Source organism: Bacillus basilensis, from assembly GCF_050630465.1.
GTDB classification, from domain to species: Bacteria; Bacillota; Bacilli; order Bacillales; family Bacillaceae_G; genus Bacillus_A; species Bacillus_A basilensis.
Map to the genome: position 1 here is coordinate 1 of NZ_JBNTQO010000024.1, position 57,671 is coordinate 57,671.

At 37.0% G+C, this 57,671-nt stretch carries 59 protein-coding genes, 1 pseudogene and 2 other annotated features (1 of these 62 running past the window's edge); of the genes and pseudogenes, 8 read left to right on the top strand and 52 right to left on the bottom strand.

Features of this window, described 5'->3' with window-relative positions; genetic code table 11:
* Positions 1 to 76: 76 nt before the first annotated feature.
* Together ACQVV1_RS26810 and ACQVV1_RS26815 are read right to left on the bottom strand one after the other, a co-directional pair.
* The gene (locus ACQVV1_RS26810) at positions 77 to 934 is read right to left on the bottom strand and encodes a VOC family protein (RefSeq protein WP_242256466.1); all 858 of its coding nucleotides are present in this window, start codon (positions 932 to 934) and stop codon (positions 77 to 79) included.
* Between the two features lie 21 nt (positions 935 to 955).
* Positions 956 to 1,360, bottom strand: a complete 405-nt coding sequence (locus ACQVV1_RS26815; RefSeq protein ID WP_063222888.1) for a DoxX family protein — start codon at positions 1,358 to 1,360, stop codon at positions 956 to 958.
* Between the two features lie 156 nt (positions 1,361 to 1,516).
* Between ACQVV1_RS26815 and ACQVV1_RS26820 the strand changes: the two genes are divergently transcribed.
* Positions 1,517 to 2,062 carry a helix-turn-helix domain-containing protein gene (locus ACQVV1_RS26820; protein ID WP_001020700.1) on the top strand — a complete coding sequence of 182 codons (546 nt, stop codon included), beginning with the start codon at positions 1,517 to 1,519 and terminating at the stop codon, positions 2,060 to 2,062.
* A gap of 32 nt (positions 2,063 to 2,094) precedes the next feature.
* Here the strand turns inward: ACQVV1_RS26820 and ACQVV1_RS26825 are convergent, their stop codons facing one another.
* From ACQVV1_RS26825 to ACQVV1_RS26885, 13 genes are all read right to left on the bottom strand, one after another.
* Positions 2,095 to 2,472: a hotdog family protein gene (locus ACQVV1_RS26825; RefSeq protein ID WP_063222886.1), complete on the bottom strand. Its 378-nt coding sequence runs from the start codon at positions 2,470 to 2,472 to the stop codon at positions 2,095 to 2,097.
* 126 nt (positions 2,473 to 2,598) lie between these two features.
* Complete coding sequence (locus ACQVV1_RS26830; protein ID WP_063222885.1) at positions 2,599 to 3,057, bottom strand: GNAT family N-acetyltransferase; 459 nt, start codon at positions 3,055 to 3,057, stop codon at positions 2,599 to 2,601.
* Positions 3,058 to 3,113: 56 nt separating this feature from the next.
* On the bottom strand, positions 3,114 to 3,620 hold the full coding sequence (locus ACQVV1_RS26835) for a GNAT family N-acetyltransferase (RefSeq protein ID WP_063222884.1): 507 nt from the start codon (positions 3,618 to 3,620) through the stop codon (positions 3,114 to 3,116).
* 308 nt (positions 3,621 to 3,928) lie between these two features.
* Positions 3,929 to 4,324: an ankyrin repeat domain-containing protein gene (locus ACQVV1_RS26840; protein ID WP_242256462.1), complete on the bottom strand. Its 396-nt coding sequence runs from the start codon at positions 4,322 to 4,324 to the stop codon at positions 3,929 to 3,931.
* Complete coding sequence (locus ACQVV1_RS26845) at positions 4,291 to 5,109, bottom strand: ABC transporter ATP-binding protein (RefSeq protein WP_242256460.1); 819 nt, start codon at positions 5,107 to 5,109, stop codon at positions 4,291 to 4,293. The genes ACQVV1_RS26840 and ACQVV1_RS26845 overlap by 34 nt, the downstream gene beginning before the upstream one ends.
* Positions 5,096 to 6,124: a FecCD family ABC transporter permease gene (locus ACQVV1_RS26850; RefSeq protein ID WP_242256458.1), complete on the bottom strand. Its 1,029-nt coding sequence runs from the start codon at positions 6,122 to 6,124 to the stop codon at positions 5,096 to 5,098. The genes ACQVV1_RS26845 and ACQVV1_RS26850 overlap by 14 nt, the downstream gene beginning before the upstream one ends.
* A gap of 5 nt (positions 6,125 to 6,129) precedes the next feature.
* On the bottom strand, positions 6,130 to 7,077 hold the full coding sequence (locus ACQVV1_RS26855) for an ABC transporter substrate-binding protein (protein WP_431169798.1): 948 nt from the start codon (positions 7,075 to 7,077) through the stop codon (positions 6,130 to 6,132).
* 156 nt (positions 7,078 to 7,233) lie between these two features.
* Complete coding sequence (locus ACQVV1_RS26860; RefSeq protein ID WP_063222879.1) at positions 7,234 to 7,461, bottom strand: YrhC family protein; 228 nt, start codon at positions 7,459 to 7,461, stop codon at positions 7,234 to 7,236.
* 126 nt (positions 7,462 to 7,587) lie between these two features.
* Entirely contained in the window at positions 7,588 to 10,191 is a 2,604-nt protein-coding gene (adhE, locus tag ACQVV1_RS26865) for a bifunctional acetaldehyde-CoA/alcohol dehydrogenase (protein WP_431169800.1), read from the bottom strand.
* Between the two features lie 260 nt (positions 10,192 to 10,451).
* On the bottom strand, positions 10,452 to 11,585 hold the full coding sequence (locus ACQVV1_RS26870; RefSeq protein ID WP_242256453.1) for a bifunctional cystathionine gamma-lyase/homocysteine desulfhydrase: 1,134 nt from the start codon (positions 11,583 to 11,585) through the stop codon (positions 10,452 to 10,454).
* Positions 11,586 to 11,588: 3 nt separating this feature from the next.
* Positions 11,589 to 12,512: an O-acetylserine dependent cystathionine beta-synthase gene (locus tag ACQVV1_RS26875; protein ID WP_242256451.1), complete on the bottom strand. Its 924-nt coding sequence runs from the start codon at positions 12,510 to 12,512 to the stop codon at positions 11,589 to 11,591.
* 82 nt (positions 12,513 to 12,594) lie between these two features.
* Entirely contained in the window at positions 12,595 to 13,290 is a 696-nt protein-coding gene (gene mtnN / locus ACQVV1_RS26880; RefSeq protein WP_063222875.1) for a 5'-methylthioadenosine/S-adenosylhomocysteine nucleosidase, read from the bottom strand.
* A gap of 15 nt (positions 13,291 to 13,305) precedes the next feature.
* Entirely contained in the window at positions 13,306 to 13,944 is a 639-nt protein-coding gene (locus tag ACQVV1_RS26885) for a class I SAM-dependent methyltransferase (RefSeq protein WP_063222874.1), read from the bottom strand.
* A gap of 136 nt (positions 13,945 to 14,080) precedes the next feature.
* Here ACQVV1_RS26885 and ACQVV1_RS26890 point away from each other — a divergent pair, with 136 nt between their 5' ends.
* Positions 14,081 to 14,296: a YrzA family protein gene (locus ACQVV1_RS26890; RefSeq protein WP_000010984.1), complete on the top strand. Its 216-nt coding sequence runs from the start codon at positions 14,081 to 14,083 to the stop codon at positions 14,294 to 14,296.
* Between the two features lie 35 nt (positions 14,297 to 14,331).
* On the opposite strand, the gene ACQVV1_RS26895 is transcribed toward ACQVV1_RS26890, so the two are convergent.
* From ACQVV1_RS26895 to alaS, 12 genes are all read right to left on the bottom strand, one after another.
* Entirely contained in the window at positions 14,332 to 14,979 is a 648-nt protein-coding gene (locus tag ACQVV1_RS26895; protein WP_242256449.1) for a YrrS family protein, read from the bottom strand.
* Positions 14,980 to 15,095: 116 nt separating this feature from the next.
* Entirely contained in the window at positions 15,096 to 16,850 is a 1,755-nt protein-coding gene (locus ACQVV1_RS26900; protein ID WP_309259355.1) for a peptidoglycan D,D-transpeptidase FtsI family protein, read from the bottom strand.
* Positions 16,851 to 16,942: 92 nt separating this feature from the next.
* Positions 16,943 to 17,419, bottom strand: coding sequence for a transcription elongation factor GreA (gene greA / locus ACQVV1_RS26905; protein ID WP_063222872.1), 477 nt, complete (start codon positions 17,417 to 17,419; stop codon positions 16,943 to 16,945).
* A gap of 279 nt (positions 17,420 to 17,698) precedes the next feature.
* On the bottom strand, positions 17,699 to 18,337 hold the full coding sequence (gene udk / locus ACQVV1_RS26910) for a uridine kinase (RefSeq protein ID WP_000537079.1): 639 nt from the start codon (positions 18,335 to 18,337) through the stop codon (positions 17,699 to 17,701).
* A gap of 17 nt (positions 18,338 to 18,354) precedes the next feature.
* On the bottom strand, positions 18,355 to 19,635 hold the full coding sequence (locus ACQVV1_RS26915) for a peptidase U32 family protein (protein ID WP_000217970.1): 1,281 nt from the start codon (positions 19,633 to 19,635) through the stop codon (positions 18,355 to 18,357).
* A gap of 18 nt (positions 19,636 to 19,653) precedes the next feature.
* The gene (locus ACQVV1_RS26920) at positions 19,654 to 20,583 is read right to left on the bottom strand and encodes a peptidase U32 family protein (protein ID WP_063222871.1); all 930 of its coding nucleotides are present in this window, start codon (positions 20,581 to 20,583) and stop codon (positions 19,654 to 19,656) included.
* Positions 20,584 to 20,590: 7 nt separating this feature from the next.
* The gene (locus tag ACQVV1_RS26925) at positions 20,591 to 21,232 is read right to left on the bottom strand and encodes an O-methyltransferase (protein ID WP_063222870.1); all 642 of its coding nucleotides are present in this window, start codon (positions 21,230 to 21,232) and stop codon (positions 20,591 to 20,593) included.
* 202 nt (positions 21,233 to 21,434) lie between these two features.
* Positions 21,435 to 22,505, bottom strand: a complete 1,071-nt coding sequence (gene mltG, locus ACQVV1_RS26930) for an endolytic transglycosylase MltG (protein ID WP_242256443.1) — start codon at positions 22,503 to 22,505, stop codon at positions 21,435 to 21,437.
* Positions 22,506 to 22,724: 219 nt separating this feature from the next.
* A complete protein-coding gene (locus ACQVV1_RS26935; protein WP_000392245.1) occupies positions 22,725 to 23,003 on the bottom strand; it encodes a DUF1292 domain-containing protein in 279 nt (92 codons plus the stop codon).
* Between the two features lie 12 nt (positions 23,004 to 23,015).
* Positions 23,016 to 23,429, bottom strand: a complete 414-nt coding sequence (gene ruvX, locus ACQVV1_RS26940) for a Holliday junction resolvase RuvX (RefSeq protein WP_063222868.1) — start codon at positions 23,427 to 23,429, stop codon at positions 23,016 to 23,018.
* Positions 23,430 to 23,432: 3 nt separating this feature from the next.
* Positions 23,433 to 23,699, bottom strand: coding sequence for an IreB family regulatory phosphoprotein (locus ACQVV1_RS26945; RefSeq protein ID WP_000348590.1), 267 nt, complete (start codon positions 23,697 to 23,699; stop codon positions 23,433 to 23,435).
* Positions 23,700 to 23,775: 76 nt separating this feature from the next.
* Entirely contained in the window at positions 23,776 to 26,418 is a 2,643-nt protein-coding gene (gene alaS / locus ACQVV1_RS26950) for an alanine--tRNA ligase (protein ID WP_060632359.1), read from the bottom strand.
* Between the two features lie 40 nt (positions 26,419 to 26,458).
* Positions 26,459 to 26,678, bottom strand: a binding site (T-box leader).
* A 222-nt stretch (positions 26,679 to 26,900) separates the two neighbouring features.
* Between alaS and ACQVV1_RS26955 the strand changes: the two genes are divergently transcribed.
* Positions 26,901 to 27,245 carry a PH domain-containing protein gene (locus ACQVV1_RS26955; protein ID WP_242256441.1) on the top strand — a complete coding sequence of 115 codons (345 nt, stop codon included), beginning with the start codon at positions 26,901 to 26,903 and terminating at the stop codon, positions 27,243 to 27,245.
* A gap of 38 nt (positions 27,246 to 27,283) precedes the next feature.
* Here the strand turns inward: ACQVV1_RS26955 and ACQVV1_RS26960 are convergent, their stop codons facing one another.
* On the bottom strand, positions 27,284 to 28,351 hold the full coding sequence (locus tag ACQVV1_RS26960) for an AI-2E family transporter (RefSeq protein WP_063222865.1): 1,068 nt from the start codon (positions 28,349 to 28,351) through the stop codon (positions 27,284 to 27,286).
* Between the two features lie 176 nt (positions 28,352 to 28,527).
* On the opposite strand from ACQVV1_RS26960, the gene ACQVV1_RS26965 reads away from it, so the two are divergent.
* A complete protein-coding gene (locus ACQVV1_RS26965; RefSeq protein ID WP_060632362.1) occupies positions 28,528 to 28,740 on the top strand; it encodes a hypothetical protein in 213 nt (70 codons plus the stop codon).
* Positions 28,741 to 28,775: 35 nt separating this feature from the next.
* On the opposite strand, the gene ACQVV1_RS26970 is transcribed toward ACQVV1_RS26965, so the two are convergent.
* The 7 genes from ACQVV1_RS26970 to cymR all read right to left on the bottom strand — a co-directional run bounded on the left by ACQVV1_RS26970 (position 28,776) and on the right by cymR (position 35,170).
* Positions 28,776 to 28,904, bottom strand: a complete 129-nt coding sequence (locus ACQVV1_RS26970) for a YrzQ family protein (RefSeq protein ID WP_001053553.1) — start codon at positions 28,902 to 28,904, stop codon at positions 28,776 to 28,778.
* Positions 28,905 to 28,922: 18 nt separating this feature from the next.
* Positions 28,923 to 29,111, bottom strand: a complete 189-nt coding sequence (locus ACQVV1_RS26975) for a hypothetical protein (RefSeq protein ID WP_000469281.1) — start codon at positions 29,109 to 29,111, stop codon at positions 28,923 to 28,925.
* Positions 29,112 to 29,238: 127 nt separating this feature from the next.
* Positions 29,239 to 31,575: an SF1B family DNA helicase RecD2 gene (gene recD2 / locus ACQVV1_RS26980; RefSeq protein ID WP_242256439.1), complete on the bottom strand. Its 2,337-nt coding sequence runs from the start codon at positions 31,573 to 31,575 to the stop codon at positions 29,239 to 29,241.
* A gap of 95 nt (positions 31,576 to 31,670) precedes the next feature.
* Entirely contained in the window at positions 31,671 to 32,330 is a 660-nt protein-coding gene (locus ACQVV1_RS26985; protein ID WP_242256438.1) for a tetratricopeptide repeat protein, read from the bottom strand.
* 110 nt (positions 32,331 to 32,440) lie between these two features.
* Positions 32,441 to 33,556: a tRNA 2-thiouridine(34) synthase MnmA gene (mnmA, locus tag ACQVV1_RS26990; RefSeq protein WP_016135363.1), complete on the bottom strand. Its 1,116-nt coding sequence runs from the start codon at positions 33,554 to 33,556 to the stop codon at positions 32,441 to 32,443.
* A 16-nt stretch (positions 33,557 to 33,572) separates the two neighbouring features.
* Positions 33,573 to 34,718: a cysteine desulfurase family protein gene (locus tag ACQVV1_RS26995; protein ID WP_063222862.1), complete on the bottom strand. Its 1,146-nt coding sequence runs from the start codon at positions 34,716 to 34,718 to the stop codon at positions 33,573 to 33,575.
* A 35-nt stretch (positions 34,719 to 34,753) separates the two neighbouring features.
* Positions 34,754 to 35,170, bottom strand: coding sequence for a cysteine metabolism transcriptional regulator CymR (cymR, locus tag ACQVV1_RS27000; protein WP_000704116.1), 417 nt, complete (start codon positions 35,168 to 35,170; stop codon positions 34,754 to 34,756).
* A gap of 292 nt (positions 35,171 to 35,462) precedes the next feature.
* On the opposite strand from cymR, the gene ACQVV1_RS27005 reads away from it, so the two are divergent.
* Positions 35,463 to 36,749, top strand: a complete 1,287-nt coding sequence (locus tag ACQVV1_RS27005) for a replication-associated recombination protein A (protein ID WP_431169804.1) — start codon at positions 35,463 to 35,465, stop codon at positions 36,747 to 36,749.
* Between the two features lie 37 nt (positions 36,750 to 36,786).
* Complete coding sequence (locus tag ACQVV1_RS27010; RefSeq protein WP_063222860.1) at positions 36,787 to 37,428, top strand: RsfA family transcriptional regulator; 642 nt, start codon at positions 36,787 to 36,789, stop codon at positions 37,426 to 37,428.
* 510 nt (positions 37,429 to 37,938) lie between these two features.
* Here ACQVV1_RS27010 and ACQVV1_RS27015 read toward each other — a convergent pair.
* The 13 genes and pseudogenes from ACQVV1_RS27015 to ACQVV1_RS27075 all read right to left on the bottom strand — a co-directional run bounded on the left by ACQVV1_RS27015 (position 37,939) and on the right by ACQVV1_RS27075 (position 53,134).
* The gene (locus tag ACQVV1_RS27015) at positions 37,939 to 38,706 is read right to left on the bottom strand and encodes a tRNA threonylcarbamoyladenosine dehydratase (protein WP_000903182.1); all 768 of its coding nucleotides are present in this window, start codon (positions 38,704 to 38,706) and stop codon (positions 37,939 to 37,941) included.
* A 355-nt stretch (positions 38,707 to 39,061) separates the two neighbouring features.
* Positions 39,062 to 40,837, bottom strand: a complete 1,776-nt coding sequence (aspS, locus tag ACQVV1_RS27020) for an aspartate--tRNA ligase (RefSeq protein ID WP_242256434.1) — start codon at positions 40,835 to 40,837, stop codon at positions 39,062 to 39,064.
* A gap of 12 nt (positions 40,838 to 40,849) precedes the next feature.
* Positions 40,850 to 42,121: a histidine--tRNA ligase gene (hisS, locus tag ACQVV1_RS27025; RefSeq protein ID WP_242256432.1), complete on the bottom strand. Its 1,272-nt coding sequence runs from the start codon at positions 42,119 to 42,121 to the stop codon at positions 40,850 to 40,852.
* A 69-nt stretch (positions 42,122 to 42,190) separates the two neighbouring features.
* Positions 42,191 to 42,421, bottom strand: a binding site (T-box leader).
* 54 nt (positions 42,422 to 42,475) lie between these two features.
* Positions 42,476 to 42,652: a hypothetical protein gene (locus ACQVV1_RS27030; protein WP_001242605.1), complete on the bottom strand. Its 177-nt coding sequence runs from the start codon at positions 42,650 to 42,652 to the stop codon at positions 42,476 to 42,478.
* A gap of 85 nt (positions 42,653 to 42,737) precedes the next feature.
* Positions 42,738 to 42,929: a hypothetical protein gene (locus ACQVV1_RS27035; RefSeq protein WP_063222857.1), complete on the bottom strand. Its 192-nt coding sequence runs from the start codon at positions 42,927 to 42,929 to the stop codon at positions 42,738 to 42,740.
* Between the two features lie 84 nt (positions 42,930 to 43,013).
* Positions 43,014 to 43,244, bottom strand: a pseudogene (locus tag ACQVV1_RS27040) (YrdB family protein); the annotation flags it as partial.
* 171 nt (positions 43,245 to 43,415) lie between these two features.
* Positions 43,416 to 43,856 (bottom strand): D-tyrosyl-tRNA(Tyr) deacylase, encoded by a 441-nt coding sequence (locus ACQVV1_RS27045; RefSeq protein ID WP_001266956.1) that lies wholly within the window; start codon positions 43,854 to 43,856, stop codon positions 43,416 to 43,418.
* A 17-nt stretch (positions 43,857 to 43,873) separates the two neighbouring features.
* Complete coding sequence (gene relA, locus ACQVV1_RS27050; RefSeq protein ID WP_063222854.1) at positions 43,874 to 46,057, bottom strand: GTP diphosphokinase; 2,184 nt, start codon at positions 46,055 to 46,057, stop codon at positions 43,874 to 43,876.
* Between the two features lie 209 nt (positions 46,058 to 46,266).
* The gene (locus tag ACQVV1_RS27055; RefSeq protein ID WP_000346213.1) at positions 46,267 to 46,779 is read right to left on the bottom strand and encodes an adenine phosphoribosyltransferase; all 513 of its coding nucleotides are present in this window, start codon (positions 46,777 to 46,779) and stop codon (positions 46,267 to 46,269) included.
* Positions 46,780 to 46,826: 47 nt separating this feature from the next.
* Positions 46,827 to 49,166, bottom strand: coding sequence for a single-stranded-DNA-specific exonuclease RecJ (gene recJ, locus ACQVV1_RS27060; RefSeq protein WP_431169806.1), 2,340 nt, complete (start codon positions 49,164 to 49,166; stop codon positions 46,827 to 46,829).
* A 101-nt stretch (positions 49,167 to 49,267) separates the two neighbouring features.
* Entirely contained in the window at positions 49,268 to 50,161 is an 894-nt protein-coding gene (locus ACQVV1_RS27065) for a cation diffusion facilitator family transporter (protein ID WP_063222852.1), read from the bottom strand.
* Positions 50,162 to 50,314: 153 nt separating this feature from the next.
* Entirely contained in the window at positions 50,315 to 52,579 is a 2,265-nt protein-coding gene (secDF, locus tag ACQVV1_RS27070; protein ID WP_242256430.1) for a protein translocase subunit SecDF, read from the bottom strand.
* Positions 52,580 to 52,849: 270 nt separating this feature from the next.
* A complete protein-coding gene (locus ACQVV1_RS27075; protein ID WP_000884549.1) occupies positions 52,850 to 53,134 on the bottom strand; it encodes a post-transcriptional regulator in 285 nt (94 codons plus the stop codon).
* Positions 53,135 to 53,305: 171 nt separating this feature from the next.
* On the opposite strand from ACQVV1_RS27075, the gene spoVB reads away from it, so the two are divergent.
* Positions 53,306 to 54,865: a stage V sporulation protein B gene (gene spoVB / locus ACQVV1_RS27080; protein ID WP_242256428.1), complete on the top strand. Its 1,560-nt coding sequence runs from the start codon at positions 53,306 to 53,308 to the stop codon at positions 54,863 to 54,865.
* Between the two features lie 29 nt (positions 54,866 to 54,894).
* Here spoVB and ACQVV1_RS27085 read toward each other — a convergent pair whose 3' ends face one another.
* Positions 54,895 to 55,542, bottom strand: a complete 648-nt coding sequence (locus ACQVV1_RS27085) for a DUF421 domain-containing protein (RefSeq protein WP_242256426.1) — start codon at positions 55,540 to 55,542, stop codon at positions 54,895 to 54,897.
* A 103-nt stretch (positions 55,543 to 55,645) separates the two neighbouring features.
* On the opposite strand from ACQVV1_RS27085, the gene ACQVV1_RS27090 reads away from it, so the two are divergent.
* Positions 55,646 to 56,029, top strand: coding sequence for a TIGR04086 family membrane protein (locus ACQVV1_RS27090; protein ID WP_242256424.1), 384 nt, complete (start codon positions 55,646 to 55,648; stop codon positions 56,027 to 56,029).
* A 36-nt stretch (positions 56,030 to 56,065) separates the two neighbouring features.
* Here the strand turns inward: ACQVV1_RS27090 and yajC are convergent, their stop codons facing one another.
* The 3 genes in view from yajC to queA are tightly spaced (at most 27 nt apart) and all read right to left on the bottom strand, a layout consistent with a single transcriptional unit that may run on beyond the window.
* On the bottom strand, positions 56,066 to 56,326 hold the full coding sequence (gene yajC, locus ACQVV1_RS27095) for a preprotein translocase subunit YajC (protein ID WP_063222847.1): 261 nt from the start codon (positions 56,324 to 56,326) through the stop codon (positions 56,066 to 56,068).
* A 27-nt stretch (positions 56,327 to 56,353) separates the two neighbouring features.
* Positions 56,354 to 57,493 (bottom strand): tRNA guanosine(34) transglycosylase Tgt, encoded by a 1,140-nt coding sequence (gene tgt / locus ACQVV1_RS27100; protein ID WP_000125368.1) that lies wholly within the window; start codon positions 57,491 to 57,493, stop codon positions 56,354 to 56,356.
* Between the two features lie 12 nt (positions 57,494 to 57,505).
* On the bottom strand, positions 57,506 to 57,671 hold the end of the coding sequence (gene queA, locus ACQVV1_RS27105; protein WP_062922781.1) for a tRNA preQ1(34) S-adenosylmethionine ribosyltransferase-isomerase QueA. It continues 887 nt past the right edge of the window; the window shows 166 of its 1,053 coding nt (coding positions 888-1,053); the start codon falls outside the window, past its right edge; the stop codon is at positions 57,506 to 57,508.

Genomic DNA, 57,671 nt, shown 5'->3' on the forward strand with positions numbered 1-57,671 from the left:
GTCCATATAAATATAGAACTCAGGTTGCTTAGTTGCGCTTTTTAAATACTGTCTACTTGACAGGGGTCACTCCATTTTAGGCTTCTCCTTTTATTTTGAAATGTATACAATGTCCAAATGGATCCTCGACTTGTAATATTCCATCTTTGTACGTAGCAATCTTGCCAATATTTTTTAAACTTTCACATACTTGCTCTTTTTGTTTTTCATCTGCTAATACAATTGTGAAATATTTCAAGCCAACGGAATTTGGCATTTGCGGTAGTATTCCTTCACCTTGCCACGTATTTAAACCGATATGGTGATGGTAGCCACCTGCCGATACGAACAACGCCCCATTACGAGCTGGGATTGTTACTTCAAAGCCAAGACCATCCACATAGAAACGTTTCGCTTCTTCCAAATCAGCTACATGGAAATGAATATGTCCCATCACAGTACCAGCTGGAAAACCGTTCCACGCACTTCCTTGCTGCAATAATTCTTCACCAGCTAACGGGTTACTAACAAATGGTAGTTCTCCATTCTCATCACGCCAAACCTCTTTTTGGCGATCATGATAAATTTCAATCCCGTTTCCATCTGGATCAGCTAAATAAAGGGCCTCACTAAAGTAATGGTCGGCTCCGCCGTGCAGTGGATATACCATTTCTACAAGATGACGAAGGACATTCGCTAAATCCTGTCTGCTTGGTAATAAAATTGCATAATGATATAACCCCGTTCTCCCTCTTTGCTTTGGTAAGGCTTCTTTCTTTTCTTCAATGATAAGGAGTGGTTCGTTATTTTCATTCCCAAATGTAACGACCATTTCATCTTCTTTTAGTACTTTCATACTTAGTACTTCTGTATAAAACTCTAGTGATTTCTTTATATTTGATACATATAAATGAACAACATCAAGTGTTGTATCGGGATGAAGTTGAAAACTCATCTTGTTAGCCCCCCATTTAAATTAGTTCTTCTTTGACATTTTCTCTTTTAAGAAATTATCTACAAAACCATCCGCTTTCGCAACAAATAAGTACGCACCCATTGCTAGTAATGCAAGTTCTAATTCGAAGCCAGGATTCTTTCCATCTCCTAATAAACCAGCTGACCATTTTACTTTTACAATTGCTCCAACCATAACAAGTGCAAATAATAATCCAATATATCTTACACCTAAACCTAGAATTAACAATATACCACCAACTAATTCTACTGTTGCTACACCGTATGCCAGTCCTCCTGGTAAACCAATGCTTGTGAACCACCCTGCAATATTGTCAATTCCTGATTGGAATTTTGTTAAACCGTGCATAAAGAACGTTACCCCTAACACGATACGAATAATTAAGTTACCAATATGTTGATTCATTTCTTTCTCTCCTTTATAGTTTTCTTATACAAAACTTTTATTTACATTACAAAACATACACTAAATTTTTTTATTCGTCAATTCATTTTCACTGGGAAAAAATATATTTTTTTTGCTATGATACAAATAGTTGTTTACAAAAAGGAGCTTGATTTTATGAATATTGGTTCTGCAATACGTGAAATTCGTCAACGTAGAGGCATAACAATCGCACAAATTTGTGAGGGAACAGGTCTTTCTAAAGGATTTATGAGTCAGGTTGAAAATAATAAAACATCACCTTCTATCTCAACTTTAGAAACGATTTCCAATTTCTTGAATGTTCCTCTTCCCTACTTATTGTTAGAACAAAAAGATCGGTTGAAAGTTGTCAAAAAGGTAGAGCGTAAATACAGTGTATACGGAAAAGATGAACAAAGAATTGAGCATGTTGCAGAGCAGGGTGGCCTTCGCCTAAATCTCGTAGAAATTCCTGCTGGATTTCCGAAAGAAAATACACCAAATGCACATGAAGGGGAAGAATGTCACCTTGTATTACGCGGCAAACTAGAAGTTCAACATGGAGAAGATATTGCAATTGTAGAAGAAGGTGATTCTTTCTCCTGGAATGCATGTGTTCCTCATATTGTTCGTAATATAGGGGAAGAAACTGCATTATTACTCATCTCTAGTCATGCGGAAAATCGGAAACGTGTTTATTAAACAAAAAAGAAGCCTGTAAATCAGGCTTCTTTTTATTCCCTTATAACTCCATAACTTGTCCCAACTAGTACAGTTTTTTCATGTTGATTGCGATAAACTGACTCGATTGAAACCTTTTTGTATCCTTCCATCTGTTCAACATTCGTTAAAGTTAATTCACAAGTGATCGTATCTCCTGCAAAAACTGGTCTAATAAACTCACTTACTAATTCTCTTGCTATGTAATGTAACTCTTCTCCTACTTTCGTTCCAATACTAGCAGTCAATAAACCATGAACCATTAAACGTCCATTTTCATCATATTCCATATGATGCCTACCTTTATCTCCTGTAATATTTGCAAATTCAAAAACCTCTTCCTCAGTAAATCTTCTTTCGTACTTAAATACATTCCCAACTTTTATACTCATTTTTATCCCCCTAATAATAAACAGAATTTTCTTTCATTTTATCATAAAATGAGTCTCAATTTATTTTCTATTATAAAAAGAATGAAAAATACTTATAACTGTACTTATTCTTTGTCTTTCGCTCTTTTACCGGTGCCCATCTCTTTTGGCAATTTGGTATCCATAGTACGCACATGTTCCATTTCTTGATAACTCTCTTACCTCAAAACCACAACTTCTATAAAAATCAAAATTACTCGCAGATGTGTGCGCAAACCAGTCGCCATGTGGTAGCTTTTGTAAACAAAGGGCGACAAGTTTCTTACCTAGTCCCTTCCCTCTATATTCACACTTCACAACTAAATTTACTATATTCGCGACCATGATTCCATCAGAAATGACTCTAACCATAGCAATCATCTCTTCTTCATCCCAAATTGTGAATGCCCATGTTGAATTTTCAAATGCTATCGTGAATTTTTCAATTTGCCAAGAAGGGATATTATCATTACTCCAACCGGCATCTTCGAATAAAGTTTTAATTGCATATGCAGGTACACCATTCGTTCCCTCACGAATAATAAGTCCATTATGGTAAATATACATGTAATCCCCCCTTTATTTTTATATACCATTCTTCAAAAGATGCAATTTACCTTTTTTCATCCAACGCGCTTAATGGAATACACGAGAACATCCATCCCATGAAATGAAGTTGTTTTCTCATAACTAAGCCCTGTTTTTCTAGCAACAAAGATTGAGGCAGGGTGGTCCGGATTAATAAGAGAAACTAATTTATTCATTCGTAACGCTTGAAAGCCATAGTCTCGAAATGCTGCCGCTGCTTCTTTCGCATACCCTTTTCCCCAATACTTAGGTAATAACCAATAACCAATTTCAATTTCCTCTTTCCCATCTATCTGCTGCTTTACTAATCCTGCATGACCAATTCGTATTCCCGTTTCCTTTTCAATCAATACAAATAAACCGAGACCGTTTTTATAGCTAGGGATCACCCATTCCTCCAAACTTTTTTTACATTGCATATATGTTTTTAACGTCCCATTTCCAATATAGCGCATTACCTTCTCATTTCCCCATAGTGAAGCATAGAACTGTAAATCATCCATTGTATATTTGCGAATTTGTAAACGATCTGTATGAAACATCTTTTTCTCCTTCCCACTAATTTGTACTTAACTACACGATCATGTTTTGTATATATACTAAATGTTACTATCTATTATAAATGAACTAACGGAAAAATGCAGAGTATTCAATCTCTCAAGAGTTTAAAAAAGGCAGTAGACAAATATTGTCTACTGCCTCCATATCATAACTAGCATACAGAAAACTACAATTGAGGGGGGTGTAGGATTTTCAAATATACTAGATACTTATCCCGTTCTAACGGGCGGTAAACTTTTCAATTATATGAAAGTGAAAAGTTTACCGCACATAAGAACCTTTGCGGTCATTAAGAGAGCACCGTTAAGTACTCAAATACACGCTGTGCTTTTTCTCCACCCATTCGTGCATGTTGAAGAAGGGAAATACCGTGGGGACCAGGTGCATGTAATGCTTCTGGTTGTGCTACTAAAATAGCTTGTACGACTTCTAATTCTCCAAGCATAGCAGCTGCGAAAATATCCATTCGAGCACCTTTTTCTAATAAATAAAGAGCAATATCTTTACGACCTACATGTGCTGCTGCTCCTAACGCACTTTCCCAATCTGATCCGTCCCAATTGTAAGAAGCATGAAGTAAGCTTGGCGATTCAGCCAACAGTTCTTGTACTTTCTCTAAATCTCCATGAGCTGCCATTACAAATTCCCTTACTAACTCAGTGGTAACACGTTCTTCTGTTCGCATCTTGTTCCTCCTCTTTTAGAAATTCGTTTCGGTGTGAAAAATGGCTTGTCGCTTCCTTGAAAAATATCTACATCTATACCAAATACATGTTGAAACATTTCATGACATAATACTTCTTCTGGTATACCGTCATACTGAATCTTCCCTTGCTTTAATACGAGTAAGCGATCACTATATTGAGCAGCTTGGTTAATGTCATGTAAAACCATTATAATTGTCATTCCAAACTCCTCGTTTAATCGTTTCACAAGTTCCATTACTTCCAACTGATGTACGATATCTAAAAAGGTTGTTGGCTCATCCAATAATAAGACATTTGTACGTTGTGCTAGCGTCATTGCAATCCAGGCACGTTGTCTTTCTCCTCCTGATAAAGATTGTAAAAGACGATATTCATACCCTTCAAGATTTGTAACAGACAATGCCCAATCAACAATTTCTTCATCTTCTTTATTTAAGCGGCTACTCCATGATTTATGGGGGCCTCTTCCGAATTCAATTAGTTCTTTCACGGTTAAATCTAATTGATGATCATGCATTTGTGGTAACATCGCTAATTGCTTCGCTACATCTGCACTTTTCATCTTATGAATACTTTTTCCATCTAAAATGATATCCCCTTCGCTTTGTTTAAGTAATCTTGCCATTAAACGAAGCAAAGTAGATTTCCCTGATCCATTCGGTCCAATTAAACTAACGACCTCTCCAGCTTTAATATGTACATTCATATTTTGCATTTGAAATCTTTCAGAATGTGCGTAAAACACTTTGTTAACGGAAATCACGTTGTTTTCCTCCTCTATGAATTAAATATAAGAAGAACGGACCACCTAAGAAGGATAATAAAATACCAACAGGTAATTCAATTGGATCGAACCAACTTCGAGCTATCGCATCCGCAAAAACAAGTAATATCCCTCCGCCAAGGCATGATAATGGCAGTAAATATTTATAGTCATTTCCAACCAATAAACGTAACATATGTGGTACGACCAGACCGACAAATCCAATAAGACCAGAAACACTAACTGCAATTCCAGCTAATAATGTGCTTACTACTATTAAATAAAAACGGCTTCTCTCCACGTTATGACCTAATAATTTCGCCATTTCATCTCCAAGCATTAATACTCGAATATGTTTAATACCAAAGAAGGCTAATATAATAGCGAATATTGCATAATAAATAATCATGTTTAAATGTGCCCAACTTACACCACCAATGCCGCCCGCTAACCACGGTAACACGGATTGTACTTTGTCACTATGTAATAACATTAATGCTGACGTCGCTGCACCAATTAATGCATTAATTGACACACCTACTAAGACAATTCTTGAAGGTGGTGCCCCTTTTTGCCATGATAAAGCATAAATGACCATCGCCGTTATGAAAGCTCCTAAAAACGCCCCGAGCGGTAAAAAAGCCATATGCTGAGGGAATAAAATCATAATTACAATTGCTACAAGGCCTGCTCCAGATGAAACTCCGATAATACCAGGGTCTGCAAGAGGATTTCTCATAACTCCTTGTAGTAATGCACCAGATGTAGCTAAACATGTCCCTACTATAAACCCAACGAGCACTCTTGGTATACGAAGGTCCCATACAATTCGATGAACTGTCGAACCCTCATCTTGTATCCCTGTTAGAATATCTCGTAAAGAAAAGGATAAGCTTCCTGCGAAAAGGCCGTAAAAAAGACCTAAGATCGTTAATACAACTAAACTAACTGCTATTATCCATCTTTTTTTCGCAAAAGGATGTTCCTTTTCCCTTACTACTTCACTACTTTCCATACTTATCATTTCCTTACATCTTGTATACTTTTATACATAAAGTCCATCGCTTCTGTAACTTTTGTTCCAGGATTAGATCCAAATAAATCAGGTGGCAAAATAACTACACGATTTTGTTTTACTGCATCTAAATTTTTCCACGCTTCATTTTTCATCATTTCGCCTTCAAATGCTTTTTTAACGCTAGTTGGATCTCCATGTGTAATTAAATAAATCACATCTGGATTTGCCTCAATAATACGTTCTACGCTGAGCTGTGCATATTGCGGATATTCCTTCATTTCTGGAAAATCAGCTGCAATATTTTTCCCGCCTGTCTTTTCTAAAATATCACCTGATAAAGATGTTGGTAATGCTGCTAAATATGTACCTGGTGCTCCATACACTAGCAATGCTTTCACATCGCTCTTTTTCTCATATTTCTTTATTTGATCATTAATTTTTTGGTTAAGTTCTTTTGCTTTATCTTCTTTCTTCATTATCGTTCCATATAGCTCAATATTCTTTTGAATATCTTGTACAGAATTTGCAGAAGAAATCATTACTTTCGTTCCTTGTCTTTCAACCGTTGGAGCGTTCTTTTGGAATCCATTGTTAGCAATAAGTACATCAGGCTTTACACTAGCAATTTGCTCAAAATTCGGCTGATGTGCGTTCCCGATTACTTGTATTTTCTTTACATCCTCTGAAAGAGTTATTTTTGCATCTGGACGACCTACTATTTTTCCACCTAAAGCATGAATTATATCCATATCTCCCATACTCAACGTAGCAAAACTTTCTGGCGCCTTATCGAATGTTACCTTCCTTCCTGACAGATCCGTAACTTCGATTTTCTCTTTTCCTTTTTCCGTTTTTGTTGCCGATGCTGTTTCGTCTCCTTTTGCACTGCAACCTATTAATAAGAAAAAAATTGATAAAATCGCTGTGAATAGCGTAATAGATTTATTCATCCTTTCACCTCTAACTGATAATGATAATCATTAACTACCATTCTACTTTAATTGATAAGGATTATCATTGTCAATATGAAACGCATACATTTTCTAGAAAAAACAAAAAGCGTTACAAAAAAATTCCTTCTTTTTGTAACGCTCTATTTATCAGTATTATTCACATTCGTTTCCCTCTAACTCGTCTCGCATCACTTTCACACGCTGAAAGAAAAAGAAGGATAAACCTAAAAATATAACGATGCTCCCCATCATAACAAAAGGTTGTAATGTTTCTTTTGCTCCATTCGGAATCAATAAGCCAACCATTAACAATGTACTTACAGCGAGAAGAATTTGTCCGAACCGAGTATAATCTTCTATTTTTTCTTGTAATTCTTTCATTATATTCTCACTCCTCCATTTCACTGTATCATATTCTATTAAACTTAAAGACAAGTAAATACAGCCATTCTGGGAGATGTTTTCCAAAAGAAAAAGAGCCGCTTTATTGCGACTCTTTCATAACCATTACTCACCTTTATATGCTTCCATATAAATTTCTTTTAGCTCTGAAATGAGAGGTAATTTTGGATTAGCTGTTGTACATTGATCTTCAAAAGCTCTTTCTGCTAATAATCCAACAACCTCTTCAAATTGATCTTTAGCAACTCCTTGTCCTGCAATACTCATATTTATATTTAAACTTTTTCCAAGCTCAATAATTGCTTTAACGAGTGATTCCACACCTTCTGCTGTTGAACGTGCTGGAAGCCCGAGCATTCTCGCAATATGTGCATAACGTTCATCAGCTACAAAGTGCTCATATTTTGGGAACAATGCGTGTTTTCTTGGCTTAATAGCATTATAGCGAACTACGTGTGGCATAAGAATTGCATTCGCACGTCCATGCGGAATATGGAATTCCGGCCCAATTTTATGTGCTAAACTGTGATTAATACCTAGAAACGCATTTGCAAATGCCATCCCTGCGATTGCAGAAGCATTATGCATTTTTTCTCGTGCTTCTTCATCATTTCCATCTTTAAATGCTCTTGGTAAGTATTTAAATACGAGATCAATGGCCTTTAATGCTAACCCATCTGTATAGTCATTTGCCAGAACAGACACATACGCCTCTATTGCATGCGTCAATACGTCCATCCCAGTGTCTGCTGTTACATGTGGCGGTACTGTCATTACAAATTGTGGATCTACAATTGCTACATCTGGCGTTAATTCATAATCTGCAAGTGGATACTTTATATTATTTTTCTTATCTGTAATAACCGCAAATGGTGTCACTTCTGATCCTGTTCCTGATGTTGTTGGAATGGCAACAAACTGCGCCTTACTTCCTAATTCCGGATATTTACATGTACGTTTTCTTATATCTAAAAACTTTTGTTTAATTCCATAGAATGTTGCTTCTGGGTGCTCATAGAAAAGCCACATCCCTTTCGCTGCATCCATAGCTGAACCTCCACCAAGTGCGATAATGACATCCGGCTTAAAACTTCTCATCATTTCCGCACCTTTAAAAACAGTTTCATCTGATGGATCTGGCTCGACCTCAAAGAAAACTTCAACTTTCACATCATTTGCATGTTTACGTAAATAGTGCGCGACTGTATCTACATATCCGTGCTCAACCATTCCCGGATCCGTTACAATAAATGCACGTGAAATGTTAGGCATACTTGCTAAATATGCCGTCGCATGTTTTTCAAAATAAATTTTTGGTGGTAATTTGAACCACTGCATATTCTTTTTTCTATTTGCCAACCTTTTTATATTTAATAAATGCATCGCTGTTACGTTTTGAGAAACTGAGTTTTTCCCATACGAGCCGCAGCCAAGCGTAAGTGATGGAATAAACCCATTATATATGTCACCGATTCCTCCTTGTGATGAAGGAGCATTTACAATAAGGCGGCAAGCTTTCATGCGTAATCCAAATTGCTTTTGCACTTCTTTATTTACAGAATGAATGACTGCTGAATGTCCTAAACCACCGAGGCTTAACATTTCTTCGCAATATGTAAATCCTTCTTCTAATGAATTTGCTTTTACACAAGCTAATACTGGACTCAATTTCTCACGAGATAGTGGATATGCTGCTCCGATACCTTGTATTTCAGCTACAAGCATTTTTGTATTTTCAGGTACAGCAATTCCAACTAATTCGGCAATATACTGTGCTGATTTCCCTACAATATCACTATTTACTGCACATGTATTTTCATTAATAACGAGCTTTTCTAATTTTCTTCTCTCTTCCTCGGTTACAAAGTAACAATCATTTGCAATCATTTCTGTTTTCACATCATCATAAATTTCCTTGTCTACAATGATTGCTTGTTCTGATGCACAAATCATACCGTTATCAAACGTTTTTGATAAAATCAAATCATTAACCGCTCGTTTTATATGCGCTGATTTCTCTATATAACACGGTACATTACCAGGACCTACACCTAGCGCTGGTTTTCCAGTAGAATAAGCTGATTTCACCATACCTGCTCCTCCAGTTGCCAAAACAAGCGCAACACCTTCATGGTTCATTAATTGTTTCGTTGCTTCGACAGAAGGTTTTTCAATCCACTGAATACAATGTTTTGGTGCCCCCGCCTTCACCGCTGCATCGTATACTGTTTTCGCGGCTGCAATAGAACAGTTTTGTGCTGAAGGATGAAATGCGAAAATAATTGGATTTCTCGTTTTTATCGCGATTAATGCTTTAAACATTGTTGTCGATGTCGGATTCGTTACCGGCGTTACCCCAGCTACTACACCAACAGGTTCCGCAATTTCTATTATTTCTTCATGAGGATCTTCGTGAATAATCCCTACTGTTTTATCTTTCTTTATGCTATGCCAAATATATTCAGTAGCAAAAATATTTTTAATGCATTTATCTTCGTATACACCACGCCCTGTTTCTTCAACAGCCAACTTTGCAAGTGGCATATGTTGATCAACACCTGCTAATGCCATTTCATGAACAATGTTGTCAATTTGCTCTTGTGTAAAACTTTCTAATGCTTGTAAAGCCTTCCGACCGTTATTCACTAACGTATTAATCATCTCTTTTACTTCCTGCATTTCATTTACAACTTTCTCTTTGACTACCATGTAAATTCCTCCTATTCTGCTATCTTGGACTAAATAAGACCCTATAGGTCATCACAAGTCCCGATTAGCGCAAAAAAAATAGAGTTGCTTTCCTACATGAACTTCATTGTTTGTGAAATATTTCACAAGCCTGTTCGTGAGTAACACTTCATGAATTCAATATACATGAAATCATTTCATTTGTGTATGTCTATTTTGTGAAAACTTTCACAAAATAGTGTAATAAAAACGCACTGCTCTATATTAGCAGTGCATTTTTACTACACTAATGCTTGTGCTAAATCTTCAATTAAATCTTCACCGTCTTCAATACCGACAGAAATTCGAATTAATGTATCTGTAATTCCTAATTCTTTGCGACGATCTGCCGGGATTGATGCATGTGTCATTTGAGATGGAATAGAAATTAAACTTTCTACTGCTCCTAAACTTTCAGCAAGTGTAAAGTATTGCAATTTCTCAAGTACTTTATTTAATGTCTCTTCGCTATCTACATCAAATGAGATAATTGCACCAAATCCATTTGCTTGCTCTGTTGCTAGTTCATGGTTTTGATGTGATGCAAGACCTGGATAATATACTTTATTTACTTTTGGATGGTTATTTAAAAACTCAGCAATAGCGCGTGAATTCGTTTCATGTTCCTCCATACGAATTCCTAATGTTTTTAAACCGCGAAGTAGTAAGAAGCTGTCTTGTGGTCCAAGAATACCTCCTGTTGAGTTTTGTACAAAGTGAAGGTCTTCTGCTAGTTGTGGGCTATTTACAACTACTAGACCTGCCACTACATCACTATGACCTCCTAAATATTTCGTTGCACTATGAAGCACAATATCTGCTCCTAAAGAAATCGGCGACTGCCAATATGGCGTCATGAATGTGTTATCAATAATTGTTAATAAGTCTTTCTCTTTAGCAAGAGTAGAGATTTTCTTAATATCAGTAATTTTTAGTAGTGGGTTCGTTGGTGTTTCTACATAAATTGCTTTCGTATTTGGACGAATCGCTTCTTCAACTTCTTCTAGATTTGTTGTATCTACAAATGTATGTTCAATACCGAAGCGATTTAATACTTTCGTAATAACGCGATACGTTCCGCCATACACATCATCTGTTAAAAGAACGTGGTCACCTTTTGAGAACAACATAATTGTCGCTGTAATAGCAGCCATTCCTGAACCAAATGCAAATCCAGCATGACCATTTTCTAATACAGCAATCATTTCTTCTAAAGCAGCACGTGTTGGATTGCCTGTACGTGAATATTCATATCCTTGATGCTTACCAACTGCTTCTTGTTTGTACGTACTTGTTTGATAAATCGGTACGTTTACAGATCCAGTTGAAGGTTCTCCTATGCGAATACCATGAATTAACTTTGTCTTTGCTCTCATTTTTTATTCCCATCCTTTGTATATGTCTTTACTTAAATAGCGCTCACTACTATCAGGAAAAATCGTTACAATATTTGTACCTGGCGCCGCTTTCTCTGCTTCAAGTAAGCTTGCATGAAATGCTGCTCCTGAAGAGCTTCCAACGAGAAGTCCTTCCTTCTGCGCTAATTCTTTCACTCGTAAAAATGCATTTCGATCAGAAATTGTATGAATTTCATCAAAATAAGATGTTTTCAAAAATGGCGGGATGAATTCAAGGCCAATCCCTTCTGTTTCATGTGAGCCGGCTTTACCACCATTTAAAATGGATCCTTCTGGTTCCACAATAACCGTTTTTATATCTATATTTTTTTCTTTCAAATAAGATGCAGTCCCCATAAATGTACCACCAGTTCCTGCTCCTGCAACAAATATGTTAATCTCTCCGTTAAGTGCATCCCAAAGTTCAGGACCTAGTGTTTTGAAATAAGCACGAGGATTTGCTTCATTTGCAAACTGACTTGGAGAGTATGAATTCGGTATTTCATTTACTAGCTCTTTGGCTTTTGCTATTGCGCCGGTCATTCCTTGCTCAGTCGGTGTATGCACGACCGTTGCACCTAGTGCTTTCATTAATTCTTGCTTTTCAATACTAAATTTCTCTGGTACACAAACAATAACGCGTAAATCATGTTCTAACGCTGCAAGTGCCAGTCCAATACCAGTATTTCCAGCAGTCGGTTCAATAATTGTTCCGCCATCTGTAACAAGCCCTTTTTCGAGTGCATCTTCAATTAATTCTCTTCCTAAACGATCCTTAACGCTTCCACCTGGGTTATAAAATTCAAGCTTCGCAAATAAACGGACCCCTTCTGGAAGTGAAAAACGAGTAATTTCTACAATTGGTGTATGACCAATTAACTCATGAACTCCACGATATACATTCATCGTGTTCTCCCCCTTATTTGCCAATAAAGAAAAGGCAACTGTATGTATTTTCTTTATATGAGACAGTTGCCTTTTTGTTACATTACTTTAACTCTTCTAATACTTTTACGATAAAGTTTGTAGAATGAAGAGCTGCTTGATCTAAAAATTGATCAAATGAAACATTTGATTCTTTACCAGCAATATCAGAAAGTGCACGAATAATAACAAACGGAACTTCATATTGGTGGCATACTTGTGCAACAGCTGCTGCTTCCATTTCTACTGCATAAAGATCTTTAAATTTATCACGAATGGCTGCAACGCGGTCCGGATCACTCATAAATGAATCGCCTGTTGCAATCATACCTTTTACAACTTGAATACTTTCTTCTGTTTGCATACATTTCTCAGCTAATGCAACTAATGCTTCATCAGCCTTGAATCCAGGCGGCATTCCTGGTACTTGACCATATTCATAGTTAAATGCTGTTACATCTACGTCATGATGACGAACTTCTGTTGAAATCACTACATCTCCAACATTTAGAGAATGATGGAATCCACCAGCTGAACCAGTATTAATTACTTTTTCAGGCTTATATTTTTCTAATAAAATTGTCGTTGACATCGCTGCGTTTACTTTACCAATACCAGACTTTAACAAGATGACTTCATGTCCTGCTAATTGTCCTTTCGTAAATTCACAACCCGCAACCGTTTCTGTTTCTGCTTGTTCTAATTTGTCACGTAAAATACGTACTTCTTCTTCCATTGCTCCAATTACAGCAATTCTCAATCTAATTCCCTCTTTCTATCGCTTAGTTGCCTCCATTACCCAAACGAAATGATTTAATCTCGTAAACGTTACATGGAAGCCATTGTTTTCAAAAATAGATTGCATGACTGGAATACGTGTATAGTATTCTGTTTGCAAATCGTTTGCTAAATCGTGAAAACCTCTTTGTTTTGCTGCTTCAACAGTTTTATCATATGCATCTTGATCTGCAAATATCGTATCAGCAAACACTATTTTACCACCTTTGTTTAGTAATTGACTATACTTCGCAATCGCTACATTTTTTTCATCATCTGTTAAATGATGAAATGCATAGGTGCTTACAATGGTATCAATTGAATTTGGGACTTCAAACGAAAGAAAATCACCTTCTGTAATGGAAAACTCTTGCGGTAATTTCTCTTTTGCAATCATGCGCATTTCACGTGACGGTTCTATACCGTAAACTGTGCGGCCAGCAAGTAATAATTTATTTGTTAAATTACCTGTACCAACACCAAATTCTAATACATGACCAAATGACTTGTTAACTACATCCTCTAGAATGTCCTCATAATGGGCGAAAACTTCTTTATATTGTATATCTTCGCCTTGTACGAATGAGTCGTACGTATGAGCCCACTCATCAAATAAACCATTAAATTCTGTCCCCATAAAAATTCCCCTTTTTCTTATCGGTTTTATCAGTATGATATTCCCTCTTTCTAAAAATGTCAATTGAAATGTACATGGTATTTCCTTCTTTTCTTTGTTACACTATAGTTGATTACATAGGAGAGGGGCCGTCTTCATGTCATTTACCTTTGAAATGTTAGAAGATAAAGTAGAATTTTTTGAAGCGGGAGACTTAGCTTCTTTAGAGCGAAAAATTAGTGAACAAATCGATAATAATAAAGCACTTATGCTTGAAGTTCATCACATCTCACATCAAATGGTTATGGATCCCGAAAGCAAAAGACCGTATTATAGCGCGGTTGTTCATTTTAAATTAAAGAAATTACGCTAACAAAAAAGAGAAGCTCCTAAGGAGCTTCTCTTTTTTTAGTTTAGAGTTTGAACAAGTACTGGTTTCCAGCCCTCATTATCTACCCAATCAATATTTACATAATATCTTTTACCCGATTGTTTATCTTGTACGTTACCGTAAGCTTTATTTTTACCGTTATTTCCGATTCGATGAATAACTAATTGCTCTACTGGAACGTCAATTGCAGCTGAAATCGCTTGATTCATCTCATTCCAATCTGCTGTACCTTTTTTAAACGTCATCGCAGGTGTTGCACCTTGCTCTGTACCTACTGGCTTCCAAGAAGGTTTCGTATAAGCGTCAGTTGCCTTTGGCTGTGTTTTTTCAGCTGCTACTTTCTCGTTAGCCTTCGCTTCTTCTTCAGCTTTTTTCTGTTCTTCTTCAGCCTTTAGCTTCTCTTCTTCTTCTTTCTTAGCCTCTGCCTTCTCTTGTTCATTCTTCTTCGTCTCTTCTTTGCCCTTAGCTTTCTCAGCTTTATTCTCTTTCGTTGTTTGCTGAGCTACTTTTTTGTCACTAGAAGACGCTTGTTCTTTTCTTTCAGGAACAAACAATTGATATGATACAATAGCTACTAATATTAATACAATTGCGATTGCAATATTTAAAACACCGTTTTGACGACGTTTTTGTTGTTTCTGTTGGAATCTAGATCCTCCTGCCATTCTTCAAACCTCCATGCAGTTTTTCATACTTGCTATTGTAACATTAAATCTAGAAAGGTTGAACATTTACAATAATATTTTCACGAAATGAAAACATTTCACTATGAATTGCAAGATTACTTTTCATTCTCTAATTGATGGATTGATTCTACAATAGCTTTGAAAATAGGTGTAACTGTATTTACCTTGCTATTCGTTTCTATATCCACGACAACTAAAGCATATCTTGGATTTTCATATGGAAAATAGCCCGCAAACCAACGATTCGCTTTCGTCCCTTTTCCTGTTTGCGCTGTCCCAGATTTTCCGGCAACACTTAGCGGCAATGATTGGAATGCTGCTCCTGTTCCTTTCTCCGTTGTTACAACACCCCTTAATAACTCTTGTAATGTTTTCACTGTTTCATACGAAAGCTGTTTTCCACCTAATGTATGGTCTTCAAATGTATAAAAGTCCGTTCCATTTTTATACATTATTTTTTCAACAGCTTTCACTTCCATCTTTTCTCCGCCTCTAGCAATTGTCGCCATCATATTTGCAATCGCTAGAGGTGACATACGTACATTTTTCTGTCCAATTGCTGTTTGCGCTACCGCTTTTTTACTATTCTTATTTCCTTCATTCCCCCAGATCGTAACACTCTTCTCCTCTGGCATTTGCTCAAAATGAGGTGTATGAAATACAGGACCTTTCCATCCAACCTTATCAGCGGCTCCTAAAGCCGCTACGTAAGTTTCTAACACCATCTTATCCTTTTGTATCAACTCGTTACCTAACTCTGCAAATGTCCTGTTACAGCTTCTAGCAAAGCTCTCTTTAAAACTAAGTGTACCCATCATAACTTGTGGGTGGTCTTCACCATATAAATCTTTACTACAATTAAATGCGCGATTAAAAACATTTTTATTTTGATCAATCACTGCCGCTGCAACTATTGTTTTAAAAACAGAACCGGGAAAATGTGGTGTTAACATTTGATTTTCAAGCGTAGTTTTATATAAATTCTCATCTTTCACCTGTACAGACGGTTTACTGACCATCGCTAAAATTTCATTTTTCTTTACATCAAGTAACACTAATCCCCCCTTCTTTATTTCGCTTGCTTCAACCACTTCTTCTGCTTTTTGCTGTAATTCGTTATGTAAAGTAGTTTGAATCGTCACTGGGTAAAATGGATTTCCAGGCGACGTATATTTCGCTTGTTTCCCAAAAATCGGTTCTCCTTGTCTGTCCACTTGATACAATACTTTTGCCCCTCCATCGGTCAAAAGAAATTCATCAAATGATTGTTGCAATCCTGAAATGCCAATTGGCGTTTGTTTTGAAATTTTTCTTACTTCTCCGTATCGTTTTTGAAATTCCCGTTCATTCTCACCCACATCGCCAATTAAATGATTCATCACGCTAGTTTGCCGTAAACGAACTTCAGCTGCTACAATGCCTAATACATTTAATTGATTCACCTTCTCCATCTGCTCTCTTGCCAAGCGAAATGGTCCATTTCCTCTTTGCATGATAAATGCACTTTTCTTATCTTTCATTTGACTTTCAATCTCTTGTCTCGACATACCAATGATATGCGCAATTTTTTCTAACATGCCATTTTTTATTTGTAGAAATGGAAAAACAATTAACACCGGATACTTTTGCTCACCTATTTCCTTACCGTTTCGGTCTATGAAATGGCCTCGTCCATCATCTACCGTAATGGATTGCGTCCGTTGTGTAACACTTTTTTCAAGTAAATTAATCTTACGATCCGTAAATGATTCCGTATCTGTAATTTGTATTTGAATTAAACGACAAAGTAATATAAACATGATACTTATAAAAAAAATTAAAACAATTGTAATTCTCCGTTTTATTTTCATAAAAAACACCTCGTCTCATGTAGTTTAGACGAGGTGTTTCATCTTTTATACAAATAAAAAAATCACCCGTTTTTACACGAGTGATTTTTACGTTATTTTACAGAGATAATCTCTACTTGCATTTCTCCACCTGGTGTTTGAATTGCTACCTTCTCACCAATTTGCTTACCTAATAAACTTTTTGCGATTGGAGAATCGTTAGAAATTCTTCCTTCAAATGGATCTGCTTCTGCGCTACCTACGATTGTGTAAGCTTCTTCGTCTCCACCTGGTAACTCTTTAAATGTTACTGTTTTACCTAGTGTTACAACTGTAGACTCTTCACCATTGTCTTCAATGATAACCGCATTACGGATCATGTTTTCAAGTTGTGTAATACGTCCTTCTACGAATGCTTGCTCATCTTTCGCTGCATCGTACTCAGAGTTCTCTGAAAGATCTCCAAAGCTACGTGCAATCTTAATGCGCTCTACAACCTCTTTACGTTTTACCGTTTTTAAATCCTCAAGCTCGTTCTCTAGCTTTTGCTTACCCTCTTGCGTCATAGGGTATGTTTTTTCTGTTGCCATATTTTCCACTCCTTTTATATACCAATCCCCCGAAAAAAAAGAGGAGTTCCATATGAAAACTCCCCCACTTATATGTATAGCGGAGGTTTCTAGCACGCATGCACTAGCGGAGTTGTCACATACAACCCCGTATTCCCAATTCTTCTTTATATAAAGAAGATATGTATGGAAAGTTGATATAAATATGCCCTCACCTATATATAGATGAGGTTGCATGTTTCATTGTATTCGATAGGAAGGGAAAAAATCCCTTCCTATCGTATATCTTTTACTATGCTATTACAAATTTACTTTTTGTTCAAGAATTGTTGCAATTTTTGTAACCATAATATCAATTGCAACGTGGTTTTGTCCACCTTCAGGGATAATAATATCCGCAAACTTCTTAGAAGGCTCAATAAATTGATTGTGCATTGGACGTACAACACTTACGTATTGATCAATAACTGAATCCATCGTACGACCGCGCTCTTTAATATCACGCTGCATGCGGCGCAGGATACGAAGATCCGCATCTGTATCAACGAACAGCTTAATGTCCATTAATTCACAAAGGCGTGGGTCTTCTAAAATAAGAATTCCTTCTAAAATGATTACATCTTTCGGCTCAACTGGAATAATTTCTTCTGAACGCGTATGCAATGTATAGTCATATACAGGCTTATCAATTTGCTCATATGCAAGCAACTGCTGCAAATGTTCAATTAACAGATCATTATCAAACGCAAGCGGATGATCATAATTTGTTTTTAAACGCTCTTCCATTGGTAAATGGCTTTGATCTTTGTAATAATAATCTTGCTCTAAGATTAAAATAGAATGACCTTTAAAATGGTCAAAAATCGCTTTCGTTACACTCGTTTTACCTGATCCCGAACCACCAGCAATTCCAATTACAACAGGCTTATTCGTCCCCATTCGACTATCACTCTTTCTTATTGAAGTATGCTTTTGCGCATCATATTATTCACATACACTCGTTGATCCACTTTGAATTTCACGATTTGCAACGGATGTCTCGCTGCATCTAATTCGTTTCCATCCTCATCCCAAATTTTCTCCACCGTCTGCGTAAAGTTTTCTATTTCTGGCCCAAAGAACTCCACTTCATGTCCTGGTTTGAAATGATTACGTTGCTCAATCGTTACGATGCCCGTTTCTTCATTATAATCTAACACTAAACCAGCGAAATCATACGTTGTTTTCTTACTATGATTTCCAAACATTTGCTCTTGATGTCCTGGAACCCCTTCAAAGAATGCAGGAGCTGTATCACGATTTGCACATTTATCAAGCTCATCTAACCATTCTTGTTTAAACTCAAAGTTATCAGGATCCGCACAATATGCATCAATTACTTTACGATATACAGTCGCTACAGTTGCTACGTAATGGATAGATTTCATACGTCCTTCAACTTTTAAGCTATCGATTCCAATTTCAATCATTTTCGGAATTGATAAAATTAAATTTAAATCTTTTGGACTCATCGCAAAGTGAGCATCTTCTTCTTGGAATAGAGGAAGCTCTTTTGCATCTTTATGTTGTGATACCGTTTGAACTAAATCATAGTCCCAGCGGCAAGATTGACAACAACCACCACGGTTAGAGTCACGCGCTGTCATATGGTTACTTAACGTACATCTTCCTGAATATGCGATACACATTGCACCATGGACGAATGCTTCAATTTCAATATCCACTTTTTCTTTAATCTCTTTCATCTCTTCATAGCTTGCTTCACGAGCTAATACAAGACGATGTAAACCTTCTTCTTTCCAATACTGTGCTGCTTTCCAGTTGGATAGTGATTGTTGTGTACTTAAATGCACCTCAACAGAAGGTGCTACACGTTTACACGTCTCAATAATAAGCGGATCAGCAACGATAATTCCCGTTACGCCAGCTTTTTCAATCCCTTTTAAATATTCCTCTAGCCCGTCCATATTTTCATTATGTGCAAAGATATTTGTTGTTACATATATTTTCGCTCCATATTTCTTTGCAAATTCAACACCTTCTGCCATTTCTTCCAGTGTAAAGTTACCTGCATTCGAACGAAGACCAAATTCTTGTCCACCTAAATATACAGCATCTGCCCCATAATGGATAGCTACTTTTAATTTTTCTAAGTTACCCGCAGGGATTAACAGTTCAGGTTTCTTCACAATAACGCGTTTGCCATCGATCACTCGTGAAATTTCTTGTACAGTCATTTCCTACACCCTCCTCGTTTAGTAAACCGTCTCTTTAAAGAAGAATCCTGTATCTAACGGACGATTTACCGGTTGCATTTCCTCTATCTCTTTATATAAATCGTCTTTCACGTCATAATACGCATCACGATCTTCTACACATAAATCAATAGCTTTACGATACTTCTTCGTTACCTCAATAATGTATTCAGAGCTTTTTAGTACACCATCAATTTTTAAGCTATCTACTTCACCATCGATTAGTTCCTCTAATTCATCGATGAAACAAATATCGTTTGGACTCATAATGTGAGTACCATTTTCATCTTCATAAATTGGATATTTATTGTTACGCTCTGGGTCATATAAGAACATATTCTCTTCATATTTTTTCTTTTCAATGTCAAGATTACGTCCTTGATACTCAAAGTAGTTTCCTACTAATGAACGCTTTGATTGGAACATACAAGTCATACCGTGAATTTGCACTTCAAGTTCCACTTCAGCATTTTCTTTTAATTCAACAATTTCATCTAAGCTAAGCTCACGAGCTAATACAGCACGTTTTGCTCCTCTTTGTCCCCAGTAGTTACAAGTAAACCAGTTTGTTGCTGTTGTTTCTGTATTCCAGTGCAATTGCATATTTGGCGCTACTTCGCGGACCGCCATTAATACCGCTGGATCACCGAAAACAATTGCATCTACATGTACTTCATTTAAAAATGCAACATAGTCTGTCAATTCTTCTACTTTATCATTGTGGAACATAGCATTCATTGCTACGTATACTTTTACACCATTTTCATGTGCAATCTTCACAGCTTGTTTCACATCTTCACGTGAAAATTCCCCTGCTAAACGTAAACCAAACTTTTGCTCACCGATCATTACCGCATCTGCTCCTGCTTTCGCAAGAGGTTCGATATCCGCCACTGCTTTTGGCGTTACTAACAATTCAGGTTTTTTCATACCTTGGTCACCCTTTCTTTTTACTAACAGCTACTCCATCACCAATTGGGAAAATCGTTGTATCATATCCTTCATGGTTCATAAGCCATTCATTGTACGTCTTAATACGACGGATTAAACCACGTGTACGTCTGTTTTCAATTTTCTCTTTAGTCGTTACAAGGCCATGGTACATAACATTATCTGAAATAATTACACCACCAGGATTTAATAACGGTTCATATAAGTCAAAAAAGCGACGATATTGTCCTTTTGCTGCATCAATAAAAATAACGTCAAATGTTCCATGTTCTTCTACTTGCTCGCCTGTTTCTAATGCATCACCGTAAATAACGGAAATACGCTCTTTAACTGGTGAACGTTCTATATATTCAAGTGCTTTTTCATATCGCTCGCGATTGCGCTCAACTGTCACAATGCGAGAATTTGGAATAGCTTGCATCATACGAATACTAGAATAGCCAATTGCTGTACCAAGCTCTAAAATGCTTTTCGGTCCAATTAAACGTAAAAATTGCAACATAAATTCCATTCCAAGTCGATCCATAATCGGCACATGATTTTCTTTCGCATAGTCTTCCATTTCAAGAATTAATTTATCTTTTGGATCAATAAATGATAATAGGTACTCGTTAACTGCATCCTCCATAATGGTCCTCCTTATTTACATGGAGAAGTGCCTCTATGACGTCTTTTCACACATAGAATGCAATAAAAATACAAGCCAGCTTCACCCTTAGCTTGTACGTCCCGTTTTGATATTAAAAACGATTCTTCTGCCAGTTTTTAACCCGATATATTTTACCACAAAAAAGAGGGATGTGCGACCTTTTTCGCTACCCCTCCCCATTTCACTGTTTTTTCGTAATATATTTTTGCTTTAATGCATTATGCTCTTCCAATGTTTTCGCATAGTACACTTCACCAGTTGGTGCAGCTAAGAAATAATAATAATCTGTTTGCGTAGGCTCTAACGCCGCTTCTACTGAATGTTTACCAGAGTTTGCTATTGGGCCAACCGGCAATCCTTTCACAACATACGTATTGTACGGTGAGTTTATTTTTAAATCTTCGTATAATACACGTTGTTTATGCTTTCCAAGTGCGTATAATACCGTTGGATCAGTTTGCAGTGGCATACCTTTCGCTAAACGATTATAAAAGACACTAGAGATCTTTTGACGATCTGTAAAACCTGTTGCCTCTTCTTCAATAAGTGAAGACAATGTTAAAAGCTGATGAACATCCCAGTTTTTCGCTTTCATTTTTGCCTCGTTTTGAACAATGATTGCATTTGTTTTTTCAAGCATTGGAATTACAATTTCTTCTAACGTTGTATCTTTTTTATAGAAAGAGTACGTCGCAGGATATAAATAACCTTCTAATGGATATTTAATATTGCTATCAAAGATTTTATCCGTTAGTAACTTCGGATACTTTTTCTGCATTTTTTGAATAAATGCTTTATCGTTTAATTGACGTACGACATCATCTTTATTCCACTTTAATTCGTTTGCAACCGTTTCTGCAATTTCGGTTACTTGTGCCCCTTCTTTTATCGTCACTTTATAAAGAGCTGGACGATGTACATTACCAGATGACATTTGTTCTATAACATCTTTTGCATTCATTGAAGAATTTAATAAATATGTACCCGCTTGTAAATTTTTAGATTTAGCCTTTGTATAAAAACTAAAAACTGTACCGTTTTTCACAGCACCTTTTTCTTCTAAAATCTCACCAATTTTACTAGTAGATGATCCCTTTGGAATTTCTACTTCAATCTCTTTTTTATTCCCGCTGTCAACTGGTCCTAATGCGGATGAAATATACGCATAGACTGAACCACAAACTAAAAGCAGTGCAATAATCGAAAATAAAAAAATGCGTCTACGCTTCTTTTTCACTTGATTCTCTACCAAAACTCTTCCTCCTTATTCAATTGTAGGCCATATGTACATATTTCTATACAACACGATACAAAATCACAATAAACTTACCTATCATTTTTGACAGATACTTTATTTTTTCTACAATCCGTCTCATTATACTACAAAGGATTACACAGTTTCGACAAAAAATCTTTCATTTTACATATAAAAAAAGGTGGACTATATGTCGTCCACCTTTTCAATACTTAATTATTCAGCTTCTTGCTCATCAGCTAGAGTGTTGAACATTTCTTGTACCATTTCCCACTCTTCTTCAGATTCGATTGGAAGTAAACTTCCGCCCTCTTCTTCATTTTGCTCATAAGCCATTGCATCATAAATTGGGTCTCCATCTTCGTCTACTTCACCGATTGGAGAAAAGACTACGTATGATTTTTTACCGAATTTTTCAGCATCAAAAGTGAAAATAATTTCACATAAATGTTCGTTACCTTTTTCGTCTACAATTGTAATTTGATTTTCTTCCATTTTGGTCACCTCTTATTTACTATCTAAAAATCCTTGTAAGATTACGACTGCAGCCATCTTATCGATTACTTGCTTTCGCTTCTTACGACTTACATCAGCTGAAATGAGCAGACGTTCCGCTGCCATCGTTGACAAACGCTCGTCCCACATTACAACGTCTAATTGTAACAGCTCTCGTAGGTTTTCTGCAAATTGCTGGCACGCTTCACCACGTGGGCCAATTGTACCATTCATATTTTTAGGTAAACCTACTACTATTTTGTCCACATTGTACTGCTTTACTAACTCAGAAATACGGTCAAAACCAAAATTACCTCTTTCTTCGTTAATTTTAATTGTTTCTAACCCTTGTGCTGTCCAGCCCATTTCGTCGCTAATTGCAACTCCGACTGTTTTTGTACCTACATCTAAACCTAATATCCGCATAAACTACTCCTCACGATGATGTTTCAAGTAAGACTTCACAAGCTCTTCAATTAATTCATCACGTTCAAGCTTGCGAATGATGCTTCGTGCATCTTTATGGCGAGGTATGTATGCTGGGTCTCCACTTAATAAATAACCGACGATTTGGTTAATCGGATTATAGCCTTTTTCTTGAAGTGCATCATACACAGTTAAAAGTACATCATTTACATGGACACTCTGTTTTTCATCTTGAATGCTAAACTTCATTGTTTTATCAAAACCGTCCATTTCAAGCACCTCACTTATATAGTAAGTATAGGGAGAAGAACTTCTCCTCTCCCTACCATTGTACACTACTATCTCTTTATTTTGAAACAGATTTAACGTACTCTTGTACAAATGCTAAAGCTTCCTCAACTTGCGCTGGGTTTTTACCGCCCGCTTGTGCCATATCAGGACGGCCACCACCGCCACCGCCACAACGAGAAGCTACTTCTTTCACAAGTTTACCAGCATGGTATCCTTGGCTAATTAAATCTTTCGTTACGCCAGCTAAGATGTTTACTTTATCATCATTTACAGACGCTAATACGACAACTGCTGATTCTAATTTATTTTTCAGGTCATCCATCATCGTACGTAAGTTGTTCATATCTGCAACATTTACTTTTGCCGCTAATACGTTCACGCCATCAACTGTCATTACTGAATCAGTTAAGTTTCCAGCTTCGATATTGCTTAATTTCGCTGCAAGAGATTCGTTTTCTTTTTGAAGTTGTTTTACTTCAGCAAATAAACCATCTACTCTTGTTAAAATATCTTTCGGATTTGTTTTCATTTTTCCAGCTGCTTCTTTTAATAAACCTACTTGATCGTTCATTAATTCATAAGCAGACTTACCAGTTACCGCCTCAATACGACGAGTTCCTGCACCGATACCAGACTCAGCAACAATTTTGAAAATACCGATAGAAGCTGTGTTATCAACGTGACAACCACCGCAAAGCTCTAAGCTATAATCGCCAACTTGTACAACGCGTACAACATCACCGTATTTTTCACCGAATAATGCCATTGCGCCCATTTCTTTCGCTTCTTCGATTGCTTTTTGAGAAATCTCAACATCAATACTTTCCCAAATTTTCTCGTTTACAATACGCTCAATTTTTTCTAATTCGTCAGCTTGTACTTGACCGAAGTGAGAGAAGTCAAAGCGTAAACGTTCAGAAGTTACAAGAGAACCTGCTTGGTTAACATGCGTTCCAAGAACGTCTTTTAATGCTTGGTGTAGTAAGTGAGTTGCTGTATGGTTTTTCACAACGCTACTACGGTTTTTCGTATCGATAATAGCTTTCACAGCCGCATCTTTCGTTAACGTACCTTCTTCCACAACAACTTTGTGTAAGTTTTGACCATTTGGTGCTTTTTGTACGTCTTTTACAAGAACTTTCACGCCATCAGCAAGAAGGTAACCACGGTCTGCAATTTGTCCGCCGCTCTCAGCATAGAATGGTGTTACATCAAGCATCAATTGTCCTTCTTCGCCAGCTTGTAAGCTGTCTGTGTATTCGCCGTTTTTCACAAGTGCAACAACGTTACTTTCTGTTGCAACTGTACCGTAACCAACGAATTCGCTCGCTACTTTCACTTCTCCAAGGACACCGCCTTGAACTTGCATAGAATCAACGTCTTGACGAGCAGCACGTGCACGCTCACGTTGTTTTTCCATTTCATTTTCAAAGCCTTCTTGATCAACTGTCATACCAGCTTCTTCTGCATATTCTTCTGTTAATTCAATTGGGAAACCGTATGTGTCATATAGACGGAACGCATCTACTCCAGAAATAACAGTTGTTTTTTCTTCTTTTGCTTTTGCGATAACTTCAGCTAAAATTGCTTCACCATCATGAAGTGTTTCGTGGAAACGCTCTTCTTCATTTTTCACAACTTTTGCGATGAAATCTTTCTTCTCAAGTACTTCTGGATAGAAGTCTTTCATTACTTCTCCAACAACCGGTACTAATTCAAACATGAATGGACGGTTGATGTTTAATTTCTTAGAGTAACGAACAGCACGGCGTAATAAACGACGTAATACATAACCACGGCCTTCGTTAGATGGAAGAGCACCGTCACCAACAGCGAATGTGACTGTACGGATATGGTCAGCAATTACTTTAAACGCCATATCTTTTTCTAAGTCACCATTACGATACTTCTCACCAGAGATTGTTTCTGTTGCACCAATCATTGGCATGAACAAGTCTGTGTCAAAGTTTGTAGGCACATCTTGAACGATAGATGTCATACGCTCTAGACCCATCCCTGTATCGATGTTTTTCTTAGGAAGTGGTGTATATGAACCGTCTGGATTATGGTTAAATTGAGAGAATACAAGGTTCCATACTTCTAAGTAACGCTCGTTTTCTCCGCCCGGATATAATTCTGGGTCACTAAAGTCATTACCGTAAGCTTCTCCGCGGTCATAGAAAATCTCCGTATTCGGTCCACTTGGTCCTTCACCGATATCCCAGAAGTTTTCTTCTAAACGGATGATGCGCTCTTTTGGAACACCCATTTTCTCATTCCAAATTGTGAATGCTTCTTCATCTTCTGGATGGATTGTAACTGATAATAATTCTTTATCGAATCCGATCCATTTGTCACTCGTTAAGAATTCCCAAGCCCAAGTAATTGCTTCTTCTTTAAAGTAATCACCGATTGAGAAGTTCCCTAACATTTCAAAGAATGTATGGTGACGAGCTGTTTTCCCTACGTTTTCAATATCGTTTGTACGAATTGATTTTTGAGCATTTGTAATACGTGGATTTTGCGGGATTACGCGTCCATCAAAATATTTTTTTAATGTTGCTACACCACTGTTAATCCATAAAAGAGATGGATCCTCATGTGGAACTAGTGATGCACTAGGTTCTACTGCATGTCCTTTTTCTTGGAAAAAGTCTAAAAACATTTGACGAATTTGTGCGCCTGTTAGTTGTTTCATTGTATTTTCCTCCTTAAATATAAAAAACTCCCGCCCCTATAAAAGGGACGAGAGTTAACTCGCGATACCACCCTAATTATGAATTGATTGTTATAACAATCAATTCATCACCTCATGGTGCCGTAACGTGGCAAGACGGCAGTGATTAGCTGCTCTCAGGATTAGCTTTCTGTTACCCTTCATTTAAAGCTTCTTTCAGCCATGTGGAAGCTTCTCTCTATAAATGGACTGTAACGTACTTGTTCCGTCATTGATTTAATGTATTATATGACTAAATATAATAGAATTCTCTTAAGTTTGTCAATGTAGATAATCATTTATATTATATCAATTGTTTATTAATCATAGCTATTCTACTAGTCATTCTTAACAGCCTTTTCATATATTATGCATGTATTAATAAATTGTACTAATCCTATAAACTTTTCTGAACATTTTATTTTTGTTATAATCAAATTATCAATAATAAAGGAGCGATTATAATGACAACCTTATTGAATAAAGCTAAAAATATGTTAACGACTGATGAAACGATATTATTTTACGCAGCATGTTCATTAGATATATTTATATATCGTTCCGTCGCAAGACCAGGGCTGTTAATTTTAACGAACAAACGACTCTTCTTTTATGGACCAGATGTAAGTAAGAACCCATTATTTGAGGAGTACTCTTTCACAAAAATTTCTAATCTAAAAGAGAAAAAACATCTTTTCAGCAGTCAAATTGTATTTATGTATGATAATGAATGGAAAATAATAAAACATATTCAAACAAATGATGTCAGCTCTCTCGTTCAACAAATACACGAACAGCTCTCTAAATAATGAAAGCCCTCTACTTTTATAAATAGAGGGCTTTCTTATTACACATCTTCTCTTTTCCAAAGAGGTCTCACATGCACAATCACTGTACGAATAACAGCTAAAATCGGAACCGATATTAACAACCCCACAATCCCCGCAACCTCTCCTCCAACTAGTAAGGCAAGCATAATAATAACAGGATGCATGCGAAGCGACTTACCAACAATGTAAGGCGATAAAATGTTACTTTCCAAAAATTGTAAAATAGCAATCGTAATCCCTGCCTTAATGAGTAAACTCGTTGATACAGTTGCTGCAATCATTAATGTCGGGATTGCTCCTAAAATAGGACCAAAGTATGGTATTATATCCGTCACCCCAATAATAATGCCAAGTAATAATGGATATTTCATGCCGATAAACCAAAAAGAAAGAACGGACACTCCCCCTAATACTAAGCAAACAAATAACTGTCCTCGAATATAACTTCCGAGTGACTTATCAATTTCTTTTGCAAGCATTTGTCCCGTACTACGCCATTTACTCGGGACTAGTTTCCAAAAGATATGATAAAACTCACCATAATCTTTTAATATGTAAAATACAATGAACGGTATTAAAAAAATAATGAGCAATGAATCGAGTACACCGCGAGCTGTACTCATCACTTTATTTAAAAGTGCTTGTATTTTTGCTTCTACACCACCAAAAATTTGTTTCACCTTTTCATGAATAAATGATGGAAAATTCGCCGTTTGTTCCGTAACGCCATCCATCCAAGAATCATACATTTTTGTAAACTGCGGAAATTGTTCATTGATTTCTTGTAACTGCTTAATAACGACTGGTGTTCCTTTATAAATTCCATAACCAATTCCGCCAAAGAAAAGGATGTAAATAAGCAAAATAGCGAGTGTGCGCGGCATCCCTTCCTTATGAATTTTTTCAATTAAAGGATGCAATAAATACGCAATAAAACACGCAATAAGAAACGGTGTAATCGCCACTTTAAATACAAAAATAATCGGTGCCCATAGCGGCTTAATCTTTAAAAAGACGAGCAGACAAAGAAATACAAGTAACAATAATCCTAAACGATATATCCAAATGATTTTAAGATTCTTCACACGAAAAACCTCCTCCACCTTTATTTTGAAAATAAATAGGGTAGGTTATGTGCAAAACTTTTAAAATCTTTTCATACCGACCATACTGTTTTGTAAAGACGTACATATACATAACATAACAAGGACAACCACCCCTGAGAATGCAACATGAAACAATATAATCAGGAGGGCTCATAATGGTTTTATTTATGCTCATCTTATCTGCACTTTTTATGATTCTTGAATGGATTTGTATCGGGTTTGGTATTTGGAAAGGTTTCTTTATTCGTTCTTCACGAAAAGAAAGGGCGAAGCAATTATTTCATTACGGCATGCTTGGCGTTGGATGTTACGGCCTATCTTATCTCTTCTCTGAAATTGGACTTTTATATTTGCATACAAGCGCATAAAAAAACTCCCTTATCATGAAGGGAGTTTTTTACGCTTATAAATAAGATTTAATCATCTTACGTGCTTTTTTCATATTACGTTTTGAAAATACATCTTGTTTGCGAGCATATTGATATGCTGCCGCTCCAACACCTAATGCGATTAATGAATTGCGTAGATTCAAAGTAAATCCCCCTTTTCGTTATCCGATCGTTCTTTCGTTTTCATCAAATAAATCATCAAGAGAGCTTAATGAACCATCTTCCTCTACTTGATGCGTATGGATTTTCCCCTTTGAAACCGATAATTCGATATAACAATTCCAGCAATAAAATTGGTTGACACCTATTTTTCCAATGTCTTTCCCTTTGCAATTTGGACAAATAAACATATGGCTTTCATCTCCTTACAGTCTCCCAGATTCTATTCGCCATTATGTCCAAACCGCATTCATTTATACATTGCTGGAGCCTTTCAACGTTATACGTTTGAAAGTTTCACTATATAATCTCACCTTGTTACATGAAATCATACGGTGAAATGTTTTCCACGTCCATTTCTTCACCATTAACTGTTACTATCTGTACTTCTCCTTGTGATTCTTGCAAACGACTAGCTAAAGTCGTTTGACGCATTACATCATCAAGGCGATTTACACCAGACTGGAAAGCGGCTTCCTCCCCGCAAATAATAAGGAACTTCTTACTTCTTGTAATACCAGTATAAATTAAATTACGACGTAACATACGATTGTAACTTTTTACTATCGGCATAATCACAATCGGAAATTCACTACCTTGCGATTTATGAATCGAACAACAATATGCATGTGTAATTTGATTTAAATCCGGCTTTGTATATGTTACCTCAATTCCATCAAATGAAACGATAATCATATCTTGTTGCTCAACGTTCTCTTTCGCATAAAACACCGAAACAATTTCTCCGATATCACCATTAAACACTTGGCTCTCCGGCTGATTAACAAGCTGTAGTACTTTATCGCCTCTTCGATATACAACATCACCGTAAGCAATTTCTTTACTCTTTTCCCTTTTCGGATTAAACACTTCTTGCAACGCTTCGTTTAGTACATTAATACCAGCCGGTCCACGATACATCGGGGCCAACACTTGTACATCTCTTGCGCTAAACCCTTTTGTCTTAGCATTTTCACAAACCTTCTTAACAACCTCAACAATTTGTGCTCCTGTACAGCCAATAAACGAACGATCTTTTTGGTTTTGCGCTAAATCTGGCGGGAGCGTTCCATTTTTTATCGCATGGGCAAGTTGGATAACAGATGAACCTTCCGCTTGACGATAAATCTCAGTAAGCTTTACTGTTGGAACTGCACCTGCATTCAATAAATCTTTCAACACTTGTCCTGGTCCTACAGATGGCAACTGATCTTCATCACCTACAACGATAACTTGAATGTTTGTCGGCAGTGATTTAAACAGCTGATTCGCAAGCCAAATATCAACCATTGAAAATTCATCAATTATGAGCAATTTCCCTTGTACCGGGTCCGTTTCATTACGTTGGAAAGACCCTTCTGGTGTCCAGCCAAGTAAACGATGAATTGTACAAGCTGGAAGACCTGTTGATTCACTCATACGCTTCGCCGCTCTTCCCGTTGGAGCCGTTAATAATATTGGAAATGGATTATCATCACTATATTCATTCGGATTTAACGATAGCCCGTGAAGTGACGCATACATTTCAACAATTCCTTTAATAACTGTTGTTTTCCCTGTTCCTGGTCCACCTGTCAATAACATCATCGGTTTATGAAGTGCCGTTTGAATTGCTTCTTGCTGAAGCGGTGCATACTGAACAGTCAGCTGTTCTTCAATTTCACCTAACGTCTTTAACACTTCAGCTTCAGGAAATGAAGGTGTTTCTTCTTGATTCATAAGCCTCCGAATAGACTTTACAACACCTTTTTCAGAGTAGAATAACGATGCTAAATACACTCGTTCTTCTTCTATTATGACTTTCCCTTCACTTTGCATCATTTCAACGCAGCCTATAATGTCTTCCTCTGTCACTCTTCCTTCTTGGCTGTTTAAAAGTGACATCGTTTCTCTTACAAGTTGATCTTTTCCCATATAAACGTGACCGAGTTGCAGTGAAACATTCTCTAGCGTATAAAAACATCCTGCACGTACACGATCATCGTGATTACCCGATATCCCTAACGCACGTCCTATATCATCTGCTCGTCCAAAGCCAATGCCGTCCACTTCTTCAATAAGTTGATATGGATTATTACGAATCACTTCTAACGTCATCTCTTTATATTGTTGGTAAATCTTAATAGAAAGCTTCGTTCCAAAACCGTAACCATTTAAAAAGCTCATTACTTTCTCTAGCCCTTGATGCTCAACAATTGTCTCATATATTTCCTGCGCTTTTTGTTTGTTGACAACACCACTTAACGCCTCAGGATCATCCATAATTTTAGAAATGGCATGTTCCCCAAGATGGTCCACAATTTTTTCAGCTGTACGCTTTCCGATTCCTTTAAATAAATCACTCGCTAAATATTGCACCATACCTGCTTTTGTTTGCGGTAATTCTTTTTTAAATGTTTCAACTAAATATTGTTTCCCATACTTTGGATGATCCTTAAAATGACCTGTCAATGTAAACATTTCATCTTCATGCATACGGGGAAAATGACCATTTATCATCACTTTTTTTTCGTCGTACGTTTCATTTGTTTCAATGACTTTCATACTGACAACGGAATAGAGGTTTTCTTCGTTGTGGAAAATGGTATGAAGAACTTGCGCTTTTATAAACTTTTTCTCTTCCTCAAACAAATCCATTGCATGTTGATTTCCCATCTTTCCTCTCCTTTCCGATCTTTTCACTTTAATGAACAGTACATCCCCCACCTCTTTAGATGAGGGATAACTACTCATTAAACTATATGTTCATCTTATTCAGCTTCTTGCTCTAATAAACGAACACCATTACCAGCTAAGAAGTGATCTGGCTGAATTTCAGTTGCTTTCTTAAATAAAGCCAGAGCCTTCTCGTTATTTTCTTCAAATACGTACGCAACACCTAAATTATAATACGCATCCGCATGCTCTTCATCCATTTCTAATACCTTTTCAAAATAAGGTTTCGCCTCTTGAATATGTTCTAAACGCGCAAAGCAAAGTCCGCACTGAAACATAGCTTCTACATCGTTTTCATCTAATTCTGTTGCTCTTTGTAAAAATGGCAGTGCAAGACGATCGTTTCCAAGTTGCACATGTGTGATACCTAGCATAAATGTTACATCAGCTGATTGTAATCCAGATTGCATTGCTTGTTCAAATACAGCTTTTGCCTCTGCAAATTGCTCTTGGCCGTAATACACATTTCCTAATCCATAATAAGCAGCTGCAGATTTATCATCTAACTCTAATGCACGTTTATAAAATAAAATTGCTCTTTCACTATCACCTAGTACATCTAATAAGTTCGCAAAATTAATGTATCCAAGTGCATCTTTTGGATTTTCTTCAATTGCTTCTGTAAAATTTTTAGCAGCTTCTTCCCAGTTTCCTTCTTGCATATATTTAATACCTGTTTCAAGTTTGTTTGACATGTCCTTCACCTCTACAACAAATTATAACAAAGAATGTATTTTCCAAGCGAACGAAAATTCGCTTTATGTAAAAGAAACCTCTAACCGCGAATCGGCAGAGGCTTCTCGTTTTATCCTAAATAATCCAATTTCTTACCGCTACGGTATACTTCATCAATTGTAGCACCACCTAAGCACTCATCTCCATCATAGAAAACAACTGCTTGTCCTGGTGTAATTGCACGAATTGGCTCGTCACAAAGAATACGAACTGTATTTTCATCAACGATTTGAACCGTTACTTTATTGTCTTCTTGACGATAACGGAATTTCGCTGTGCACTTAAATTCTTTTTCTTTCGCTTCATTACTTACCCAGCCGATATTCGTAGCAATAACTTCATCACCATATAGAAGTTCGTTATGGAATCCCTGATCAACATATAGAATGTTTTCTTTCAAGTTCTTCCCAACAGCAAACCATGGATCACCGTTACCACCAATACCAAGGCCATGACGCTGTCCAATTGTATAATACATTAAACCGTCATGCTTTCCTTTCACTTCACCAGATAATGTTTGCATCACACCTGGTTGTGCTGGTAAATAGTTACTTAAGAAATCTTTAAAGTTACGCTCACCAATGAAGCAAATACCTGTACTATCTTTCTTCGCCGCTGTCGCTAAACCAGCTTCTTTCGCCATTTCACGAATTTGTGGTTTCTTCAGCTCACCCAGCGGGAACATTGTTTTTGATAATTGCTCTTGGCTTAATTGATTTAAGAAATACGTTTGATCTTTATTGTCATCAACGCCGCGAAGCATTTTATATTCGCCGTCCATATAAGCAACACGTGCATAATGACCTGTCGCTACATAATCAGCACCAAGCGCAATTGCATGCTCTAAAAATGCTTTAAATTTAATTTCTTTATTACACATTACATCTGGGTTTGGTGTACGACCAGCTCGGTATTCATCTAAGAAGTACGTAAATACTTTATCCCAGTATTGTTTTTCAAAGTTTACTGCATAATACGGAATACCAATTTGGTTACACACTTCAATTACATCATTGTAATCTTCGGTTGCTGTGCAGACACCATTCTCATCCGTATCATCCCAGTTTTTCATAAAAATTCCGATTACATCATAACCTTGCTCTTTTAATAAAAGAGCTGCTACAGATGAATCGACGCCACCGGACATCCCGATGACAACGCGTGTTTCGTGAGGTAGTTTGTTCATCATGTCACCTCCCATGCTAATTTTGTGTTAATCGCTTCACGATTTTCACTGTTTCGTACGCCGCTTTCTCAATTTGCTCTTTCGTATTTCCAAGTCCGAAACTAAAGCGTACGGATGAACGTATTTGATCGGAGTCTTTTCCGAACATCGCCACTAATACATGTGATGGATCAATTGAACCAGCTGTACAAGCCGAACCACTTGACACTGCAATGCCAGCTAAGTCTAAGTTCACAAGAAATGGTTCAATGTTCATTCCTGTAAAACTAATATTAAGCACATGTGGTAAGCGATATTCTAAGTTTCCGTTTACCTCGAAAGTAATGTCTTCATTTTTGAAGACAGATACCATTATATCTTTAAACTCTTCATATTGGGCATTTTTTTGCTCACGAGTTTTTTCAGCTAACAAAATTGCTTGCTGTAAACCAACAATACTCGGTACATTTTCAGTACCAGCACGGCGTTTTCTTTCCTGCTCCCCGCCTATTAATAACGGTTCAAATTTCACATTTGCACCAGCGTATAGGAACCCTACACCTTTTGGTCCGTTAATTTTATGAGCTGAAATTGATAATAGATCAATGCCAAACTCTTTCACATCAATTTCTACTAAGCCATAAGCTTGTACCGCATCTGTATGGAAATAAGCTTGATGCTCTTTTAGCAGCTTACCTATTTCCGCTATTGGTTGCATCGTCCCAACTTCATTATTCCCAAACATAACGGATACAAGGATTGTCTCTTCTGTTAATGCCTTTTGTATGTCAGAAACTTGAACGCGTCCTGTTTTATCAACAGGTAAATATGTCACTTCAAATCCTTCACGCTCTAACAATTCACACGTATGCAAAATTGCATGATGTTCAATTTGTGTCGTTATAATATGGTTACCTTTATGACGGTTCGCACGCGCTACACCGATAAGCGCTAAATTATCAGCTTCCGTACCACCGCTCGTAAATATAATTTCATTCGGATTCGCATGAATGCTACGTGCGCATGCGCGTCTCGCCTCATCTACTGCATGGCGCGTTTGACGTCCATAAAAGTGAATACTAGACGGGTTTCCGAATGTTTCTGTCATATATGGAATCATCTTTTCGACCACTTCTGGGTGAGTCGGAGATGTCGCAGCATGATCTAAGTAAATGCGTTCCATTAAATCTCCTTCTTTCCAAATCGTTTCACAAGGAATTAAATGTAAAACATATAGCCCCCGTGATTTTCTTCCTCATAACGTACTAAATCTTCTAACGTTGTACTATCTAACACTTCTTGCACCGCATCACGAACACGCATCCATAATTGGCGTTGTGCTGGCTCTTCTTCTTCTATCATTTCTACAACACTAATCGGACCCTCTAACACACGGATTACATCCCCAGCTGTAATGTTAGCCGGCTGATCTGATAATACATATCCACCATATGCACCACGCGTACTCTTTACAAGACGAGCGTTACGAAGTGGTGAAATTAATTGCTCTAAGTAATGTTCAGATAAATCATGTGCCTGCGCAATTGATTTTAATGAAATTGGACCTTCACCAAATTTTTTTGCAAGATCGATCATAATTGTTAAGCCGTAGCGGCCTTTTGTTGAAATCTTCATCTATTTTGCACCTCTTTTCAAATTTTCACTTCTATTGGTTATATCTTATTTATAAAAGAACACAATTTAAAATCCTATGAAATTATAGCATAATATAGTATTATAAGAAATTTCAACTTGTGTATCAAAATGATAACATAAAATCACATTGAAAAACTCGGAAATTATTACAATTGAAAGAAAAATGAAAATATTCATATTCATATTTCCCACAAAACAGCATCCTATTTCAAATTCCACTAAAAAAAATGATACGATAGAAAGAGATTATACATTAAGGGAGACGGTAAAAATGAAACAACCACTCGCACATCGAATGCGCCCTACAAATATTCAAGAAATTATCGGACAACAACATTTAGTTGGTGAAGGAAAGATTTTATGGCGAATGGTCCAAGCAAATCATTTTCAATCTATAATTTTATACGGCCCTCCAGGCACCGGAAAAACATCAATTGCTAGCGCAATCGCAGGAAGTACCGGTACTCCGTTTCGTCTATTAAACGCTGTTACCCATAATAAAAAAGATATGGAAGTTGTCGTACAAGAAGCGAAAATGCATCGACATCTTGTTTTAATTTTAGATGAAGTGCACCGTCTAGATAAAGCAAAGCAGGACTTTCTATTACCTCATTTAGAAAGTGGGCTTCTTACTTTAATTGGTGCAACGACAAGTAATCCATTTCATGCGATAAACTCTGCTATTCGGAGCAGGTGTCAAATTTTCGAGTTACACGCCCTGACAGAAGACGATCTTTTAATTGGCTTAAAACGAGCACTTGAAGATAAAGAAAAAGGTCTTGGGGAATATGATGTAACGGTTACACCTGAAGCATTACATCACTTTGCAAATGCATCAGGCGGAGATATGCGTTCCGCTTATAATGCACTTGAACTAGCTGTATTATCTAGCTTTACAACGGATGACAAAGCTGTGGAAATCACGCTAGAAATCGCAGAAGAATGCTTGCAAAAAAAGAGCTTCGTTCACGATAAAGGTGGAGATGCTCATTATGACGTATTATCGGCATTTCAAAAATCGGTGCGCGGAAGTGATGTAAATGCAGCACTTCATTATTTAGCACGCCTTATTGAAGCAGGTGATTTACAAAGTATTGGTAGACGTCTTCTTATTATGGCATATGAAGATATCGGACTTGCTAGCCCGCAAGCCGGACCACGTACACTAGCAGCTATAGAATCAGCTGAACGGGTTGGATTCCCAGAGGCACGCATACCACTTGCAAATGCCGTTATCGAGCTGTGCCTATCACCAAAATCAAACTCAGCTTATAAAGCACTTGATGCTGCATTACACGATTTACGTAACGGTCAAACAGGCGACATCCCAAGTCATTTAAAAGATAGTCATTACAAAGGCGCAGAATCACTTGGAAGAGGCATTGGATACTTATACCCACACGACCAACCAAATGGCTGGGTACAACAACAATACTTACCTGATAAAATAAAAAACAAACAATATTATAAACCGAAAACGACAGGAAAATTTGAGCAAGCACTTTCTACTGTATATGAAAGATTACAAAGTTCGAATAAAACGAAAAATAAAGGGTAACATAAGCGAAAACGTCACCATTATGGAGGCTTCGCTTATGAAAACACGTCAAGATGCATGGACAAAAGAAGACGATCTCCTTTTAGCCGAAACTGTTTTACGGCATATTCGCAGCGGCAGTACACAAATAAAAGCATTCGATGAAGTCGGCGATACATTGAACCGTACTTCAGCAGCTTGCGGATTTAGATGGAATGCTGAAGTAAGACCGAATTACGAAGATGCGGTGCAACTTGCAAAAAAACAACGTAAAGAATTAAAGCGCTCTGAAGCTAAAATAGAAAAAGAGCATTTCACGAAAACGAAACAACTCGTAATCGATGCCGAGTTTTCAGAAGATATTACGCCAAATAAACAAGAACTTACAATGCAAAATATCATCTCGTTTTTGCAAAATTTGGAGCATAACAACCCTTCACTCGCAAAATTACAAACTGAAAATGAAGTATTACAGACTCAGCTCACGTCCCTGAAAAAAATGAATCATGAACTTGAAGCAAAATTAGCGGTACTCTCAAAAAAACAACAAGCAATCGAAGAAGATTATGCGATGCTTGTTAGAATTATGGACCGTGCTCGAAAACTTGTTTCGGTTGAAGAACAAGAAGAACAGATCGCTCCCATTTTCAAGACAGATCAAAATGGAAATTTAGATATTATATATTCTGCAGAGAATTAAAAACAGGGATGTCACTCTTTTGATTAAGTGACATCCCTTTTTATTTTTTCTGTGAATGATATATTGGTAAATGAAATTATATTGACGATTTTTCAAATATATCTATCGTAACTTACAATATATCAACGATTTTTTTAATTATATCAACTATTCGACAAGAGATATCGATTTACCAACAAATATTGACAAAACAAGTCGATTTGTTACAAAAGGAAATTTACGGAGTGAATTGGATATGTTTAACTTAAATGTCACTATAAACATATACGATTGAAAGGAGCCGATTGCCATTTCATTAGTAGTCTTCAAAATAACACTCGGTATTCTCGTTCTAACTTTAGGCCTTTTTACAATTCATAGTTTAAAAAAGACCTCAGGTTATAAATCGGACAAATACGATTATTCTTTATTAGGATTACTTACACTTGAAGTATTAGTATTGCAAATATCAGCAGTTCTTTAAAATATAATAGAAAAAGCATATACCCTAGACGGATATATGCTTTCTTTTTATTCTTGTCCTACACGTTTCACTTCTACATTTTTAATGCGTTCACGTACAACGTGACTTGCCATAATTAAGCCTGCCACAGATGGTACGAAGGCATTTGATGAAGGCGGTAATTTCGCTTTACGAATTTTCGCATTTTCGTCTGGTACAATTTCTTTACGTACTTCTTCACGAATTACGATTGGGTTTTCATCAGAGAAGACAACTTTTACACCTTTTTTAATACCCTCTTTACGAAGCTTCGTACGAATTACTTTCGCAATTGGATCTGTATGTGTTTTAGAGATGTCCGCAATACGGAAACGAGTTGGGTCCATTTTATTTGCTGCACCCATACATGAGATAATTTTAATTTTACGACGTAAACATTGTTTAATTAAATGGATCTTGAACGTAATCGTATCCGATGCATCCACTACGAAGTCTAAACCGTGTTTAAAGAACTCTTCATATGTTTCATCTGTATAAAACATTTCTAGTCCAATTACTTCACACTCTGGGTTAATGTCTGCGATACGCTCTTTCATTAATTCTACTTTTGAACGTCCTACAGTAGATACTAAAGCGTGAATTTGACGGTTTACGTTTGTAATATCTACAACGTCTTTATCAACTAATACAAGACGCCCAACGCCAGAACGCGCTAACGCTTCAGCGGAAAAAGAACCTACGCCGCCAATTCCTAAAATACCGACTGTACTATTTTTTAATATTTCAAGTCCTTCTTTACCGAAGGCTAATTCATTACGTGAAAATTGATGTAACATTCAGCTCTACACTCCTATTACAAAAATGGTCTACCATGTATTCTAGCGTTTTTCCGACTATTTGTATAGAAAAAGTTATAGAATTCCTAAAAATACATATTTCGAGCATGAAAACATAGTGTAAACCAACTTTTATTTCTTCCTAAATACAGTTTTAAAAAGGAGGATTCAGAGAACCGAGCAGATCGAGGCGCGTATGCTAGGAGGAGCGCAGTGTAGGAGTACTACTCGAGCACCGGACTAGCATACGTAACGATGAGATGCGACAGTTATCTGAACCGGACTTTTTAAACTTCCTATCAAAAAAAGCCTAGATGGTATTAGTATAACCATCTAGACCCTATTTTTACTTCTCTTATTTCTCTTCTTTCAAGCTCAATTTCAAGTTCAACTCTTCAAGCTGTGCTTCTGCAACTGGGCTTGGAGCTTCTGTTAATAAGCAGCTTGCACTTGCTGTTTTCGGGAATGCAATCGTATCACGAAGGTTCGTACGACCTGCAAGTAACATAACAAGGCGGTCTAAACCTAATGCGATACCGCCATGTGGTGGCGTACCGTATTCGAATGCTTCTAATAAGAATCCGAATTGCTCTTGCGCTTCTTCTTGTGAGAATCCAAGTGCTTTGAACATTTTTTCTTGTACGTCACGCTCGTAAATACGAAGTGATCCACCACCAAGCTCATAACCATTTAATACAAGGTCGTATGCTTGTGCACGTGCTTTTTCTGGTGCTGTTTCTAATAACTCAACATCTTCACGGAATGGCATTGTGAATGGGTGGTGAGCTGCGAAGTAACGATCTGCATCTTCGTCGTACTCAAGAAGTGGCCAATCCGTTACCCATAGGAAGTTATATTTACTTTCGTCAATTAACTCAAGCTCTTTACCTAGACGTAAGCGAAGTGCGCCTAAGCTATCTGCAACAACACTCTTCTTATCTGCTACGAATAGTAATAAGTCGCCAGCAGTAGCTTCTAGCGTAGTCATTAACACGTTTGCATCCTCTTCACCGAAGAATTTCGCAATCGGTCCTTTTAAGCCGTCTTCTTCCACTTTAAGCCAAGCTAGACCTTTAGCACCGTATACTTTTACGAATTCAGTTAATGCATCGATATCTTTACGAGAGTATTTGCTCGCAGCACCTTTTGCATTAATTGCTTTTACTTGTCCGCCGCTTTCTACAGCACTTGTAAATACTTTAAACCCACAACCTGCTGCAAACTCAGATAAGTCTGTTAGTTCCATTTCAAAGCGTGTATCTGGCTTATCAGAACCGTAGCGAGCCATTGCATCAGCATATTTCATACGAGGGAATGGTGCGCTAACTTCTACACCTTTTGCATCCTTCATAACTTTCGTCATCATGCGCTCCATCATATCTAAAATTTCATCTTGTGTTAAGAATGAAGCCTCGATATCGATTTGCGTGAATTCTGGTTGACGGTCCGCACGTAAATCTTCGTCACGGAAACAACGTGCTACTTGATAGTAACGCTCAAATCCACCGACCATAAGAAGCTGTTTAAATAGCTGCGGAGACTGTGGTAATGCATAGAATTCGCCGTCATGTACACGACTTGGTACTAAATAGTCACGAGCTCCTTCTGGCGTGCTCTTCGTTAAAATTGGTGTTTCCACTTCTAAGAATTCTTCTGTATCTAAGAAGTTACGAATTGTTTTCGTTACGTCGTGACGCATTTTGAATGTGTTAAACATTACAGGACGACGTAAGTCTAAATAACGATATTTTAAACGCACATCTTCTGATGCATCTGTATCATCAGCAATAATGATTGGCGTTGTTTTCGCTGCATTTAATACGTTTACTTTCGTTGCTTGTACTTCAATACGACCAGTTACCATATTGTCATTAATTGCACCTTCACCACGCTCAACAACTGTACCTTCTACGTGTAATACGTATTCGCTACGAATTGTTTCTGCTACTTCTAGCGCTTCTTTTGATGTTTCTGGGTTAAATACAACTTGTACGATACCTGTACGGTCACGTAAGTCGATAAAGATTAATCCACCTAAATCACGGCGTTTTTGTACCCAACCTTTTAATTGAACTGTTTGTCCAACTGCTTCTACTGTTACTTTTCCACATGCATGTGTTCTTTCAGCCACTGTAAGTTCCCCCTATATTAATTTCTCTGCTACGTATGAAGCAAATACATCTAATGCTACTTCTTCTTGTTCACCTGTTGCCATATCTTTTAAGTTAATGATGCCTTTATCTAGCTCATCTTCCCCTAATACAGCTACAAATTTTGCCTTTAGACGATCTGCTGATTTAAATTGTGCTTTCATTTTGCGATCTAAATAATCTTTTTCAACTGATAATCCAGCTTTACGAAGATCAAACGCAACTTTTGCAGCATGGTCTTTCGCTTTTTCACCAAGCGCTACAACGTAACAATCGATACTATGTTCAATTGGTAATTCAATGTTTTCAGCTTTTAGCGCCATAATTAAACGCTCGATACTCATCGCAAAACCGATACCTGGCATCTCTGGTCCACCGATTTCTTGTACAAGTCCGTTATAACGACCACCACCGCTTAATGTAGTGATAGCACCGAAACCTTCTGCCTCACTCATAATTTCAAAAACAGTATGTTGGTAGTAGTCTAAACCACGTACTAAGTTCGGATCTTTTTCAAATGGAACGTCCATCATCGTTAATAGTTCTTGAACTTTGTCGTAGTATACTGCTGAATCTTCGTTTAAGTATTCTGTAATAGATGGTGCTGTTCCCATTAATTCATGGTTACGGTCCTTCTTACAATCTAAAATACGAAGAGGATTCTTTTCTAAACGAGATTGACAATCAGAACAGAACTCACCAATACGTGGCTCGAAGTGTGCGATTAACGCATCACGGTGCGCTTGACGGCTCGCCGCATCACCCAAGCTGTTTAATACAACTTTAATATTTTTTAAGCCCATGCCGCGGTAAAACTCTACAGCAAGTGCAATTACTTCTGCATCAATTGCAGGATCGTTACTACCGATTGCTTCGATACCGAATTGTACGAATTGACGATAGCGACCTGCTTGTGGTCTTTCGTAACGGAACATTTGACCGATATAGTATAATTTCGTTGGTTGTGTTGCGTCACCGAACATTTTGTTTTCAACGTAAGAACGTACAACAGGTGCAGTGCCTTCTGGACGTAATGTCAAACTACGCTCTCCACGATCTTGGAATGAGTACATTTCTTTTTGCACGATATCTGTCGTATCACCAACACCGCGTAAAAATAGCTCAGTGTGTTCAAAAATTGGTGTGCGAATTTCTTTATAATTGTAACGACGGCAAATTTCGCGTGCTTGCCCTTCGATATACTGCCATAACTCAACATTGCCTGGAAGAATATCTTGCGTTCCGCGTGGGATTTGAATAGACATATTCAGTTCCTCCTCAAATTGTTTTAATCTTAATAAAAATAAAAAAACTCCCGCCTCTACTGTTTGAACAGTAGGGACGAGAGTATTATACCCGTGGTGCCACCCTAATTGAAGCACGTATGCTTCCACTTTTTTAATAACGCTTAAATATGCGTTCATCTCTACTAAGCATATATGCCGTTCAAGTTGAAACCTCTAGAGTGTCATTCAATCAGTCATCATGCAGAAATGTTTTCAGCCTAAGACATTTCTTCTCTTTCCATGTGTGTCTCATTTACTCTTCTCTATCAACGGTTATATTCATATGTAAATATAAAATTACTATACGTTTGTTGAGTAGGATTGTCAAGTACTCTAAGAGCGTTCAATTTGCTTCTTTAGACGCTTAACATCTTGAAGCGAAATGCCAAATTCAGAAGCAAGCTCCATTGAAGTGTTGTTTTGCTCTTTTGAAATAAAATCATGAAAATTCACGTTAAACAGTTGATTTGCACCATTTGTAACAGAATGCCCTTTTTCATTCATACGCATACGTATATCCCTCACATTCAATATGGATGTTTTACTTTTTATTGTTCCATATTGATGAGAGGGTTATACATATAAATGAATAACGTTATTCCATAACGCTCTTATATAAGTAAGCACCTCTTTGAATCATAAAGAATGTTGCAACCATCGCTGCCATTACAAATACTACCCAAGTACCGTAACTTAACACTGCGAAAGTAATTCCTAATGCATTGAAAAGAATAGCTAAGCTAAATCGCAATAAAAATTTTAAATCTTTAAAGACTGACCAATTCATATACTATCTCCCCTTATCACACATACATTCAAATATTTTTACCATTTTTTTCATTATACTATATAATTAATGACCCGAGCTATTGATTCCAAACACAATAATTTCTAACAGCGCATGCAATATACCTCGCACTTCCCATTCTGCGTGCGGTGCTCCAAATAACGCCCATATGACAGCAACAATAATCTGAAAAATAATCGTAAGTGTAATTTTTATAGCTGGTATTTTTCCTACTCGCAATCCCCAGTATCCAACAATCCCAAGAATGCATAACTCTAGCACGAAGCGTAAAGCTATATTGAATTCTTGAAGCATGCTACACCTTATTTTCCTTTTATTCCCTTTAAATTAATCCTATGATAAAGTGAAACTTTCATCAGGCTTTTACGGGTAGCCCAATTCCCACATATAACGGGATAAATGAACAAAACATACAACAATGTATAAAAAAGAGAGGATTATATAACCCTCTCTTCTTAAGCAACACTATTTACTTTCCACAATTAAGGTCACCGGACCATCATTGATTAAAGAAACATCCATCATTGCTCCGAACTTACCTGTTTCTACATGCAATCCTTGCTTACGTACTTCTTCATTAAAGAAATCATATAAACGCTCTGCATAGTCAGGTTTGGCAGCATCCATAAAGTTTGGACGTCTTCCCTTGCGGCAATCTCCGTATAATGTGAATTGCGAAATTGATAGAACTTGTCCTTCTACATCAAGTACAGAATGGTTCATCTTTCCGCTCTCATCTTCAAAAATACGTAAGTTCGCAATTTTTTCTGCAATGTAAGTTGCATCTTTTTCTGTATCTTCATGCGTAATGCCAACTAGTAATGTTAAACCGAACGGAATTTGTCCTACGATCTCACCGTCTACTGTGACAGACGCTTCTTTTGATCGTTGTAAAACAACTCTCATCTTTTCTACACTCCCTATTAATGCATCATGCGTCGTACTGCATAAATTTCTGGAACACGTTTAATGCGTTCTACTACTTTTTTCAAATGTTGTAAGTTACGAATCGAGATTGACATATTAATTGTCGCCATCTTATTACGGTCACTTCTACCAGAAACAGCTGAAATGTACGTTTTCGTCTCTGTAACAGCTTGCAATACTTCATTCAATAAACCACGGCGATCGTAACCTGAAATTTCAATATCAACGTTATACTCAATTTCTTTTTCAGGGCTACCTTCCCACTCTACTTCTAATAATCGTTCTACAGCTTCTTCTGTATGAACATTTACACAATCACGGCGGTGAATCGATACGCCTCGGCCTTTCGTAATATACCCAACGATATCATCACCCGGTACTGGGTTACAGCATTTTGATAAGCGAATTAATAAATTATCCGCACCACTTACTTTAACGCCAGAATCCCATTTTCGAATTTTCATCGGTTTACGAACTTCTTTAACTTCCACAATTTCTTCTTCTTCACGCTGCTTACGGAACTTGTCCGTTAGTCTCGTAACAATTTGTGACGCTGTAATTCCGCTATATCCAACTGCTGCAAACATATCTTCTTCATTTGCAAAATTGAACTTCTCAGCAACACGTTTTAAATTGTCAGGAGCTAACACTTCTTTCATTTCATACTCTAGACCACGTACTTCTTTTTCAACAAGTTCACGGCCTTTTTCAATATTTTCATCTCTACGTTGCTTCTTAAAGAATTGACGAATTTTATTTTTAGCATGAGATGTTTGAGCAAGTTTTACCCAATCTTGACTTGGCCCATACGAATGTTTCGATGTTAAAATTTCAATGATGTCACCTGTTTTTAATTTATAATCAAGCGTCACCATTTTTCCGTTTACTTTTGCACCAATTGTTTTATTTCCAATTTCCGAATGGACACGATACGCGAAATCAATCGGAACAGATCCAAGTGGTAATTCCATTACATCGCCTTTCGGTGTAAAGACGAATACCATATCAGAGAATAAATCAATTTTTAATGACTCCATAAATTCTTCTGCATTAGAAGCTTCATTTTGCCATTCTAAAATTTGACGGAACCATGTGAGTTTCTTCTCTAATGTACCTGTTGTTTCTGCTGTTTTTCCTTCTTTATACGCCCAGTGTGCCGCGATCCCGAATTCTGCAATTTCGTGCATTTCTTTCGTACGAATTTGCACTTCAAGTGGATCACCTTTCGGCCCAATTACAGTCGTATGAAGAGATTGATATAGATTCGCTTTCGGCATCGCAATATAATCTTTAAAACGACCTGGCATCGGCTTCCAACACGTATGAATAATTCCAAGCACTGCATAACAATCTTTAATACTATTTACAACGACACGTACAGCTAATAAATCGTAAATTTCATTAAACTGCTTGTTTTGCAGTGCCATTTTACGATAAATACTGTAAATATGTTTTGGTCTTCCAGAAATTTCAGGTTGAATTGCAACTTCGTCTAATTTCTCACGAATACCAGTCATTACTTCGTCTAAATACTCTTCACGTTCTGCACGTTTACGCTTCATTAAATTTACAATACGATAATATTGCTGTGGATTTAAATAGCGAAGTGACGTATCCTCTAGCTCCCATTTAATAGTACTAATTCCGAGCCTATGTGCTAAAGGTGCAAAGATTTCTAACGTTTCATTCGCTATGCGACGCTGCTTCTCTTGAGGCAAATGTTTCAATGTACGCATGTTATGAAGACGATCAGCTAGTTTAATTAAAATAACTCGAATATCTTGAGCCATTGCAATAAACATTTTGCGATGGTTTTCTGCTTGTTGTTGCTCATGAGATTTATATTTAATCTTTCCGAGCTTTGTCACACCATCGACAAGCATAGCAATCTCTTTGTTAAATTCCCGTTCAATATCTTCTAGTGTAATCTCTGTATCTTCCACTACATCATGTAAGAAACCTGCTGATACTGTAGCTGGATCCATGTGTAAATCAACTAAAATACCTGCAACTTGAATTGGATGAATAATGTACGGTTCACCCGATTTTCTGTATTGTTCGCTATGCGCATCTCGTGCATATTCATAGGCACGTGCCACTAGCTCAATATCTTCATCCACTAAATATTGACTTGCTTTCTCGAGTACCTGTTCAGCTGTTAGTACCTGCTCATTTGCCATCGAATCACCTTTTATTGAAAATTGACTTTATCTTTATTAAATAGAATAAATTATATTCTATCATTATAACCCAATGATTGTGAATTGTGAAAAGGAAAAGATTTTACTGACATTTCACCATAATTTTTTGTTCAATTATACAAAAGTACCCGCTCCTCTCCAAGAGATTCACGGGTACTTTTTATCACCGTAGTTTTACTATATAGTGATTAGTATTTTTCTAATACTAATACATCGTAACCATCTAACATTTTACGACCATCTAAGTAAGTAAGCTCTACTAAGAATGCAATCCCTGCTACAACTCCGCCTAGTTCTTCAACTAGCTTAATTGTCGCTTCAATTGTTCCACCAGTAGCTAATAGGTCATCTGTAATTAATACGCGTTGACCTGGCTTAATTGCATCTTTATGGATTGTTAAAACATCTTTACCATATTCTTTACCGTAGTCAACTGTAATTACTTCACGTGGTAATTTTCCTAATTTACGAACCGGCGCAAATCCTACTTCTAATGCGTAAGAAACTGGGCAACCGATAATAAAGCCACGAGCTTCTGGTCCTACTACAACATCGATATCTCTATCTTTTGCATACTCAACGATTGCATCTGTTGCTGCTTTGTATGCTTTACCGTCATTCATTAACGGTGTAATGTCTTTAAACACAATACCTTCTTTTGGATAATCCGGTACAATTGCGATATGTTGCTTGAAATCCATATTTCTGAATCCTCCTCAGATCTAAAAGGTTTGTAAATACAAATCCTTTACCCTAACTGTTCTACTTCTTTATGATTACGAATCGTTTCAAACCATGTATATAGTTGCTGATATGTGCTATAAACCAATTCTTTTTCTAATTGTAAGTGGTTCATTTTCTCACGATATGTGTTCGATTCAATTAAATCACGCTTTTGTTTTTTGTCTGCCATAAAAATGACGCCATCTTTTATTGTAACAAATTCTAACTCAAAAAACACCTGTGTCATGAAATTTACTGTATCTTTTGACCAACCTTTATGACGACATAGTTGTTCTCCATATTGTCTTAAAGAAAATGGTGCTTTTTGGCTCAAGAACGAATAGTACCATTTAAAGTGTTCTCTCGTTGGAACAGTACTAAATAAATGATTATTCTCTTGATAAAATAGTGTATAAATTCGCGACGGGAACCCAACTTTAAATAGATCTCGTAATTCATCTGTTCCTTTTGGTAAATCAAGTAACACGATGTATTGATCATTTAACTCAGTTACTTCTGATGCATGCATAATATGCTCTTTATAGTCTTCTAAAGAAAATTTATGCAATACCTCTTCAGAAAAATACACCATTGTTATTTTTTCTTTTGGAAGTTCTGCTAAATTTGATTCTACGTTACGCATACTACGCCAATCAAATAATTGCCATGCGTCTACAGCAATATCTTGTACCATTAATTGCGGCTTCTTAAAATTATTCCATTCATTGATAGACGCTTCCCCTATTACAGATACCTTTGCAACTGGAGAAATTTCTTTCGCATACGCGCCAAAACCAAATCCGATTGTATCCAGTGTTGCCTGTCCATCGCGAAGAGCCATTTTCAAATGAGAACCGTCTGATCCGATTGCACGAATACTTTCTAGCTCTGCATCTTTCACTGCAATACGTGGTTTCGGATTTCCAACACCAAATGGCGCCAACTTTTGCATATCTTCAATCGCTGCAAGTGTTACGTCCTCCACTTTACAAAAAGCATCAACAGCTGTAATCGGAATAAAATCTTCTTCTGTTAAAATTACCTCTGCTTGCTCATTTAAGCGACGGCGTAATCCATCTACATCATTCATATGTAGCGTCATTCCCGCTGCCATCGGATGTCCTCCGAAGTGTGGCAATAGCTCTCTACAATCTGACAAGTTTGCAAACAAATCGAATCCTGCAATACTACGTGCTGAACCTTTTGCAGTTTCTTTTACAGGATCAATGCTTAATACAATCGTTGGACGATAAAAACGTTCAACTAATTTAGAAGCAACAATTCCAATTACACCTGGATTCCAGCCTTCTTTTGCAAGCACTAATACTTTATTTTCTTCAGGCGTGAAATTAGTTTCCACTTCAGCGATAGCTTCTTCTGTAATTTGCTTTACAATATCTTTTCGCAGTTTGTTCAGCTCATCAATTTCTTCAGCCAGCTCTTTCGCTTCTTCTGGATCATCTGATAATAAAAGATGTACAGCAGGCGCTGCATCTTCTAAACGGCCAACTGCATTAATACGCGGTGCGATTGAGAAGCCAATACTCTCTTCTGTAATTTCACTTTGCGAAACGTTAGCAACTTTAAATAGCGCCTTTAGTCCAATATTTTTCGTCATACGCATATGTTTTAAGCCGCGTTTCACTAGCAATCTATTCTCACCATGAAGTGATACTAAATCGGCTACCGTACCAATTACCGCAATTTCTAATAAATGTTCTGGTACACGGCCCAGTAGTGCATGCGCAACTTTAAACGCAACACCTACACCAGCTAAATAGTGAAATGGATACACACCGCCATCTAATTTCGGATGAATAATCGCAAGTGCTTCTGGCAATTCTGGTGGTGGCTCATGGTGATCTGTAATAATAAGATCTACTCCAAGCTCCTTCGCTACCTTCGCTTCATGTACTGCTGCGATACCAGTATCGACAGTAATAATTAGCGAGAATCCTGCGCTATGCGCCCAACGAAATGCTTCTTCGTTTGGTCCATAACCTTCTGTAAAACGGTTTGGAATATAAAATTCTACATCTGCACCTAATTCTTGCAAGGCAAGATATAACACAGTCGTACTACTTACTCCGTCCGCATCGTAGTCACCAAATATTAATATTTGCTCTCCATTTTGAATCGCCTTATTTACACGTTCTACCGTTCTATCCATTCCTTCCAATAAAAATGGATCATGAAATTCTTGATTTTCTGTATTTAAAAAATCTAAAATCTTATCTTCAGTATCTAGTCCTCTACCGAGGAATAACGAAACGACAAGTGGTGATAATTGTAATTTACTTGCTAATTCACTCACTCGCTCGCCATTATATTCTTTTTCTTTCCAACGCGTCTTCGGTTGTAACACGAAATCACCCCTTAACCTGTTCATTATACAAGACAGATTAAGGGGTGACAATATAATGCAAACTACGATGCAATATCTATATACTAAAATGTTAATAATGTTTAATTTGGAGAATACGGATTTATATGTACAAATACATTTTGTACGTTATCTTGTTTCATAAGCGTTTCTTTCACATGCTTTCCAATGCGATGCCCTTCTTCTACAGTAATGTACGGATCTACTGAAACTTTAATATCAACAATAACGTAATGACCATGCTCCCTTGCATATAAAGAACCGATTTTTTTCACACCATCTATTTGAAGTACTGCTTCTCTAAGCGGAATAACATCTTCCTCATGAAGAACATGATCAAGCGTTGCATGAATTGCTTCTGCTCCAATACTCCACGCCATTTTTGCAACAAGAAGCGAAACAAATAACCCTGCAATTGGATCAGCATATACAAGCCAATCTAATCCGAACTTACCACCCATAATCGCTGCACAAATACCGATTAAAGCTGCAATTGAAGAAAATACATCCGAACGGTGCTCATATGCATTTGCAATAATTGCATCACTATTTACCCTTTTCCCTAATCGGAATTTATATTGAAACATTCCTTCTTTCACGATAATCGAAAGAACAACAGCAAAAATCGTAATTGCTTTCGGTGGTTCTAGTTCCTGCGAAAAAGCTTTTATAGACGAAATCGCTATCTCGATTCCCACAATAAATAATAATACCGCAACAATAATCGCTGAAATTGATTCCGCTTTACCATGACCATATGGATGATCTTCATCAGGCGGCTGCTTTGCTGCTCGCAATCCAAACAGTACAGCTAGCGAACCAATTACATCTGATGCAGAATGCACGGCATCCGCTAATAACGCTTTACTGTTCCCAATATAACCAATTACCGCCTTTACAATCGCTAATATAATATTACCAACGATCCCGACAATAGCACCAAACTCGGCCTGTTTAAAACGTTCATCTTTTTCCATAATTAAAATCCCTTCTTTTCTTAACCTATCTTTTTATTGTAACAAAAACAGCGATAACGTCACCACTTTCTTCCATTTTTTCATTTTAAAGTTGCTATCTTATTGTATCCACAAACGAAAAAAGAGATGCCTCATAAAGAGACATCATCTTTTTTATACTTGCGGTTCAGATTCTACTTTCTCAACCTTCTTCTTGTTTTTACCCTTTTTCAAACGACGGCTTTCAAGCATTAACCAAATTTGAGAAGCAACGAAAACAGAAGAGTACGTACCTACAACTAATCCAACAAGTAACGCAAACGAGAAGTTACGTAGTGACTCACTACCGAAGATAAGTAACGTAATTACTGGGAATAACACTGTTAATACGGTGTTAATCGAACGACCAAGTGTTTGGCGAATACTTGCATTTACGATTTCTTCTAAGTCTTTTATATCGCGAACTCGTTTTTTCTGTTTGTATAATTCACGGTTTCTATCAAACGTAACAATTGAGTCATTAATAGAATAACCGATGATTGTTAATACCGCAGCGATAAACGTTAAATCTACCTCTAACTGGAAAATACTAAATATAACAATCATAACAAATGCGTCATGTAATAATGCAAGTACTGCAGATAATGCGTACGTAAATCGGAATCGAATACTTACGTATAAAATGATAACCGCAGAAGCAATTAATACTGCGATAAATGCATTTCGTGCAATTTCTTTACCGATTGTCGGTGAAACTGTACTCACGTTTGGATCTGTACCGTATTTATCGTGGAAGAATGTTTTTGTTTTTGCAATTTCATCTTTTGATAGAACACCTAATGTACGAACTGCGAATCCTTTATTGTCATCTCCAGTCGGTACAATATTTTCTTCCTTCACTTCAATGTTCAATTCTTTAAAATCTTTATGCACATCAGACACAGTAACTGCTTGTTTTGATTGCAAGTCAATTCGTGTACCACTCGCAAAGTCAATACCAAGATTCAATTTGAAAATTGGTAGTATAATTGCACCTGCAATTACAACTACAATCGAGAAAACAAGGAATTTATGACCGATATTTACGAAGTTAATACGATCAAATCTTGTCGGTGGATGTACTACACCTTTTGTTAATGGAATAATATCCTTTTGTTTCACACCAAAGTATCCTGGTTTTTTATCGAAGTAACGACTCTTTACAAGTAAACTTAGTAAGAAACGAGTACCGAATACGTTCGTAACGAAACCAACTAAAATACTTACGATTAAACTTGTTGCGAATCCTTTTACAGAGCTATTACCATAAACGAATAACACACCAGCTGCTGCAAGAGTCGTAACGTTTGCATCTAAAATTGTTGCTAATGAACGATGGTTACCAGCACGGAACGCTGACATCATTGACTTACCAATTTTCAGTTCTTCTTTCAGTCTCTCGTACGTAATAATATTCGCATCAACTGCGATACCTACCCCGAGCACTAACGCCGCAATACCTGGCAACGTAAGGACTGCATGCATCCAGTTAAAGACAAGTAGTGTAACGAAAATGTATAGACCTAACATAATAACCGCTACAATTCCTGGTAAACGGTAGAATACAAGCATAAATAAGAAAATAAGAGCGATACCAATCGCACTAGCGAAAATCGTTTGCTCTAACGCTTGTTGACCAAATTTCGCTCCAACTGATGTTGAATACATTTCTTTTAAATCAACAGGAAGTGCACCTGCATTTAATAAAGATGAAAGTTCTTTCGCACTTTCAACTGTGAAGTTTCCACCTACGATAGATACTTCAGCTTGGTTAAATACTTGTTCTACTGTTGCTGCTGATAAAAACTTCGGATTCGGTTTTGCAGATTCTGCTTTATACGAATCTTTTCCTTCTTCAAAATCAAGCCAAATTACCATTAAGTTCGTTGGTGGTGGCATTTTTGAAATTTTTTCAGTTACTTCACGGAATTTTTCAGCGCTTTTTAGTGTAAGACCTACGCTCGCACGCCCTTGCTCATCAAACGTTTGCTTCGCTCCGCCGCCTTTTAAATCCGTTCCATCCATAAGTAGATTGTCATCTACATCACGGAATGTTAATTTTGCTTGCGTTGACAACATCTCACGTGCTTTTTGCTGATCTTGTACACCAGCAAGCTGTACACGAATTCGATCTTGCCCTTCGATTTGAATGTTCGGCTCACTTACACCGAGAACATTGACACGATTTTCAAGAGCACCTACTGTACTTACAAGTGCCTCTCGGTCAATTTTATCACCTTTTTTGGCTGGTTTTACTTCATACAGAATTTCAAAACCACCGCGAAGGTCTAGTCCTAGACTAATTCCTTTTGCTATGTCTTTTCCTGCCGCACCAATTACTCCACCGATTAATAGAACGATGAGGAAAAAGGCGGCAATTCTCGTACCACGCTTTGCCATATGTACCCTCTTTCTGCTACTAACACTTTAAATAAATCTCTTACGATTCACTTTTACACGTGTGCATACGTCTAGTTAGTAGACTTCCTTTCTATAATTTTGCTAGTTCATCACTAGCTGTGTCGGTAAGTTTTTCACCATACCTACACTTTCATTATTTATTTTCTCTCTTCACTACCCCCTTTATATATAATCTTAGACATAATTATTTCCTCATTATCAATACCTATCATTATACTGCAAAAGGAAGAACAAACCAATTGCAGTCGGTTATTTATTTTCATATTCATCAAATGACCAAAGTGGCGCTTGGTACGCTTCAACAGTTAAATATGTCATATACTCATTAGCACTTACTCTTAATACATCATTTACTAATTCATACAATCTAACATCACTGTCTATCTTTTTCCACTTTTTCACTTTGAGAAACTTCCAAATGTCATCATCTGTCACTCGGTCGTAACCGAACATGTGGAACTCTTCTACTTTACTTTCTAAAACGACTTGTAACTGTCCGCGGTATGATTCTACCAAAGCCTCTTTATCTAACATACATAACATCTCCTTCTTATTTCGCACGAAAAGTCGCTTTTAATCCCGCTCTAATGGACAGCAATAACTACTTTCAAGAGCACTCTCTTAAATGCTTGTCATTCTTGTCTCGTACGTGCATATAAATTATTGTAAATCATTCCACTGATTTTGAGAAGGTAGGAGAAGACCATGACGAGACAAAGCTTTTTAAAAGGCGCATTTATTTTAATGATAGCCGGCTTTATTACCAAAATCCTTGGATTTATTAACCGGATTGTAATGGCACGTATTTTAGGAGAAGAAGGCGTTGGCCTTTATATGATGGCCGTTCCTACATTCATTCTAGCAATTACATTAACACAAATCGGCCTTCCTGTCGCAATCGCAAAATTTGTAGCAGAAGCGGAAGCTGTGAACGATAAACAAAGAGTTAAAAAAATATTAACAGTATCATTAGCTGTTACATCCGTTATTAGTATCATTTTAACAATTGGGATTATGCTCCTCACACCTATTTTAGCAAAAACATTATTAACCGATGAGAGAACGTACTATCCATTAATGGCTATTTTACCTGTCGTTCCTGTTATAGCTGTGTCTTCTGTTTTACGCGGTTACTTTCAGGGGAAACAAAATATGAAACCTAGCGCTTACGCCCAAGTCATAGAACAAGTTGTCCGCATTACGATTATTGCTATATGCATTCAATTATTTTTACCTTACGGCGTAGAATATGCAGCAGCCGGCGCTATGTTATCAGCTGTTCTAGGTGAAGTTGCATCATTATTATTTTTACTTACTTTATTCCAGCGTGAAAAACATTTATCTATACGCTCTGGATTTTTCACTACTGTAAAGGAAAGCAAAGGGACATTTTATTCTCTTATGGATATCGCTCTTCCAACTACAGGAAGTCGTTTAATCGGCTCCGTTTCATACTTTTTTGAACCTATTGTCGTTATGCAAAGCTTAGCGATTGCTGGCGTCGCTGCCTCTGTCGCAACCCAGCAATACGGTATATTAAATGGTTATGCCTTCCCGCTCTTATCACTGCCAGCCTTTATTACATATGCTCTTTCTACAGCACTCGTTCCATCTATTAGTGAAGCGATGGCTAAAAGGCAACATAAATTAGTGGAACACCGCTTACAACAAGCACTTCGAATTTCATTAATTACCGGTGGATGGTCTGTCGTTATATTATACGTATTCGCTTCACCTATTTTAACTCTTATGTATGGATCGGATAGTGCAACAGCATTCATCCAGCTTCTTGCACCTTGCTTTTTATTTCATTATTTTCAAAGTCCGCTTACCTCTGTTTTACAAGCTTTAAATTTAGCACGTGCTGCCATGATGAATACGTTTATTGGTGCCATCGTGAAATTAATCGTTATTTTTGTACTAGCTTCACGGCCAGAGTTTCAAATGATGGGGGTTGCCCTTGCAATTGCAGCAAATATAGTAACAGTAACATTTCTTCATTACGCTACTGTTTTAAAGAAAATTACATTTACCATTTACGCAAAAGACTATATTTTTGGCGGACTTGCCATCGGTATCGCAGGCTCATGCGGTTTTTACCTTCATAAGTATATAATTTTCTCTCATTCACTTGGCATACAAACATTATGGGAAATCACTTTAACAACACTCGTTTATATTGTGCTCCTTTTCATTTTCAAGCTCATTCGAAAAGAAGAGTTAAGTCGTCTACCTATCATTCGAAAACTTTCATTTTTGAAGTAAACAGGCTTACTATTTCATATAGTAAGCCTCTAGTTTTCTTTCAAATCAACAAAAAATTGTCCATTTTGAAAGCTACAGTATAAAATTTGTGTTACATCGTTATATCCTAAGTTTTTTAATTTTCCAACGAGCCACTCATCTGTATGTTCAATCATTTGCAAATGACTAGATTGAATTTCTCCATCAATAACAAGAGGAAGAGTAAACTGCAATGCATCCTCTTGGCCTTTTCGTTTTTGAAAGACAGATAACTTCCCAGAAGGTTCTAAAATAGCGTATTTTACATCCCGGATGTCTCCAACTCCCTGTTCCCTTAGTTGCATCATTAAATCATCTATATTATATCGCTGATTTTTCATCTTTTTTCCGTCAATTTTTCCCGCATTAATAATGATCGCTGGTTCCCCTTCTATTAAATGCCGAAAGCGTTGAAACTTTAAAGAAATGACAGACAAAATGATCTGTATACACATAAGGAAAATCATCGGAACTAATTGATGCCAAAGTGATTTATCGGTATTTTCAATTGCCACTACAGCCATTTCGCCAAGCATAATGAATACGACTAAATCTAATACACTTAATTCTCCTATTTCACGTTTACCCATAAGACGAAAAATAATTAATATGATGATATACAAAAGCATCGTCCGGCCAATTACCGATACCCATTCCATTTCTGCATCTCCTTTTTTACCTATAGATTCCCCTATAAAAAAGAAACTAGTCTAACTTAGGCAAAAGGAAAATATGCTTGTATTAAAAAGGGGGAATGTATAAATGGATGGAACAAAAAAATTATCAACTGCGATTGGCTTCGGTATCGTTATCCTATTAATTCTTGCAACAATTACTAGCATGGTTATGGCTCTTTTATTGAAATTTACAGATATGAACGAAGGGACATTAGCCGTTACTATTTTTATACTAGCTCTTTTATCTATGCTCATATCTGGATTTACTGCCGGCAAGAAAGCCCAAGGAAAAGGTTGGCTAGTAGGATTCACAACAGGACTTACATTCACTATACTTGTTTTTCTAGTTAACTATTTAGGCTTCTCTCAAACTTTATCGAACTCACAGTTACTTTACCAATTAGCATTAATGGGTGCGAGTACACTCGGTGGTATTTTCGGTGTAAATATGTCAAAACAAAACAACTAAAAAAGGCCCTGCACATTTCATGCAGGGCCTTCCTCATTAGTTTTTCACAACTTCACGAATCGCATTGCGATCGAAAGTTAAATGTGAACCACCAGATTTAACAACAATTTTCGTTTCATCTACTGATTCGATTGTACCGTGTAAACCACCGATTGTTACGATAGCATCACCTTTTGATAACTCACTTTGCATTTGAGCAACTGCTTTTTGACGCTTTTGTTGCGGGCGAATTAATAAGAAATAGAAAATCGCAAACATCGCAACGATCATAACGATATTCATCATACCTGGATTCATCTTTTGTTCCTCCTTTTAAATTATGTATTAGAAGTTTTTAGCATTCGGTTTATTAAAGCCATACTGTTCAAAGAACTCTTCGCGGAAATCGCCAAGACGGTCTTCACGAATAGCTTGTCTCACCTGCTCCATTAAGTTTAACAGAAAATGAAGGTTGTGATAAGACGTTAAACGAATTCCGAACGTTTCATCACATTTCATTAAATGACGAATATACGCGCGAGAGTAATTTTTACATGTGTAGCAATCACAATTTGGATCAAGCGGACCGAAGTCTCTTGCGAATTTCGCATTTTTCACAACAAGGCGACCTTCACTTGTCATACATGTACCATTTCGAGCGATACGAGTTGGAAGTACACAGTCAAACATATCAACACCGCGAATTGCACCATCAATTAATGAGTCAGGAGAACCTACGCCCATTAAGTAACGTGGTTTATCGTCTGGAAGAAGTGGTGTTGTAAACTCAAGGACACGATTCATAATATCCTTTGGTTCACCAACAGATAGACCACCTATAGCATAGCCAGGGAAGTCCATTGAAACAAGATCTTTTGCACTTTGACGACGAAGTTCTTCAAACTCTCCGCCCTGTACAATACCGAATAAACCTTGATCTTGTGGACGTTCATGCGCTTTTAAGCAACGCTCTGCCCAGCGGCTTGTACGTTCTACAGATTTCTTCATATATTCAAAAGTAGCTGGGAATGGTGGACACTCATCAAATGCCATCATAATATCTGAACCTAATGCATTTTGAATTTCCATCGCTTTTTCTGGTGATAAGAATAATTTATCTCCATTCAAGTGATTACGGAAATGAACACCTTCTTCTTCAATACGGCGGAAGTCACTTAAGCTAAATACTTGGAAACCACCAGAGTCTGTTAGAATGGCACGATCCCAGTTCATAAATTTATGCAAACCACCTGCTTCGCGTACAATTTCATGACCTGGACGTAACCATAAATGATACGTATTACTTAAAATAATGCCAGAATCCATTGCTTTTAATTCTTCTGGTGACATTGTCTTAACTGTTGCAAGTGTACCAACTGGCATAAATGTCGGCGTATCAAATGAACCGTGCGGCGTATGTACACGTCCTAAACGGGCACCCGTTTGTTTACAAGTTTTAATAAATTCATAACGAATTGCTGTCATAATTTACTCCTTTTATTTGTTTCCCATTTTAGCGTGAGATGCAACGAACATTGCATCACCGAAGCTAAAGAAACGATATTTTTCTTTTACTGCTTCATTATAAGCATGAAGTACATTATCTCTATTTGCAAATGCACTTACAAGCATGATTAATGTTGATTTCGGTAAATGGAAGTTT

Bases quoted from the DNA above. Each gene is read 5' to 3' on its own strand.
- ACQVV1_RS26810 (WP_242256466.1), bottom strand. From the start codon at position 934: ATGAGTTTTCAACTTCATCCCGATACAACACTTGATGTTGTTCATTTA.
- ACQVV1_RS26815 (WP_063222888.1), bottom strand. From the start codon at position 1,360: ATGAATCAACATATTGGTAACTTAATTATTCGTATCGTGTTAGGGGTA.
- ACQVV1_RS26820 (WP_001020700.1), top strand. From the start codon at position 1,517: ATGAATATTGGTTCTGCAATACGTGAAATTCGTCAACGTAGAGGCATA.
- ACQVV1_RS26825 (WP_063222886.1), bottom strand. From the start codon at position 2,472: ATGAGTATAAAAGTTGGGAATGTATTTAAGTACGAAAGAAGATTTACT.
- ACQVV1_RS26830 (WP_063222885.1), bottom strand. From the start codon at position 3,057: ATGTATATTTACCATAATGGACTTATTATTCGTGAGGGAACGAATGGT.
- ACQVV1_RS26835 (WP_063222884.1), bottom strand. From the start codon at position 3,620: ATGTTTCATACAGATCGTTTACAAATTCGCAAATATACAATGGATGAT.
- ACQVV1_RS26840 (WP_242256462.1), bottom strand. From the start codon at position 4,324: ATGCGAACAGAAGAACGTGTTACCACTGAGTTAGTAAGGGAATTTGTA.
- ACQVV1_RS26850 (WP_242256458.1), bottom strand. From the start codon at position 6,124: ATGGAAAGTAGTGAAGTAGTAAGGGAAAAGGAACATCCTTTTGCGAAA.
- ACQVV1_RS26855 (WP_431169798.1), bottom strand. From the start codon at position 7,077: ATGAATAAATCTATTACGCTATTCACAGCGATTTTATCAATTTTTTTC.
- ACQVV1_RS26860 (WP_063222879.1), bottom strand. From the start codon at position 7,461: ATGAAAGAATTACAAGAAAAAATAGAAGATTATACTCGGTTCGGACAA.
- adhE (WP_431169800.1), bottom strand. From the start codon at position 10,191: ATGGTAGTCAAAGAGAAAGTTGTAAATGAAATGCAGGAAGTAAAAGAG.
- ACQVV1_RS26870 (WP_242256453.1), bottom strand. From the start codon at position 11,585: ATGAGAGCAAAGACAAAGTTAATTCATGGTATTCGCATAGGAGAACCT.
- ACQVV1_RS26875 (WP_242256451.1), bottom strand. From the start codon at position 12,512: ATGAATGTATATCGTGGAGTTCATGAGTTAATTGGTCATACACCAATT.
- ACQVV1_RS26885 (WP_063222874.1), bottom strand. From the start codon at position 13,944: ATGGGGACAGAATTTAATGGTTTATTTGATGAGTGGGCTCATACGTAC.
- ACQVV1_RS26890 (WP_000010984.1), top strand. From the start codon at position 14,081: ATGTCATTTACCTTTGAAATGTTAGAAGATAAAGTAGAATTTTTTGAA.
- ACQVV1_RS26895 (WP_242256449.1), bottom strand. From the start codon at position 14,979: ATGGCAGGAGGATCTAGATTCCAACAGAAACAACAAAAACGTCGTCAA.
- ACQVV1_RS26900 (WP_309259355.1), bottom strand. From the start codon at position 16,850: ATGAAAATAAAACGGAGAATTACAATTGTTTTAATTTTTTTTATAAGT.
- greA (WP_063222872.1), bottom strand. From the start codon at position 17,419: ATGGCAACAGAAAAAACATACCCTATGACGCAAGAGGGTAAGCAAAAG.
- udk (WP_000537079.1), bottom strand. From the start codon at position 18,337: ATGGGGACGAATAAGCCTGTTGTAATTGGAATTGCTGGTGGTTCGGGA.
- ACQVV1_RS26915 (WP_000217970.1), bottom strand. From the start codon at position 19,635: ATGACTGTACAAGAAATTTCACGAGTGATCGATGGCAAACGCGTTATT.
- ACQVV1_RS26920 (WP_063222871.1), bottom strand. From the start codon at position 20,583: ATGAAAAAACCTGAATTGTTAGTAACGCCAAAAGCAGTGGCGGATATC.
- ACQVV1_RS26925 (WP_063222870.1), bottom strand. From the start codon at position 21,232: ATGGAGGATGCAGTTAACGAGTACCTATTATCATTTATTGATCCAAAA.
- ACQVV1_RS26935 (WP_000392245.1), bottom strand. From the start codon at position 23,003: ATGGAAGAAAATCAAATTACAATTGTAGACGAAAAAGGTAACGAACAT.
- ruvX (WP_063222868.1), bottom strand. From the start codon at position 23,429: ATGCGGATATTAGGTTTAGATGTAGGTACAAAAACAGTCGGAGTTGCA.
- ACQVV1_RS26945 (WP_000348590.1), bottom strand. From the start codon at position 23,699: ATGGACGGTTTTGATAAAACAATGAAGTTTAGCATTCAAGATGAAAAA.
- alaS (WP_060632359.1), bottom strand. From the start codon at position 26,418: ATGAAACAACTAACAGGCGCACAAATTCGTCAAATGTTTTTAGACTTT.
- ACQVV1_RS26955 (WP_242256441.1), top strand. From the start codon at position 26,901: ATGACAACCTTATTGAATAAAGCTAAAAATATGTTAACGACTGATGAA.
- ACQVV1_RS26965 (WP_060632362.1), top strand. From the start codon at position 28,528: ATGGTTTTATTTATGCTCATCTTATCTGCACTTTTTATGATTCTTGAA.
- ACQVV1_RS26975 (WP_000469281.1), bottom strand. From the start codon at position 29,111: ATGTTTATTTGTCCAAATTGCAAAGGGAAAGACATTGGAAAAATAGGT.
- recD2 (WP_242256439.1), bottom strand. From the start codon at position 31,575: ATGGGAAATCAACATGCAATGGATTTGTTTGAGGAAGAGAAAAAGTTT.
- ACQVV1_RS26985 (WP_242256438.1), bottom strand. From the start codon at position 32,330: ATGTCAAACAAACTTGAAACAGGTATTAAATATATGCAAGAAGGAAAC.
- mnmA (WP_016135363.1), bottom strand. From the start codon at position 33,556: ATGAACAAACTACCTCACGAAACACGCGTTGTCATCGGGATGTCCGGT.
- ACQVV1_RS26995 (WP_063222862.1), bottom strand. From the start codon at position 34,718: ATGGAACGCATTTACTTAGATCATGCTGCGACATCTCCGACTCACCCA.
- cymR (WP_000704116.1), bottom strand. From the start codon at position 35,170: ATGAAGATTTCAACAAAAGGCCGCTACGGCTTAACAATTATGATCGAT.
- ACQVV1_RS27005 (WP_431169804.1), top strand. From the start codon at position 35,463: ATGAAACAACCACTCGCACATCGAATGCGCCCTACAAATATTCAAGAA.
- ACQVV1_RS27010 (WP_063222860.1), top strand. From the start codon at position 36,787: ATGAAAACACGTCAAGATGCATGGACAAAAGAAGACGATCTCCTTTTA.
- ACQVV1_RS27015 (WP_000903182.1), bottom strand. From the start codon at position 38,706: ATGTTACATCAATTTTCACGTAATGAATTAGCCTTCGGTAAAGAAGGA.
- hisS (WP_242256432.1), bottom strand. From the start codon at position 42,121: ATGTCTATTCAAATCCCACGCGGAACGCAAGATATTCTTCCAGGCAAT.
- ACQVV1_RS27030 (WP_001242605.1), bottom strand. From the start codon at position 42,652: ATGCGTATGAATGAAAAAGGGCATTCTGTTACAAATGGTGCAAATCAA.
- ACQVV1_RS27035 (WP_063222857.1), bottom strand. From the start codon at position 42,929: ATGAATTGGTCAGTCTTTAAAGATTTAAAATTTTTATTGCGATTTAGC.
- ACQVV1_RS27045 (WP_001266956.1), bottom strand. From the start codon at position 43,856: ATGAGAGTTGTTTTACAACGATCAAAAGAAGCGTCTGTCACAGTAGAC.
- relA (WP_063222854.1), bottom strand. From the start codon at position 46,057: ATGGCAAATGAGCAGGTACTAACAGCTGAACAGGTACTCGAGAAAGCA.
- ACQVV1_RS27055 (WP_000346213.1), bottom strand. From the start codon at position 46,779: ATGGATTTCAAGCAACATATCGCAATTGTACCGGATTATCCAAAAGAA.
- ACQVV1_RS27065 (WP_063222852.1), bottom strand. From the start codon at position 50,161: ATGGAAAAAGATGAACGTTTTAAACAGGCCGAGTTTGGTGCTATTGTC.
- secDF (WP_242256430.1), bottom strand. From the start codon at position 52,579: ATGGCAAAGCGTGGTACGAGAATTGCCGCCTTTTTCCTCATCGTTCTA.
- ACQVV1_RS27075 (WP_000884549.1), bottom strand. From the start codon at position 53,134: ATGTTAGATAAAGAGGCTTTGGTAGAATCATACCGCGGACAGTTACAA.
- spoVB (WP_242256428.1), top strand. From the start codon at position 53,306: ATGACGAGACAAAGCTTTTTAAAAGGCGCATTTATTTTAATGATAGCC.
- ACQVV1_RS27085 (WP_242256426.1), bottom strand. From the start codon at position 55,542: ATGGAATGGGTATCGGTAATTGGCCGGACGATGCTTTTGTATATCATC.
- ACQVV1_RS27090 (WP_242256424.1), top strand. From the start codon at position 55,646: ATGGATGGAACAAAAAAATTATCAACTGCGATTGGCTTCGGTATCGTT.
- yajC (WP_063222847.1), bottom strand. From the start codon at position 56,326: ATGAATCCAGGTATGATGAATATCGTTATGATCGTTGCGATGTTTGCG.
- tgt (WP_000125368.1), bottom strand. From the start codon at position 57,493: ATGACAGCAATTCGTTATGAATTTATTAAAACTTGTAAACAAACGGGT.